Here is a 57,671-nt window from a genome sequence, read left to right on the forward strand (position 1 = left end):
TCAGAAGCAGTAAAATTAAAAAAAGGCGACGTCGACTTTAAAAAAGGTACTCTATTTATTCAACATACAAAGTTTAATAAGCAACGCATTATTCCAATAGCAGATAGTTTGTTACAACGATGTAGGGTGTATTATATTGACGTTGTTATTGCCAATCCCGACAATCTATTTTTCTTTCCATCTCCGTATGGTGGGCAATTAGACACAAGCACAGTTTATAGCTGGTTTAGGAATATTCTATGGCAAGCAGGTATTGCTCATACCGGGAAGGGACCACGCTTACATGATGTTCGGCATCTATATGCCGTTACCTGTCTAAAAAACTGGGTTCGCCAAGGTAGAGACTTAACAAATTGTCTTGCATACTTGTCAGTCTATCTCGGACATGAGGACATTCGCGGCAGTCAACGATATCTTAGAATGACATCTGAATTATATCCTGATATTGTTAAAGCAGTTGAATCTGGTTGTGGCTGGGTCATTCCGGAGGTGAGTCAAAATGAAACAAACTAATTTTGCTAGGATTACAACAAAATATTTTTCTGATTTTCTTATTAGTCAACGTAATGTTAGTACTAATACAATAAAGTCCTATAGAAACACATTTCGGCAATTACTTACATATATGCGCGATGAAAAATATATTCACCTGGAAAGACTTGAATTCAAAGACATTAGAGCTCAAACCGTTGTTGAATTTCTTTTATGGTTAGAAAAAAACAATCAAATCAGTATCAGTACTAGAAATCAGCGACTTGCTGCAATACATAGTTTCTACAGGTATGCACAAGCAGAATATCCCGATGACTTATTTGAAATGCAAAAAATACTTAATATCCCATTTAAAAAGAAACCTCGGCCAGCAATCAGTTACCTTACTAAAGAAGAAATGAAACTGCTTTTTGATCAACCCGATGTTAAAAATCGTAGAGATCGTCGGAATCTTGCTCTAATGGCAATCTTGTATGATACTGGTGCTCGTGTACAAGAATTGATTGACCTTTGTGTTAAAGATATCAGACTTCATTCTCCTGCAACAGTTACATTGACAGGTAAAGGCAAAAAGACAAGATGTGTTCCAATCATAGGCAATACAGTAAACTTGGTATCCAGGTATATGAACGACTTCAATTTAAAGAGTAATGGTAGGCAACAATCTTCTCTTTTCTCTAATAGCAGGGGCCAAAAGTTTACACGGCCTGGCATTTGCTATATATTGAACAAATATTTTAATCAAGCTAAAAAGAATTATCCGGAAATTATGCAATCTGATAGAATTCATCCACATATGATTCGCCATGCAAAGGCTGTTCATATGCTGGAATCTGGCATAAACTTAATCTATATTAGAGATTTTTTAGGTCATGTGAGCATAACAACAACTGAAATATATTTAAAGACAGAAACCGAATTAAAGCGGTCTGTTCTTGAACGAAATTACCCGAATGTAGTGACACAGGATATCCCCGAATGGAAAGAAGATACAGAATTACTTCAATGGTTAAATGATTTTTGCCGCTAATTGTGATATTATCGAAAGATGTCGGGGCTAAGTTCATTGATTTATATAAGTTACGGTCCCTTTTCTTTCGATAAGCAAATACTTTCGATAATTGTTGGAGTACTGCTTACCGGTATATGTAAAGCGATACCAGTAATGTTGTTTTCACCTAAACAGTTCATAAGAAAACCAAGTCAGTGGTTGCATTACATTAATGATTATAGGGCCACTCTTTCAGCAGCTAACAATTTTGCTTTTAATTATTGTGTTAAAAGAATACGAGATACTGATGTTCAAGGAATTGACTTATCGTCTTGGAGAATTTGTTTTAATGGTTCAGAACATATTAGTGCAAAGATAATTGAGGAATTTAACGAGAAATTTACAAATATAGGTTTTGATGAAAAGGCAATGCTACCTTGCTATGGGCTTGCCGAAGCTACTCTGGCAGTTACGATATCAGATAAAGATGCTAAACCAAATGTATTTTCATTTGATAGTAAAGCAATGTATGAAGATTGTTTAGCTAAGGAATGCCAAGATAAAAGTAAGAATTCTATTAAGTTAGTTTCACTTGGTAATGTTGATTCTAATACGGAGATAAAGATAGAAAAAAGTTGTGGAGAAGAAGCGGAAGAAGGAAAGATAGGGGAAATAATTATAAAAGGTAAATCACTATTTTCTAATTATTTAAATAGTAAAGATGAATGTTTGAGAGATGGTTGGTTTGCAACAGGCGATTTAGGTTTTATATATAAAAATAATTTATTTATAACAGGCAGGAAAAAAGATTTAATAATTATCAATGGGAGGCATTATTTACCAAGTGAAATTGAAAAAACAGTTATAAATAAAGAATATGCAGGAATAAAAGCATGTGTTGCATTTAGTGTTTATGAACTAAACAATGAAGATGAAAAACTTGCATTGGTAATTGAGACAGTAATATCCAAAGAAGACCTATTACTAGATATAATAAAAAAGATAAAAAACAATATATTTGAAGAGGTTGGGGTTAGAGTAAAATATATTTTTGCCACAAGAAAAATTGAGCGAACAATAAATGGTAAGGTGAGAAGACAGGATTGCAAGTTAAAATACACAAATATGATTAACAAAAAATTAAAAAGTAAACAAAATTAAATTAAAGCTTTTATTGGAGGGGGATGTACATGATAGTTACTAAATATTTAATAAAACATCGTTTAAAACCGGATAATAATCTAATAATAAATACTTTATCTGGTGCTGTTGATGTTATTGATGATAAAACTTGTAGCTTTATTAATGAAGGAAAAGTACCTAAAGATGATGGAATTGTAGGTATGTTAAAAGAAAGAGGCTATTTATACAAAAATAATGAAGAGGAAAAACAAAGATTTTTTAATCTGAAAAAAAATTATAAATTAAGAACTGATAAGTTTTTACCAAAAGAACAAGGAATAATTATTTGTCCGACATATAGTTGTAACTTAAGATGTCCATATTGTTTTCAAAGTCACGGTAGTATGCATGAAAATAAAAAAACAATGACAAAAGAACAAGTAGACCAAGCCATAGAAAAAATAGAGGAAAATATAATACCTAATTTAGGAAGGAAAGGTTATAGAGTAACTCTTTTTGGAGGAGAGCCTTTACAAAAACATACGTATGAAATTGTTGAATACATTTTAAAAAAGTTAAGTAAAAAGAATATTCGTGTAAACATAATAACTAATGGTGTGAACATTGGAATGTTTTGGGATGTGTTCAAGCTATATAAAAAAATAATTTCATTTCAAATAACATTAGATGGACCTTCTGATATACATGATAAAAGAAGGGTGTTATATAATAGGAAAGGGACATTTGATATTATAAAATCTAATATAGACAGATTAATAAAAGATGGTTTTAATGTAAAAGTTAGAGTCAATACTGATTTAGAAGTTATTGATAAATTACAAGAATTATTGGATCAATTTGTAGAAAAATCTTGGGTTAATTATAGTAATTTTAGAGCTCAATTATCACCTGTAAGTTCACATGGTGAAGATAATCCTACTTGTGCATGTTTACCCGAATTTGAAATACTTACTGCACTAATTGATAAATTTGAAGATATAGAATATCTGAAGGAAAGATATAAAACTATACTAGGTTCTGATATGTATAGAGTAGTAGGTCATTTATATAAAATCATTAATACAAAAATAGGAAAAGGTAGATTCAATCCGTATATTTGTTTTTGTGAAGCTGGGAGAGTAAGTTCAGTTGGAGTTGGTCCAGATGGTTTTATTTATGTATGTGGTGAGACTATAGGGAAAGAAAAATATGCTGTTGGGAAATATTGGCCTGAACTTGAATTATATGAAGATAAGCTAAATGATTGGAAAGACAGAACAATATTTGAGATTGATGAATGCGTAAATTGTAATATTTCCACATTATGTGGTGGAGGATGTCTATATGGAGCATTAAAACATAATGGACGTCCTAATGCACCTTATTGTGGTAGAACACGCGAAATAATAAATAAGTTTTTAAATGATAATACTGAAAAGTTTTTAAGTCTTGTAAGTACAAACAAACAAACAAATAATTAAAAAGTATTGGTTTTAGCGGTATATAAGAAATAAAAAAGGGGGATATAAATGAATTCTTTAAATAATACAAATGATTTATGGATTAATCTAGATGATGAAAGCAATGAAAATAACATGTGTTGTGATCAAGATTGTTGTGATCAAGATTGTTGTGATCAAGAGTCAGTGTGTTGTGATTTTTCGACGGCATGCTGTGATTTAGATGAAGCATGTTGTGATTATAGTAGCTAAATAAACACTTAAAAGGTAATAAAACAAGAAGTTCTAAAAATATTATAGGACATAAATATAAGTACTAATAGTACAAATAAAAATTTCTTATATACTGCTAAGTTTATTAAATAAAATTAATTTCTTAAAGTACTGCAATTTCTATCTTTGTCCCCAAAATAGAAATTATTAAAAATAAGATTATTACTGTTAATTATTTTGAGGGTAGACAAAAAATTTAAAAAAAATATGTTTTTAGTAAGATTAAAAAAGTATAAAAAGTAGAGATTTAATAGCAGTATATATAAATAAGTAAGTAAAGGGGTGTGAGGAGATAATGAATTCTTTAAATAATACAAATGATTTATGGATTAATCTAGATATTGAAAGCGATGAAAATAACATGTGTTGTGATCAAGAATGTTGTGATCAAGATTGTTGTGATCAAGATGCTTGTTGTGACTTTAGTATCTGTTGTGATTATAGTTAAAAGAATAGAGCTATTACTGTTAATAATTTTGAGATTAAACATAAAGGAAAATTCTTATGCAAAATTTCTGATGTGTTTTCAAATTTATTTGTTAAAGAAATACTTAAAACCATTTTAGAGGTATTTTATTATTTATACTTATATAAATTAAAAAATATATACTGCTATTTTTTAAAATATTCACCATATTGCTAAAAGTAAAAGATGAATTTTTGAAAAAAGAAAATTACGATAACCCAATCAAGAGAAAGCATAAATTAAGAGATATTAAAATAATTCTGTAGTTTATAATACATAATGTTGTAAAATGCAAGATTTTAAATAATATAAAAAAATAGAAACGATTAAATTTCAAGAATAAGGATGTAAATTCTTTTGAAGAAAGAGAGGAGAAAATGGTAACTACCAGATACTACATATATTACAAACTGGAAGAAAACAAATATATATTATTAAATACTTTAAGCGGGGCAATTGATATAGTTGAGAAAAATATAATTCAATATTTAAAAAATCCTAGCAAAGTTGATATAAATAAAGATTTTGTTGTAGCTTTAAAGGAAAGAGGATATATCATATCAAAAAATGAGGATTTAGATAAAATAAAAGATTTAATTAAAAATGCAAAATACAAATCTAAGACGGGAACGTTTGTTATTTGTCCAACATATATGTGTAATTTGAGGTGTAAATATTGTTTTGAGGGCATTGGCACGAGAACAAAAAGCAAGGTTTTAGAAGAAAAAGATGTAGATAAAATATTCAAAGCAATTGAAGAGGTTTGTAGTGAAAAAGATATAAAAAAACCTCAAATATTGTTATATGGAGGAGAGCCTTTTTTACCAAGTACAAAAGATATTGTTAGTTATATATTAAAAAAATCAAGGAATAAAGGGTACTTTGTTAGTGCGATATCAAATTCTACACATCTTTATCAATATAAAGATGAATTAAATGAATATAAAAACACTATTAAATCTATTCAAGTTACAATTGATGGTTCTAAAAATATTCATAATAAATATAGAGTCAAAGTTGATGGAAGTGGAACGTTTGATGAAATAACCAAAAGTGTAGATTTACTTTTGGCTATTGGGATTAGGGTTAACTTAAGAATTAATACAGGCAAAAATAATGTTAAATACTTATCAAATGTATTAGAGTTTATTGAACAAAAGAAATGGAATATATCTCCTTTGTTCAAATGTCAGATTGCACCTATTACAGATCATTTTTGTACTTTTAATTTACCGAATTGGATGCCAGAAAGTGAATTGCTTAAAGAAATATATGCAGCTGTTGAAGATGTAGAAAAAACAAAAGAAAAATTTCATATGTCTTTAGGAAAAGATATTGAAATAAGAACATCACTATTGAGGAGCATTTGGAGGGAGAAAAAAAAGAAAGTTATTAATCCGCAACCTTGTGCAGCAGGTAAACGAAAATATTATATATTTGGGGCAGAAGGAAATATTTATCCATGCCCAGAAACAGTTGGAATGGAAGAATATGCGATAGGAAGATATTTGCCGAGTTTGAAATTAGACCAAGAAGCCGAAAAATTATGGGAAAGAGACATAACCAATATAGACAAATGTAGAGAATGTAGTATTGCACCAATTTGTGGGACGGGTTGTACATGGGCTTGCATTGCCACAAATGGTAAAAATTTCAAAGAACCTGTATGTAATTTTGCTCGAGAAACTATTGATAGCTATTTTGAACTAAATAAACATAAAATTCTAAAACTATGTAAAAACTCAAAATAATATGTTTTTAAATGTTGGGGGATAAAATGAAAGCATTAGTTAATCCAATAAAATACATAAAAAAAATGATAAATACACTTTTGTTTAGCATAGATATAATATGGAAGGCAGTAGGTCCTCCGTTTATAGTTCAGCTGTTAATTTGTTTGCTAACTTCAGTTATTCCAATGCTTGGCCTTTGGTATGGAAAAAAGATAATAGATTTATTGAGTTTAACTATATTAAAAAATAATGATGAAAACTCTAGTATATTGATTTTATCTGGTTTAATTGGTGTAATGTTGTTTTTGGAATTAGCTAATATAATTTTGAAAAGAACAAATACATATTTTACAAATAAAAACAGTGATATTGTTGGATATTATATAAATAAAAAAATATTTAACAAAATTAATACACTTGATATTTCTTTTTTTGATTCACATACTTTTTATGATGATGTTTCTAATGTTAGAAGGGATTCAAATGCATTAAAGAAAATCGTTGATTCAATTGTAGTTTTTATACAATCAATTATTCAGTTTACTATTGCTATTATAGTGCTAAGTAATCTTGCATGGTATTTTTCTTTAATATTAGTTGTTTTAAGCGTGCCTTCAATTTTAGCTGAAAAAAAATTTGCAAAAGTCACATATAAATGGCAAAAAAAGAGGGTTCCAGAAGAACGGAAAATGTCATATATACAAAATGTATTAACGCATAAGTTTTTTGCTATTGATATAAGATTATTTAAATTATATAATGTATTTTTAGAGAGGTACTCAAATATATGGACTAAGTGGTTTAAAGAAAAAAGACAAATTGAATTTAAAAAATGGGCATATAAATCTGGTATGCAAATATTCCCTATATTAGGTGGTTTTTACATAATGTTTTATGCTGGGTATAGGATAATAAGGGGTACACTTACTATAGGAGATTTTAGTTTATATAATGGTGTATATAAAAATGTTATAAGTGCTATAAATAATTTGATGTTTGCGGTTGTAAAAATATATGATAATGAAATGAGAATAAATACATACAAGGACTTTTTTAATATTAAACCAAGATACATTTCATCTGGGTCTTTAAAACTAGAAGATATTTCAAAAATAGAGTTTAGAAATGTGTCTTTTGAATATCCTGATACTAACAAAAAAGTTTTAAAAAATGTTAGTTTTAAATTTGATATTAGAGAGAAAGTAGCTATAGTAGGGTGGAATGGTGCAGGAAAAACAACTTTAGTGAAATTACTATTAAGATTTTATGAACCAAATGAAGGGGTAATACTTGTTAATGGTATTGATGTTAGGAAGTACAATATTGAAAATTATAGAAGCAAATTCACTGCTATATTGCAAGATTACCCCAGATATGCTTTTAGTTTGAGGGAGAATATTACTATTTCTGATGTGAAAAATAGTGATAATTTAGAACGTATTAATGAAGCATGTAAAATAAGTGGAATTGAACAGGTGGTTAATTCAATGGAAGAAGGTCTAGATACTTATTTAACAAGACAATTTAGTGAAAAAGGGGAAGAATTGTCAGGGGGCAACTGGCAAAAAATTGCATTAGCAAGAGCGTTTTTTAGAGATACTAATATAGTTGTACTAGATGAACCAACAGCTTCTTTAGATCCAGAAGCAGAAAGTGTAATGTTAAAAAATTACTTTAAGGTTTGTAACAAAAAAGGTACTATAATCATTTCACATAGACTATCAAATATTATCGAAATGGACAAAATAATGGTTTTAGAAAACGGGAAGGTTGTTGAAGTCGGAAGACATGAAGAATTGATGAAAAATAATGGGCGATATGCATATTTATTCAAACTACAAGCGGAAAAATATACACAATAAAGTCAACAAAATTTTCATATATTTTAAATGGGAGTTTTTTAATGTATAAAAATAAATTAGCAGTTATTTTTAAATTTATAATTACTAATATTTTAGAAAAAAAATTTCGTACGCTATTGGTTATACTGTCAATTTCTATTTCAGCAGGATTGTTTATAGCGTCAAACTCTATAGCAGAGGCAGTTACCCAGATAAATTACAACAAGGTTGTTAATTATTCTGGAGATTCTGACATTATTATACATCCGAACAGATTATCACCAAGTGCTTTTTTTAGAATTGAAAATATGCAACAATTTCAAGATAAGTTTGAGTTTTCAGTTGGAATGATTGAATCAAATGCATATTATGAGCATAATGATGAAATTGTATTTTTAAATGTTAAAGCTATTTGTTTTGAGGATTTAAATATATTTAGTCCAGTTATTTTTGAGGATTTATGCGAGAATGAATCTTTCGAAGGTAAAAAATTGATAATAAGCAATAAAACTTCAAAAGATTATAATTTAGAGATTGGAGATTCAATTGACATAGAAATAAACAACAAAATTCAAAAATATACGATATACGGAGTGGCGAAGAAATCCAGTTTTTTTACTGATGAAAGACAGGAAAGATATGCAATCATTCCGTTAGAGACTATAGCAACATATAATAATGCAAAGGGAATGGTTAGTACAGCATATATTAAGCTTAAAGATTCTGTAGAAAAGAATGATATCATTAATAAATTAAGTGAAATCTATTCCAGATATACAGTAAGGGAAATGGTAATAAACAATCAACAAGAAACAAGAATGAATCAAGTGGAAACACAGTTATTAATGATGGTAATTGTTGTTTCGGCAATGAGTATATATATAATTTATTCTACCTTTAAGGTTATAAGCATAGAAAGAATGCCTAGTGTAGGTGTTTTGAGAAGTATTGGTGCTACAAAATCTAATGTTGCGAATATTTTAATAGGAGAAAGTCTTTTATATGGAATAATATCTGCATTTCTCGGAGTAGGTTTAAGTGCAGTTGCATTAAATATTATGTCTAGAACTATAATTGATTCAGGAAATGAAGTGATAAATATGACTGCTTTAACAGGATGGAATGTGTGGATAGGGATGATTTTTGCAATAGTTATTTCATTAATAAGTTCTATCATACCAATAATAAGAATATCTAGAATTTCGGTTAAAAACGTTATTTTGAATTTACAGGAAAATAAAAAGAGAAATAAAAGTAGAAGAAAATTTATAATTTTACTTCTGGTTTTTATTTTTAGTAATATAATTCCTAGATTTATATTTGGTGAATTAGCGATTTTTGGTAGTGTACTTTGCATGATTATGAATGTTATTTCAATTGCATTTTTAATTCCCTATATTATAAAGTATTTTAAAGTTATATTTGAATCTGTAATGAGATTTTGTTTTGGAAAAGAAGGCGGTCTTGCAATAAAAAATATTAGGGAAGATAAGGCTTTTTTAAATAATATTACTCTTATAGCAATTGGCGTTTGTAGTGTTTTGTTGATTATTACAATAAGTGACAATGTGATTGAGAACGAAAAGAGATTATATGAAGACTATGTTAATTTTGATATGCGTATATTTGCTAATGAAAGTGATAGAAATTTTAAAAATATGATAAGCAATATTGATGGCATAGAAGACACATATGGTGCATATGAACTTTATAAAGTTGAGTATTTGGAAAAAGGAGAGTATATTCATAATGTTATAGGTATTGATACATTTAATTATTTAGATTTCTGGAATGAAGATATTATTGGAGATTATGAATATTTATTTAAAGAGCTTAATTCGAGCAGAAATATTTTGCTTTCAAATGTATTAAGGAAAAGATATTCTTTAAATGAAGGAGATTATATATCCTTAAAGATGCCAAGAGGTTTAAAAAAATACAAAGTAATTGGTTTTTTTGAATCAGATTGGAAAAGTGGTGATTATGCTCTTATATCAAATAGGTTTTTTAGATTAGATTCTGGAAGCAGAAATTATTCTTATATATATGTTAAAACAGTAAATGATACTGAAAGTATAAAAAATACAATAAAGAATAATTTTATTAAACGTAAGCCGGTTATTACGACAGCAGAACAAATGAAGCAAAATGCAATAGATGGTAACAGAGAGACTTTTAATATGCTAAAAGCGTTTTCTTTATTAACGTTATTAATTGGCATTATTGGAATATTCAACAATGTTGTTATATGCTTAATGTCTAGAAGAAAATCATTGAGTTTATATTATTCTATTGGAATGAGTAAAATAGAAATTTTAAAAATGACATTGGTTGAAGCTTTTACAGGTGGGATTATAGGCGGTTTAGTCGGAGTAACTTCAGCATATTTGAATATTTTAATTTTACCGCAGGTATTTAAAGCAATGGATTTATCGGTGATAACAATTAGTAATGATATAATCAATTATTTATTTTCTATTATATGTAGCATTGTGATTGTTATGATTGCAGTTATTGTACCTGTTAAAAAAATAATGAATACAAATATTGTTCAAAATATTAAGCTTGAGTAGTAAAAATAATAAATATATAAAACACTGTTATAAATTTTAATCTAAAAAGTAAGTGTAAAATGTTAAAAAACTTTGTAAAGAAAGGGGGTTTTTAGTGAAGAAAATTATTGAAATAGTTGATTTATATAAATTTTATGGTAGTGGACAATTAGAAACAAAAGTATTGAATGGAATTAATGAAAATATTTATTTGGGCGAATTTGTATCTATAATGGGTCCTTCAGGAGCAGGTAAAAGTACATTACTTTATTTAATTGGAGCTTTAGATGATATTACATATGGAAATATAAATATAGATGGAAAAAACATAAGTGAAATGGAAGATAGAGAAAAAAGTGTTTTTAGAAGAGAAAATATTGGCTTCATATTTCAATTTTATAATCTTATGCCAAACTTAAGTGTTGAAGAAAATATAATGCTTCCAATTTTGTTAGATAACAAAAAATCAAAAGATTATCAAGAAAAAATGTATAATCTTTTAAATACAGTAGGTCTTTATAAAAGAAAGAAACATACCCCAAAAGAATTATCAGGAGGGGAACAACAAAGAGTTGCAATTTGCAGGTCATTAATTAATGATCCTGTAATTATTTTGGCTGATGAACCTACTGGAAATTTGGATAGTAAAACAGGAAAAAATGTGTTAAAATTAATGGAGAAAATAAACAAGGAAAAAGGTATCACTATTGTGCAAGTAACTCACTCAGAAGAGGCTGCCAGTTATAGCCAAAGGATACTGGAGATAAAAGATGGAAGGGTTGTGAAATCGTGAAAAAAATAAAGCTGATAATACTAAACATAACTATTATATTTTTAATATCAAGTTGTAGTCAGAATTCTACAGAAGTCACAAATATTAATAATACAAATGAAAATGAAAAAAGGATAATAAATACTTATGGTGTAGTTCAAGCAGAACATAAAGAAAGCATTGAAATAGACTTTCCTGCATTTATTGAAGAAATATATGTAGAAGAAGGGCAAGGGGTTGGGAAAAAAAGTGAATTATTTAAAATAAACAAATCTCATTTTGAAAGGCAAATTGATGAAAAGAAAAAAGAGAAGGAAAATATAAAAAGAACATTAATTTCAATTGAAGAAAAAATTAATATTAAGCAGGAATATATTGACACATATGGTAATAGTGAATTAGAAAAAATGAATCACAATTTAAAAAATGAAAAATTAATATTAGATGAATTGATTAGCGATAAAGAAAGCAAAAAAGATTTGCTAGATATAGGTGCTATACCAAAGACTGATTTAGATAAACTGGAAAAAGAAATTAATGAAAGAAAGAAAATAATTCAAGATATAATACTTGATAAAAAAAGTTTAAAATTAAATTTAGAAAATGAACTTAAAAATTTGAAAAATCAAATTATGGATTTGAAAAATGAATTATTTGAACTAGAAGGACGCTTAACAAAAACTAAAATTGACATTCAAATTATGAAGGAAAAACTGGAAAAAAACTTTTTGAATGAAGACAAGGTTGTTGCAAATTTTTCCAATGGATTAATTTATAATTTATCAATTAATGAAGGAGATTTTCTAAGCGGAGAAAAGCCTGCAGACACAATTGAAATTTTAGATATGGACAGTATGTACATAAAAGCAGATATTTCTGAGATTTTTATTAAAGATATTAAAGAAGGAATGAAAGTGAATATTATTACATTAGCAGATAGAACGAAAACATATAAAGGTAAAGTTGTTGATATTTCAGATATGGCTGTAAATAGAAATAATGATACGGTTATTCCAGTAAAAATTTCAATTGATGATAAAGATGATTTTTTATTAGTTGGTTTTAATGTTGATTTAGAAATAATGTTTTAAGAGATAAGACAAAAGAATCGTCCTCTTATTTCCATAATCATCTAGATGACCTGGGAACATTTGGGTGACACTCCCGTTTATCCCTTGTATATATGCCATAATTATACCTCGTTAATATTTTATATATTAATTATGCTATAAAAACAAGTTTAAATCCAGTAATGTCAAGCATTTCACCTGAATTTTCAATAATTTTCACACAGTCTGCCGGCTCCTTTTCTTACAAAAAGGATTTTGCCTTTTAACATAGAATTAATTGTATGTATAAATAAAAAGGACATGGGGGGAATGTCAACATGGTGCTTAATTTAAATGGTGGATGGAAAATGAAGAGCAGGGATAATAATAATTGGTATAAAGCAAGTGTTCCAGGCTCTGTCTTTAATGATTTATTAAATAATGGTGTTATTGATAATCCATTTTACAGAGATAATGAAATAAAAGCTTTAGAAATAGCAGCCAAGGCATATGAATATAAACGAGAATTTTATATAGACGAAAAATTGTTAAATCAGCATAGACTTGTTTTGTGCTGTAAGGGATTAGATACTCTAGCTCAAATAAAAATAAATGATAAGCTTGTAGGAAAGACTGAAAATATGCACAGAACATATGAGTTTAATATTAAGGATTATGTTCATGAAGGGAAAAACACAATACATATTATTTTTGAATCCTCATTGAAGTATGTACAAAAAAAGAATGAAGAAAATCCACTGTGGGGTGCGGAAGATGCAGTTAAAGGGTTTCCTCATATAAGAAAGGGGCATTGTACCTTCGGATGGGACTGGGGGCCTCAGATACCGGATTTGGGCATATGGAGAGATATATTTATAACAGGCTACAGTTATGGGAAGCTTGATGATGTTTACATTACACAAAAACATGAAAAGGATAAAGTGGGACTTGATATAAAGATTGATGTTGAAAATTTTAGTGGCGAGTTTTTAGATTTAGAAGCTGTTATTACTTCACCAAAGGGAGAGGTGATAACTTCTGAAAAGACAACAAAAGACTTGTCAAACAACATTCATTTAGATATTGAAAATCCACAGCTTTGGTGGCCAAATGGTTATGGGAATCAACCGCTTTATACTGTGGAGATTAAGTTGAAAAATAATGGAAGGTATTTAGACAGTAAAAAGTTAAGAATAGGACTTCGAACTATAAAAATTAACAGGCAAAAGGATGAGTGGGGTGAGGGTTTTGAGTTTGTTGTAAATGGAAAGGATATATTTGCAATGGGTGCAAACTACATTCCTGAAGACAGTATACTACCAAGATGCAACAGAGAAAAAACCGAGTACCTCATAAAAAGCAGTGTGGAGGCTAACTTTAATATAATTAGAGTGTGGGGTGGAGGAATTTATCCTGAAGATTACTTTTTTGATTTGTGTGATGAATACGGCTTAATCGTATGGCAGGACTTTATGTTTGCATGTGCTGTATATGAAGTAACAGATGAGTTTATTGAAAATGTAGTTGAGGAAGCTAAAGATAATATAAAAAGAATAAGACACCATGCCTGTTTAGGACTTTGGTGTGGAAATAATGAAATAGAGAGCGGCTGGTTTTATTGGGATTTTCCAAAAAGGGCAAGGCATAAGACTGGGTACATAAAACTTTTTGAAATATTTCTTCCGGAGGTGGTAAAAGAATATGATTCAAATAGCTTTTACTGGCCTTCATCGCCTAGTTCTGGTGGGGGTTTTGAAAACCCTGATGATGAAAATGCAGGGAATGTGCATTACTGGGATGTATGGCATGGACTAAAGCCTTTTACCCATTACAGAAACTTTAACTTTAGATTTGTGAGTGAGTTTGGTTTTCAATCATTCCCACCAGAGAAAACCATTGAATCTTTTACTCTGCCAGAAGATAGAAATATATTTTCATATGTTATGGAAAAGCACCAGAAAAATGGTACTGCAAATGGAAAAATACTTTACTATTTATCTGAAACCTTTAAATACCCAAAAGATTTTAGCTCTTTAATATATGTTTCCCAGCTGTTGCAGGCTGAAGCAATAAAGTATGGAGTGGAACACTGGAGAAGAAACAGAGGAAGGTGTATGGGAGCTATTTACTGGCAGCTCAATGATTGCTGGCCTGTTGCTTCTTGGTCTTCTATAGACTATTATGGCAGATGGAAAGCTCTCCATTATTTTGCAAAGAAATTCTTTGCACCTGTCTTATTATCTGTAAATGATAGAGATACACAGGTTGAACTCCATGTGACAAATGAAACTATGAAAGATGTAAAGGGAAGCATAGTGTGGAAATTGAGAAATAATGAATCGGACATTTTAAAAGAGGGAACGGTGAACTTTGAAATTGATTCTCTAAAGACAGGAATGTTTGAAACCTTAGACTTTAAAGATGTCCTTAACTCATATAAAAAGAAAATGGGAATGTACCTAGAGTATCAGCTGCATACAGAAAAGGGAAAACAGCATGTGGGCACACTACTTTTTGTTAAGCCAAAGCACTTTTTATTTAAAGATCCAGATATAGGTGCAGAAGTTATAGAAAAAGAAGATAAATATTCAATATCCTTAACCTCAAAATCACTAGCTAAATATGTAGAGCTACAGATAGAAGGAGAAGATATTATTTTCAGGGATAATTATTTTGACCTAGTTCCTAGGAATAAAAAGGTAGTTGAAGTTGAAAAAGATACTTTGACTAAAATAAAAGACATAAAAACTTTAAAAGATAGTTTAAAAATAAGAAGTCTTTTTGATACAGTTGAGCGGTAAACTTATTAAATCAGTAAATTATCTGGTACCTGACAAAAATATCTCACACAAGAAAGATTTTAAGGCTTTAACCTTTAGGCGGGGCAAAACCTTTGCCTGAAGGTTTGAAGTTTAACTTTATCTATATGGAGGCACTTGCAATTTTTTTTAACGGATTCTATAGCTTTTAATGAAATTTCAGACGGCATAGTTTTTCACCTCTAGCTTATTACTAATAACCTTTGATGTAATTTTTTCTGCAACGGCTGTAATAAGTGGAACAACTACTGAATTTCCGAACTGTTTATAAGCCTGTGTATCCGAAACCACTATTTTAAAAGAATCAGGAAAACCCTGTAATCGAGCACATTCTCGTGGGGTAAGCCGTCGAGGATTTTTATTTTCTTGAGGTAAAAGAATTTCAGAACCATCCTTATAATATCTTGCACTTAGTGTGCGAGTTATACCATCTAAGTCTGCCAAGCCGTATCCAAACCCATTTCCTTTGAGTCTGTGTTTTTTTGCATAGGATTGAAGGTAACTCCATAGCTTATCTGAAAGGGTATACTTATCGTTGACAGTGCTTTCAAGGATATCTCTTAATTTTAAATTTTTATTAGGTGGTGTTGGAAACTCAAAACTTATATTTGTTCCATATGTTTTTCTTTTAAATCCAGCGATAAGGATTCTTTCTCTGTGCTGAGGCACATAAAATTTGCCGTCAAGTATATCATCAAAAACTTCATAATCAAGTGCATTAAGTGCTTCCATTATTGTTTTATATGTTTTTCCTTTATCATGTGATTTAAGGTTTTTAACATTTTCAAGTAAAAAAGCTTTTGGCTGCTTTTCGCTAATAATTCTTACAACATCAAAGAATAAAGTTCCTTGAGTTTTATCCAAGAATCCATGCAGCTTTCCTAAACTAACCTTTTTAGATACTCCTGCAATGGAAAAAGGCTGACAGGGAAATCCTGCAACAAGTATGTCGTGGTCAGGTATATTTTTTTCGTTTATCTTTGTAATATCTCCTTCGGGTTTTTCTCCAAAATTACTCATATATGTTTTTTGACTATATTTATCCCATTCAGAAGAAAATACACAGCTTCCACCACACATTTCAAAGGCTATCCTCATTCCTCCTATACCTGCAAAAAGGTCAATAAAAGTAAACTTATCATTACTTGATGACTTATCACTTTTTTCAGAAAGATATTCTACAATTGATTCGTGAACAAGGTCTTGCATAGAACTGTTTGTTTTACTAGAATATTTATTGAGTTTTTCATAAAGAGTTTCATCAACTCTTATATGCATTTGCTTTTTCATATATGTACCTCCAGGGAATTTAATATACCAAGTATATCCCTATTATACATTAGCGAACGCATGTTCGCAAGGCTTTTTTGAAAGAATTTTATAGTAACAATTAGAATTTACATCTCATTACCCAGTTTTTTACTACCAAATCAGTTTTTTTTGTTATATAATATTGATATATAAATAGAGAAATGTATAAAGAATTTTTAGCATTTTGATTTATGAGTTTAGAATGCAATAAGAAATTAGTATCTAATAGACTAGTTACCTGAAGCTTGTATTTCAAAATGTTGAATATAAAAATTTTTTTTGGGGAGTAGAAGTGAATATGATTAAAGTAGTAAAAAAAACACATTTCACTACTAACGACAAGACGTGCCAATTTAAGCTAAACAAACAAATCCTTACCATGGCTTCAGAGATTGAAAAGACTTACAGTAGGATTGCGGTAGTTGGCATAGGTTCAGACAGATCTACAGGAGACAGCTTTGGTCCACTGGTTGGATATATGCTTTCTAAGTGCTCAATTTATGATTTTGACGTTTATGGGACAATTTTAAATCCAGTTCATGCAAAAAACATAAAAGAAACAGTGGACAGTATTGACCACTCAAATACTCTTGTTATTGCAGTGGACGCGTCTGTTGGAAGGCCTGAACATATTGGGCATATTGTTTTGAGTAATCAGCCAATTAAGCCAGGCAGTGGTGTGGGAAAAAACCTTCCCCCTGTTGGAGACATTACTCTGTCTGCTATAGTTACTATTTCAGGATTTTTACCTCTGGTTATGCTTCAAAATACCAGCTTAGGATTAGTGTACAAAATGGCAGAAATAGCTGCAAATTCAATAAGACACATACTTTACAAACAACAGCTTGAGCCAAGCAGATGTGAAAAATCAAAAATATCTATAACAGCGTCTTGACAAATTGTTAAGTTGTGGAGTTTAAAAGACTTAAAAAGTTCGGGGTTTTATACTCCGAACTTTTGTGTACCTAACCTTTTCATGTTAAGTTTCTTTAATTCATCCACTTGACAATATTAACTATAATGTCGGTGAAATTATTAGTATTTAATTAGAGGAAAAAGAGAGTTTACCCAAATATAAAAAAAGGTGCAATGAAATTTAATTACTAATCTATACTTCATAGAAAATAAAGGGGTTTTAAAAAAACAAATTGCAAACAGTTGTTAAACATTGTTATATAGAAAAATTAATAAACTGTAATGAATGTTATTTCATATGTGGTACAAAGTCTAATGTATTATTTGCTAAATGTATATTCATTTTTTAAAAATCATTGCGACCTTTAACTTTCATTTACTATAACTCTATTTTGCAATATTTTTTAAAAAATTGCAATTCGCAGAATAGACAAAAAAAATTTTATATTTGAATTTCTTTTGTCTATTTTGTACATTTATGCATTTACATTCTTATTTTATCATGTACAATTGTATTAGGGTTTAAATTTTTCGTTTAAAGGTGGTTTACTTGGATAGTCAATATAAAACAGTTTTAAAGTTTGCAATAGCAGAATTAGAAGAAAAAAAATCAAGATTTATTGCATCGGTTATGCCTGTGTCCAGTGAAGAAAAAGCATTGAGTTTTATTAATGAGATAAAAACAAAAAACTGGGATGCAACTCACAATGTATATTCTTATTATATAGAAGGAAGCAATATTGTACAACGTTTTAGTGATGATGGAGAGCCTTCGGGGACAGCGGGATTGCCAATATTAGAAGTTATAAAGAGAATGGAAGTTAGAAATTTGGTTGTTGTTGTTACTAGGCACTTTGGAGGAACACTACTAGGTGCGGCAGGGCTTATTAGGGCATATGGAAAAAGTGCTTCTCTTGCAATTGAAGAGGGTGGGATTGTAACAAAAAAATTATGCACAGAAGTTAGTATTGTGATTGAATACGATTTATTTGGGAAAATAAAAAATATGCTTATTTCAAAAGATTATATTATAAAAGATATAATATATGAACAGGATGTGGAAATAATAGTATTTGTTGAAGAAAAACAGCTGGGAAGCCTTGTAAAAACAATTAATGAAATAACAAATACAAGATCAATAGTAGAGCCAGGCAATAAAAGCTACATAACCCTTGATGCACAAGGGAAGCTGATAGTTTAGAGGAGGAATTATATGTTAGAAGAGAAAATGCTGGAAAAAAAAGTTTGGGCAGTTGTTGGTGCAAATGAAAATGCTGAAAAGTATGGAAATATGATTTATAAAAAACTAAAATTATATGGGTATACGGTTTATCCTGTAAATCCAAAGTATGAAGAAATAGAAGGTGATAAATGCTACGAGGACTTGTCATCACTTCCAGAGAAACCGGATGTTATTGATATGGTCGTTTCTCCTAAGAGGGGAAAAGCAGTAATCGAAGAAGCTGCAAAGCTTGGAATTGATTATATATGGCTTCAACCAGGAACTCATAATGATGAGATTATGGACTTAATACAAGAGAAGGGTATTACTGCCGTTAAGGCATGTGTCCTTGTGGCACTTAGGTAAGTTTAGTTAAATGCATAGGGCTTTCCAGATTCTTGTTTTTATATGGATAAGCCCCAGATTAATTAGGAAAAAGTATATTTGGTCTAGAGAATTAATTTTGCCCAGACTGAGAAATGGTATAAATATCTGAAAATTCAATTTTTATAGAATCTATAATTCTCTCATTGCTTTCTTTTCTATAATTTTTTTCAGATTCAATAGTACATTGGGCTATTGGTATTTTAATCAAAAACTCACTTCCTTTATTGAGGGTGCTTTTTACCTGAATACTGCCGTTATGAAGTTCTACAAAAGATTTGACAATTGAAAGACCTATACCGGTTCCTTCAACTCCTTTAGTAAATGAATTTTTTACTTGTAGATATCTTTCAAATATAGTACCTACCTTTTTTTTAGGGATACCTATGCCAGTGTCAGATATTTTTATTAAAAAATCATTCCCAGATTTAAATACATTCACAAAGATTTTTCCTCTAGGTTTTGTATACTTAATTGCATTTGACAAAAGGTTTAGAAGTATTCTGTCAAATTTATCAATATCTACACAGGATATGATTTCTTCTGCTGTAGTATCAAATTCTATATGCAGATTTTTTTGTTCTGCATAGGGAACTACTGATTGGGTTATTTCCTCAACCAAGTAGACAATGTTACAGTTAACAGTGTTTACTTTTATATAACCTGATTCTATCCGACTGAGGTCTAAAATATTGTTTATCAGCCGTAATAACCTGTAACAGTTTTGTTTTATCACAATAAATTGTCTGGAAGAATTTCTTTTTTCAATAGTTACACATGAGTTTTTTTGATCTATAAGTTGGATTGCACCTAATATTACAGTCAGGGGTGTCTTAAGCTCGTGGGAAATATTATAAAAAAATTCGGATTTTTGAATATTTCCTTCGGATATTTCTTCACAAAGTTTGGAGAGGTTTTTTATACATTCATTTTTTTTATTAATTTCCTGCTTGTGTATATCAATTAAATCTTTTTTTTCTTTCTCGTGTTTTTGGATTAAAGTTTTAATTTTTTTATCTACATTGTAAAAAAACACCAATACAAATATTAAAAAACCAATGTTTAGCATTAAAAGAATGCTAATACTATCACAGTCTTTTAACGAAAAAAAAGACCTTAAAGTGTATAAAATTGATTTTTCAAATGGAGTTAAAAAAGCAATAGAAATTATATTTGTAATAATTAAAAAAGTTAATAGTGAAATTATAAATACTTTTGTAAAAACAGGGATATTAATTTTATTATCCACAGTGCATCACTCCCTACCTAATATTTTAATTGATGATTTATTTAACATATAAAGCAGCATGTTTACATAAGCAGAATATATTAGCGTTCAGAACATAAATTGTCATAAACATTTTATACAAAATATTTGAATATGTAAATAGCTTTTTATATTACCCGTGAAATTTTTTAAAATAAAAAGAAAGTTTAATAAATATCTTTATAAATCTCTATATTAATATTATAATTTATATAGACGTTCATTTGTAATGAAACTTAAATTTTAAATAATAAAAATGATAACTTAATTAGTTATGATAATACATTCTATTCTGAAAATGTTTTTAGAATAAATATAGCGTATATATTACAGGAGGGTTTTTATGGCGGGGCATTCAAAATGGTCAAACATTAAACATAGGAAAGAAAAGTCCGATGCAAAGAAAGGGAAGGAGTTTACAAAATTAGGAAGAGAGATTGCTATTGTAGTAAGAGATGGAGGGCCTGATCCAGAGGTTAATTCTAAACTTAAAGATGTTATTGCCAAGGCAAAAAGTGCAAATATGCCTAATGATACAATTACGAGAAGTATAAAAAAAGCTTCAGGAGATATGGACGGTCAAAGTTATGAGGAAATTGTCTATGAGGGTTATGGTCCGGGAGGTGTAGCTGTAATTGTAGAGACGGCTACAGATAACAGAAACAGAACTGCCGCAGATTTAAGACACTATTTCGATAAATTTGGTGGAAATTTGGGCACAAATGGTTGTGTTTCATTTATGTTTGATAAAAAAGGGTTAATCTTTATAGATAAATCAATTGACAAAAGTGAAGATGATTTGATGATGGAGGTTTTAGAAGCAGGAGCAGAAGACTTTATTTCAGAGGAAGATTGCTATGAGATAATAACAGATCCTAACGATTTCTCTAGTGTGAGAGAAGTGCTTGAAAAAGGGCAGTATAAATTTTTATCCGCTGATGTGGAAATGCTTCCTCAAAACACAACAAAACTTTCAGATGAAAACCATATTAAACTTATGAACAAACTTATTGATAATTTGGAAGATTTAGATGATGTTCAAAAAGTTTATCACAACTGGGAAATAGAGTGAAAAACTTTAAAACTAAAAAAATAAAGGGGCATTTTATGCCCCTTTATTTTTTTAAGTTTGTTCTTTTACAGGTTCTGATTCTCTAAACAATAAACTTATGGCATAAAGTCCTGAAAGACCCACTATAGAGTATATGGTTCTTGAAAAGAAAAATCCCAAACCAAATAAAGATGCTGCATGAGCAACTAAATTATAATCAAATAGTCCTATCAGGAGCCAGTTTATTGCACCAATGATAACAATGACAAGAGCTATCCTGTCCAAGGGTGTTCTGTCCATATTGACAACTCCTTTTATTTTGAAAAACTAATGTTACGATATACTATTCTTCCCTGATAATTATTCATTAATGCATAGAAAAAATTGTGTAAAAAGAAGGTCAGCTGACAAATGTCAGATAACCTTCTTTTCCTTTTTTTTAAAGATTTTTTCTTCAAAGAAAATGCATTTAGCTGCTACTGAAGTTGAGTTTTTACTAACATTATCAAGGGTACATTTACCGTCAACTTGGTGAATACAGTTTGATGAGCAGTTTATTGTTGTCATAACTCCACTCCTAGTAAAGAGGTTGATATAAATAATTTTTAATGTTACTGATATTGTTCCACAAAAATATAAATATATAAAGTTAAATAAAACTATAAATAATATATCATTCCAAACATGAAATAGGGCTGTTGAAAAGATGGTTTATTCGGAAATAAACACTATTTAACAACAGCCCATTTATTTAAATAACTGATACTTTCATGTAGAAACTATCAGTTAGTAGCATTTAGTTTTTCTATAAATTATACATGGTGTACTTTGCTGGATGCTATTTTAAGTTGCAATTAAAAAAAATATTTGTATAATTTATATATGAGATATATTAATATATTATGTAAGAAGGAAGGGACATGTATCTTGTCCTTTTAGAAAATACATAAAGTCTTTTTATAAAAACAGCTTATAAGACAGGAGATAGGGGCAATATGAATTTTTTAGATAATGCTAATCTGCCTAAAAAAAAAGTAAACTTGGTTTTAGTTGATGGCAGAATAAATTATGATTTAGAAAAAAGTTTTTTGATGCTTGGTATAAATCACATAAAAACCAAGCCCCTTTATCCGTTATATCAGGCTATTTCATGTCATCCAGATATTATTTTTCACCATTTAGAGAAGAATGTTATTGTCTATGCACCAGGAATTTGTAAAAAAATTTTAAAAAAGTTATATGATTTTGGTTTTGAACTATTAGAGGGAAAGTGTGAGTTAGGCTCAAAATATCCAAAAAATATTTGTTATAATGGAGCTAGAATAGGAAATTACTTTTTTCATAATATAAAGTATACTGATGATGTTATAATGAAATATTTAAAAAAAATAGGAGTGGAAATAGTTCATGTTAATCAGGGATATGCAAAGTGTTCAATATCTGTTGTTGATGAACGTTCTTTAATAACTATGGATAAAGGTATAGCCAAAGCTGCTGAAAAGAAAGGGCTTGATGTATTACTAATTGAAGAAGATGGAATTTTACTTGAAGGTATGGACAAAGGCTTTATTGGAGGAAGCACTTGTCTTATTGATAAAAATAAGTGGGCAATTTGTGGAAATATTGAGATGTTAAAATCAGAAAAAAAATTACGTGATTTTCTTTATAGAAAAAGAGTGGAAATTATATGTCTTGGAAATAAAAACCCGGTGGATGTTGGCTCTGTTATACCTATTTTAACAGATTGAAATCTTAATACTGTATTTTCTATTTTGAAGTTTTAAAAAGTAGTGAAATACTTTATTTTGTAACTTACAATGTTTATTTGCATATAATATAACATAGTATATATAGAGTAAATGTTATAAATTCATATAGTTTCTCTACTTACATTAAGTGGAGCTTATTAATTTTATTTTATAGGAGTTTTCTTAATCTATTCCGATTTACTTATGTTTTGATGCAGTGAACTTATTACGCTAAAGCTTAAAGAGCAACTCCATTTTATAAAAATAGAGTACAGGAGTTAGAGAAAGTTTTAAATCCATGGAAAAAATTGCATGTAACTCTTGCTGCATACAACAAATTACGAAGACATATACTACGTTTGAAGGGATGTGAAGTTGATGCAGTTTCTTTGTATTGAAGCTGGAGAATGTTCAGAAAATATAAAAGACTATATAAAGGATGAATTGAATAAAGTTAATATAGAGTATCTAGTAGACGATATTGTTGATTCGGATGGGAAAGTTACTGTTAAGTGTAAAGTTGATTTATCTAAAATGGATACAGAAGAGCAGTCTGTAATTTTTGACCAAATAAAAGCGGGGATTTCTAGTGCTCTAGCTGATTATATAATTAAAGAATATGAGGAAAAATTGATTTTTAGAATAATTAATAGCAATTATTGCTATTTTAATTCTATAGAAAAGAAAGAAATTCTTCAAATAGCACTGTATGTAATAAAAAATAATGAGAATAATTTTTTAAATAAGTTGTTTCAAATAAGAAGAAGAAATATTATTATACGTAAATTGCTGGATTACTATAAAGGATCAAATAATCTAATTTTAGATGGATTTGTTAATTTTAGATTAAAAGAATATATGAAAGACTTAGAAGAGATAGTAGATAAGGCTGTAGATGAATTTTTAATGGAGAGAGAATATAAAGAATTTATTCGTTTGTTGAGATATTTTGTAGACATTCAAGAACCAAAATTTAACATAATACATGTGCTAGTTAGTTATGATGATAAATATGTTCTTCTTAATGAAAACAAAAGGGAAATTACAAACGAATGCATTCAGGAATTTATGAATGATATTGAAGGCGAGGAAATTAATTATGATGACTTACTTGTAAGTTCTCTTATTACAATGGCACCGAGAAAAATATTGATTCATGGAGCGAATAACTTTAAAAATAAAGAACTGTTAGAGACGATAAAAAATGTTTTTTGGGAAAAAACGTTTGTATGCACAGGATGTGAATTATGTATGTCAAATATGGTAAGAAATCAAGGTGTATTTAATAAATGCGAAGAAAAATATTCCAGAAGCTAAAATTTTTCTGTTGGGAGAGCAATTGAAAATTAAAAAATTTTTAATTTTTTTTAGATATATATTGACAATAAATTATCTAATGATACAATATATTGTGTAGTACGATATATTGTATCATTTTATTTGGTAAAATACATTATATCGGTGATTGCTTTTAGGAAGATATTCTACAGAGTTAAAATGAGATAGTGCAAGGTTCTATTTGTATGTATCGTAAGAATTCAATGCAATTATGACAGAAAACAGACATTTACTTTACTACATGTAATAAATTCTTTTTACCAATGATAAAAAAACTTAAAAGCAAAAGATAATTTTTGAAAAAAAAACTAAAGATAATATTTTAGGGAAATAAAAAGAGAGTATTGACCTACTCTCTTTTTCCCTTTTATAATGTTTTTATATAGAGGTATATTTTAATAGGTTGGAGGTATAGCTTTGAAAGTTGTTGGTTTTGTGGGACCAAGCGGGACAGGAAAAAGTCATAGAGCCGTTTGGGTGGCAAGGGAAAGAGAAATTGATTTTATTATAGATGATGGACTTTTAATAAGGGGAACACAGATAATTGCTGGAACTTCCGCTAAGAGGGAAAAAACCAAAGTGGGTTCTATTAAGCGTGCCTTGTTTAAAGATGATGAACATGCAAACCAAATAAAAATGGCTATAAACCATTATAACCCTGACTCAATGCTTGTTTTAGGTACATCTGATGGAATGGTTGAGAGCATAGCCAAAAGTTTAGGTTATAGTGTAAGTGAAAAGATTTATATACATGAGATTGCAACAGAGTTTGAAATAAAGCAGGCTCTTTCAACGAGAAAAGAACAGGGAAAGCATGTTATTCCGGTGCCTACTTTTGAAATAAAAAAGGATTTTTCTGGGTACTTTCTTGATCCCTTGCAGATATTTAGAAGAAAAGGAAAAGGGAGTTTCCAACTTGTAGGGGAGAAATCTGTTGTAAGACCCACTTTTAGCTATTTGGGAAATTATACAATTTCCGATTATACAGTATATCAAATTGTGGAGCATGTTACTTCAAGCATGGAAGGTGTAAAAAAAATATCCCGATTTAGAGCAGAGAATCGTCCTGATGGCATATATATTGAAATGGATTTGGTGCTTATTTATGGATACAAAATAAAGCCTCTTTTAAGAGAAATACAAAAAAAGGTTATTGATGAGGTGGAAAAGCTCACAGCTTTAAATATTAAGAAATTAAACATTGTAGCTAAAAGCCTAGCTATTGAGTCTAAAAAGCAGCAAGACAAAGATTAAAAGGTGCTATTTTAACTTAGAATAACTTACAAGTTTTTGAATACTTCTTATAAGTGAATCCTTTGAGTTTTTCCAAGGAGCATCATTATAACGATAATCAAATTTTTTGGTAAACCAGTTAACCTCACCCTGTATACGTTCCATATTTTGAATTTGTATGGACATAAGCTTATCTACAAAAATAGCAGCTTCTTTTGGAGCAAGGTGCTTTTTTGTACCTTTAAGTAGAAGTTTTAAGTGTTTTAAGCAAAAGCCCTTTTGTTCATCAAACATCTTTTTAAAATCCTCTTCTTTAAAATATAAATACAATATTACATCGATGTACCTGTCCATAGTCTTGCTTAATCTATTACAAATTGTGCAGGAATTTTCCAAAGCATCTAATTTTTCTATAAGTGAATCTATAAATTTTCCCGAATCTGTTTGCTTTGAAGAGAGCTTACCAGATAAATTTTTCATCATTGATAGTTCAGAAGCTTTTTTTAAGGCACCTTCATTTTTGTCGTATAATTTTTTAAAAGTATCATTTTGTTCACAAAGGTGAGTATCAATTATTAACCCTAGCCCCAATCTGTTTGCCTGTGTATTATAAAGCATTTCAAAATGTTTTTGGCAAAAGCCTTCTTCATTGGTTTGTATTCTTCCTTCAGGTTCCATTAAAAAAGGTCCTAAGATATATTCAATACTTTCATCTTCTAGCGTTTTTTCTAAAACGCACAGAGGGCATTCGCAGTCGGTTTTAAATGCATCTGTAACAGGTATTGTGTAGATTTTTTCTTTCATAAATAAATTCCTTTCTAAAAATAGTATTAATTTAAATTATAACAGAAAATTCGGGTAATATATATATAATACAGTTATTCTTTTAAGCGAATAAACCCCAGTATAAAAGGGGAATTTATCATAAGTGTAAGGAGATATAATATGGAATATAAGGGGTATAAAATAATTGAAGAGGACAATAGTGTTTTAATAGAGGGAGTTAAAGATTTTAGCCCTGTTCACACTTTTGAATGTGGTCAATGTTTTAGATGGATTAGACAAAGGGATGGAAGCTATACAGGAGTTGCAAAAGAGCGAGTTATAAATGTTAGTTTTAGTGATGGAATGCTTAGGCTATACAACTCTAGTTTAGAGGATTTTAAAAATATCTGGTATGATTACTTTGATCTTGGAACAGACTATTTAGCTGTTAAAGAAAAGATTACAGATGATGAAATAATGAAAAGTGCAGTAAAATTTGGATGGGGTATAAGAATCTTAAAGCAGGATTTATGGGAAACATTAATTTCTTTTATTATATCAGCAAACAACAGGATACCAAGAATAATGAAATCTGTTGAAAAGATATCACAGCTTTATGGAAAAGAAATTTATATGGATCAAAACAAGTATTACACTTTTCCAGGGTATAAAGAGATATTAAATTCTACTATTGAAAATTTAAATATATGCAGAGCTGGTTTTAGGTGTAAATACATACATAGTGCATCAAAAATAATTAATGATGAAATAATTAGTCTAAAAGATATAAAAAAAATGGATACAGATGATGCAAAGAGCTATTTGATGAAATTAGCTGGAGTTGGTCCTAAAGTGGCAGATTGTGTTTTGCTTTACAGTGGAACAAAACAGGATGTATTTCCAACTGATGTGTGGGTTAAAAGAGTAATGGAAGAACTATACTTTAAGAAGAAATGTAGCTTAAAGGATATTCAAAAAATGGCAGAGGATAAATTTGGGAATTTCTCTGGATTTGCACAGCAATATCTATTTTATTATGCGAGAGAAAACAAAATAGGAAGATAAATTTTATAATTAATTTGAATATTCAAGAAATTGAAAGTCTGACATTAATATATTTAGCTTAAAAGCTTTAAATAGTATTTTCGGTTGTTTGAAATTACGGCCTGTATAATGTTATAATGTGTTTGAACCCGTTAGATAAGGTTTAGCCTGAAATGTTCGAAGTAGACTATTATTTTGAACCTACATTTGACGTAAGGGAGTCTGGAGTTTAAAAGTGTATGTCAGGCCCTAAGATAATACCGACTTATGCCATGAGGCATGAGCAACGGCAAGGGAAGGCAGAAACTTTTAACAGGACACCCACCTGGTTTAGGCTAGGTGTCGAAAAATAGGGAAACGGCATTTTGGGTATTAATTAATAAAAGAAAGCCTACCATTATTTGGAGGCTTTCTTTTATCTTACTCTAAGACTTCATCTTCTATAAGGTGGGGTTCTTTATAAATCTACATGGTTTTAGCTGGTATAACAGCATCAATAATACCATAAATTAAGGCACCAATTACTGCGCCCCAAAATGAAACTACAAATCCAGAAACAAAATACTGAGTAGCATAAATTATTGCTGCAGCCAGTATAAAGCCTGTAATTCCTCTTCCAAAAGGCGTTGCGTCTACACCAAGTATTTTTGTTGCCAGATAATCTATACCTGCTAGAACAAATCCACCTATAATAAGCGGCCAAAATCCTGTTATTGTCAAACCTTGAGTCATATAAGATGTAATTGCCAATACAACTGTACCTACAACAACTCTTATTATAAAATGTGTAATATTAAAAGTTTCTGCTCGTGCATTATTTAAATTTGCCACAAAATCACTTCCTTTCAAATGAGTAAATAATTTTAAAAGCTTAAAATTTGTGAGCCTTTATCAATATTATTATTGATTAATATTATTATAATTATTCAAATTGTATAAATAGCAATATCCAAATAAAGCCAAAGAAAAATATTTCAAAAACTTTAGTTTGTGGAATATTTTTCTTTACATAAATGACATGTACTCTGTATAAATGGGTGCATATTAGTAAAGTGAATGAAAATATAGAAGAAATATTGTTCTCCACCTTAATATATAATACACCTGTATAAATAACAGTATTTAAATATAATAATAACTATGATAAAATGGAAAAAGTGAACGAGTGATGAGAGGAGAAGATAAAAAATGATAAAAGTTAGATTTGCTCCGAGTCCAACAGGGCATTTACATATTGGAGGAGCTAGAACAGCATTATTTAATTATTTATTTGCAAAGAGAAATAATGGGAAATTTTTAGTTCGAATAGAGGACACTGATTTGGCAAGATCTTCAACTGAATCAGAGCAGGTTATAATAAATGATTTAAAGTGGTTGGGAATTAATTGGGATGAAGGTATAGATTCAGGGGGAGAAAATGGACCGTATAGGTCCACAGAAAGAAGAGAGATATACAAAAAATATATAGACAGGCTTTTAGAAGAAGATAAGGCATACTATTGCTATTGTACCCAAGAAGAGCTGGAAGAGGAAAGAAAGCTTCTTGAGCAAAAAAATTCAGATATGCTTGGGTATTCAGGTAAGTGTAGAAATCTTACTGAAGATGATATAAAAAGATATGAAAAAGAAGGTAGAAAACCTACTATAAGATTAAAAGTTCCAAAGGATGAAATTATAAAAATAGATGACAAGGTAAGGGGACATGTTGAGTTTGACAGTAATGGAGTAGGAGACTTTATAATTGTAAAATCTGATGGTATCCCAGTGTATAATTTTGCAGTTACAATTGATGATTACCTTATGGGTATAACTCATGTAATAAGGGCTGAGGAGCATCTTTCCAACACGCCGCGTCAAATTCTAATATACGATGCTTTAGGGCTTGAAAAACCTCAATTTGCACATGTATCACTGATTTTAGGGCATGACAGAACTAAAATGAGTAAGAGGCATGGAGCTACATGGGTCGAACAATACAGGGATTTAGGATATCTACCAGAGGCAATTGTGAATTTTCTTGCACTTATGGGGTGGTCTCCTGAAACTGAGGAAGAGTTTTTCACAATTGATGAATTGATATCTCAGTTTTCCCTTGACAGAGTATCTAAAAACCCAGCGGTTTTTGATAATGAAAAACTCAATTGGATGAACTCACAGTATATAAAAGAGGCATCCCTTGAAAGAATAACTGATATGGCTGTACCGCACCTTAAAAAGGCGGAGTTGATAGATGAAGATATTGACCAAAAGACATATGAATGGATTAAAAAGATGGTTAAGTCTGTAAAGCACAGTTTGGAGTATGTAGGGCAGATTGGAGAAAAAGTAAGTGTGTTTTTTGATGATGAAATATCTCCAGAAGACGAAAAAACTCTAGAGATACTAAAGGGAGAGCAGGTTCCTCAATTGATGGATGCATTAATTTTAAAAGTTAATGAAGCAGAGGTTATAGATGAGGAATTTGGAAATAATATATTTAAAGTAATTAAAAAGGAAACAGGTATAAAGGGGAAAAATCTATTTATGCCTATTCGTGTAATGCTGACGGGTCAAATGCATGGCCCGGAGTTGTTTGACATAATACCTGTTTTGGGCAGAGAAAAAATAGTTAAGCGTGTAAATTGGATTAGGGATAAATTTTTATAAAGAGATGTTTAAAAATATAAATTATTAAATAAAAGACGAGGCAATGGCCTCGTTTTTTTATTATATACACTCATCGATTTGGGTGCATGTTATTTATGTGAATGAAAATATGGAAGAAACTTTGCCCAGCAAAGCAATATGGTCATCGATTTTTTATCTATTTACTTTGTGCAATGATTTTGATAAAATAATATAAAAGTAAGTTAAAGATGATGATTTAAGTAGAGTATCTCATTATAACCTTGTAAGAGAGAAACTGTCAGAGGCTGGGAGCAGTTTTAAGGCAATGTTTGGGTGAAGTGCACTTAAGGAGTTGGAAAGCTGAAGCTTTTATTAATAAAGTAGTAGGTTTTCACGGAGTGGCACCGTTATTGCTTTTGAAGATGGATTATTCCAATTAGAGTGGAACCGCGGTTAACCACGCCTCTAAACTATAGAGGGGTGGTTTTTTTGATAATAGTATAGTGAAATTATTCATATAATAGATAATCTATTAGAAATAACGTCGTGTTCTCAAGGGCAAAATCTTGACGAATTAACAGATTGTGGGCGTTGAGAATACGATGTAATATAAGTTAGAATGTGAGAGGTTTTATTTATGTTTAAAAGATTTATTGAAGATGCAAGGCTGATTTCTAAAAGAGATCCAGCGTCAAAGGGAATTATTGAAGTTATGATACTTTATGCAGGGTTTCATGCTGTGTGTTTTCACAGAGTTGCCCATTGGTTTTATTGTAAAAAATTATTTTTTATTGCTCGTTTTATTTCCCAAATTAGCAGGTTTTTAACTGGTGTAGAAATACATCCTGGTGCAAAAATAGGAAAGGGACTTTTTATAGACCATGGAATGGGAATTGTTATAGGAGAGACGGCAGAAATAGGTGATAATTGTACTATATATCACAATGCGACTCTTGGCGGAACAGGAAAAGATACTGGCAAGAGACATCCTACAGTAGGCAATAATGTACTTATAAGCACAGGAGCAAAGATACTAGGGCCCTTTAAAGTTGGGGACAATTCAAGAATAGGTGCTAATTCTGTAGTTTTAGATGAAGTGGAACCAAATACTACAGTGGTTGGTGTGCCAGGAAAAGCTGTAAAGAGAGGGGATAGGAAAATTGTACCTTCAGTTGAGCTTGACCAGATACATATAGGTGATCCAGTGGCTCAAGAGTTGTGCAAGCTTCTTAGAAAGCTTGAGAATTTAGAGAAACAATTGTCAGAAAAACATGGAATTGATATGGATGATGGAACACTTAAATTGTCTAAAAAAATATTGAAAAAAGAGTGTGACGAAAATGGGGAAGGAGATAAAAATGAAAATTTATAATACACTGACAAGAAAAAAAGAGGATTTTAAACCTATTGATGAAAAACAAGTTAAAATGTATTCCTGTGGGCCAACAGTATACAATTATTTTCATATTGGAAATGCAAGACCTTTTATTGTGTTTGACACATTAAGGAGGTATCTTGAATTTAAAGGATATAACGTAAACTTTGTCCAAAACTTTACCGACATTGATGATAAACTGATAAAAAGAGCAAATGAAGAGGGAACAACGGTAAAGGAACTTGCTCAAAAATACATTGATGAATATTTTAAAGATGCAAAGGGGCTTGGTATTAATGAGGCTACCGTTCATCCTAAAGCTACAGAAAATATAGATGCAATAATAGAAATTATAAAAAAACTTGAAGACAAAGGTTTTGCATATAGTGTAGATGGAGAGGTATATTTTGACACTCAAAAATTCAAAGAATATGGAAAATTATCTCATCAGTCAATAGAAGACCTTGAACTTGGATCTAGAATAGGGGTTGATTCTAGAAAAAGAGATGCCATGGACTTTGTATTGTGGAAAAACAGCAAGCCTGGGGAGCCTTATTGGGAAAGTCCTTGGGGAAAGGGAAGACCAGGATGGCATATTGAGTGCTCAGCAATGGCGAACAAATATTTAGGTGATACAATAGATGTACACAGTGGGGGTCAGGATTTAATATTTCCCCACCATGAAAATGAAATTGCCCAGAGTGAAGCTGCAAATGGAAAACCTTTTGCAAAGTATTGGGTTCACAATGGATTTATAAATGTGGACAATGAAAAAATGTCTAAGTCTGCAGGAAACTTCTTTACAGTAAGAGATATTGTACAAAAGTTTGACTATGAAGTAATAAGGTTTTTTATGCTTTCTGCTCATTACAGAAGCCCAATAAATTTTAGTGAAAAACTTTTGGAGCAATCTAAAAATGGATTGGAAAGAATTTATAACTGTATTGATAATTTAGAATATTTAAGAGAAAATGCAGAAAGTTTAAAAGTATCTGATCCTGAAAGAGAAACTGAGAAAGCATTTGAGAGTTTAAAGGACAAGTTTATAAAAGCTATGGACGATGACCTTAATACAGCTGATGCAATTGCTGCAATTTTTGATATGGTAAAAGAAATCAATTCAAGTATTAATTCTAATTCGTCTAGGGAAATAATAGAGGCAGCATATTCTCACTTAAATGAATTGGGAAAAGTTTTAGGAATAGGGTTAAAGAAAAAAGAGAAAAGTATTGATGGGGAAATTCAAGAACTAATTGAAAAAAGACAGCAGGCAAGAAAAGAGAAAAACTGGGGAAAGGCTGATGAAATAAGGGATAAATTAAAATCTATGGGAATTACCTTAGAGGACACTCCGCAGGGAGTGAAAGTAGTGTATAATAAATGAGGGAGGTTTACTTAAAGCCATTGATAGTATATAATACAGATAATAAAAAAATTTTATTTTGTTAGAAGGTAAAAAATGATTGAAAAAAAATACAATGGCTTTTTAGATAAGTTTGAATTTAAAGAAAGTGCAATAAACAGTTTATCTCCTTTAGCACTGGCATATATAGGTGATTCTGTGTATGAGGTTTTTGTGCGTACATTTTTAGTAAGCAAAGGAAATGTTCCTGTGCACCTACTCCATAAAAAATCTATTAATTATGTGAAGGCAAAGGCTCAATCAGATATACTACACAGGATAAAGGAGTCTTTAAATGATGAAGAGCTTAATATTGTAAGACGTGGGAGAAATTCAAAATCAGGAACCATTCCTAAAAATGCCAATGTAACTGATTACAAATATGCTACAGGTTTTGAAGCCCTGATAGGATATTTATATTTGAAAAAAAATTATAATCGTTTAATGCATATACTTGAAATAGCCGTTTTAGAAGGTAAATAACCTTCTATATTTTTTAAGAAAGTAAATTTAGCAAAATATAGAACAGGTGATAAAAATATTATGGTGAAGAATAAAAAAAATTTAAATAGAAAAAAATCTAATAATCAGGACAGAGTGGAAAATTATGATAAAGGCAGAGAGAAAGACTTTGGTGCCGATATACTGGAAGGAAGAAATTCTGTTTTAGAGGCGATAAAAGCAGATAGAACCATAAATAAGCTTTTAGTTCAAAAAGGAAACAAAGAAGGTTCTATAAAACATATAATTGCCTTGGCAAGAGAAAAAAAAATTGTAGTACAGGAAACAGACAGGGTGAATTTAGACAAAATTTCTTCTACACATGCCCATCAAGGTGTAATTGCGTATGTTGCCTTTAAGGATTACGTAGATATTGATGATATTTTAAAGGCAGCACAATTAAAAGAGGAGCATCCTTTTATTGTCATACTTGATGGGATAGAGGACTCATATAATTTAGGATCCATTTTAAGGACTGCTAATGCAGTTGGTGTTCATGGAGTGATTATTCCCAAAAGAAGAGCCGTGGGACTTAATGCTGCGGTTTCTAAAGCCTCAGCAGGTGCCATCGAATATGTACCGGTAGCACGAGTTACCAACATTGCACAAACTATGGAATATTTAAAAAAGAAAAATATATGGATTGTGGGAACAGATCTTTCTGGAGAAAAAGCATTTTATCAAAACGATTTAAAAGGGCCTGTTGCATTGGTTTTAGGAAGTGAAGGAGAGGGAATGGGTAAGCTTATTTCTCAAAAATGTGACTTTGTTGTAAACATACCCATGAAGGGACAGATATCTTCTTTAAATGTAGCTGTGGCAGGAGCGGTAATTATGTATGAGATTGTTAAACAGAGAAATCTTTAAAAAAAGCTAGTACGCAAGTTAACATTCAGAGGTTTTATGTTTAGTTTCAACTAAAAGTGTGAATTTGAAGTTTTAAAACAAGTGAAAGAATTAATATTGAGGGGTTAGAGGCCTAAGGGTTTATTTATTGTTTAAGTATAGGTGTATGGAAAGAAATTTTTGATAAGTTATAAATTATCTATACAATAAAAATTAAAAATGCCGATAATCATATAGAAGGGTATATTTTAAAAAACTTGACCAGTGGTATAACATATTTTAGCATAAAATTTTAAAAAAGTGAGAAGGCATTGATGAATAGATACAATAGTTTGGAAATCAAGGCAATAAAAAATAAATATCCATACTTGACACATGAAGTGCTCTAGTGTATAATGCTTATGGGTGTGTTTTGATTTTAGGTGAAAAACTGCTGATTCTATTTGTATTCAGTTTTTCATAATAATTCTATTCTGTATATCTAGCCTTAAAACCTTATAGCTAACAAAACAAAAGGGGGCGTTATTTTGAAGTCAAACGCGCAAATGGAAACAGTGAAAATTTTTAGCACTATGCTTGATGAAGAAATAATTGAAGATAGTAGAGCTGGTAATCATAAGGCCCTCGAGTATTTAATCGATAAGTATAGGGGTTTTGTTCGAGCAAAGGCAAGAACCTACTTTCTTATTGGTGCAGACAGGGAAGATATAATTCAAGAAGGTATGATAGGTCTCTACAAGGCAATAAGAGATTTTAAAGTGGACAAGCTTTCATCTTTTCGTGCCTTTGCAGAGCTTTGCATAACAAGGCAGATTATAACTGCAATAAAGACTGCAACAAGACAAAAGCATATTCCATTGAATTCATACGTTTCACTTAATAAGCCTATATTTGATGAGGAATCTGATCGTACACTTATGGATGTAATAAGTGAAGAAAATATTAGCGACCCTGAAGAAATGGTTATAAATCGAGAAGAGTTTTCAGGTATTGAGGCAAAAATGGGTGAGGTTCTAAGTGGCTTAGAATGTGATGTTTTATCATCATATTTACAAGGAAAGTCTTATCAGGAGATTGCCAAAGATTTGGACAGGCATGTAAAGTCTATAGACAATGCATTACAGAGAGTAAAACGTAAGTTGGAAAAACATCTTGAAGAAACCAATTCATAGGTTGCATTTGGTGTATTTTTTATCAAACAATAAAAATATAATTTAAAAATTGTAAGAGATAAATTTCTAAAAGTAAATTGAGTATATATAAAATCTTTATAGTAAGGTTTTTGTTGTACAATTTTCTTGTCTAAAGCTGAAATAGGTTTATTACAAGAAAAATGGCTGCAAAGGATTTATTTTATAGCCTTTGCAGCCTTAAATTTGCCCTCAATATATTGTTATTCAAATTCTTTAATTTCAATGCTTATTATTTTTATTTCTTCTTCTGGTCTGTCTCTTCCATCCACCTCAACAGAAGTTATTTCATCTACAACATCTAGACCTTCATAAACCTGTCCAAATACCGTATGATTGTCATCAAGGTGTGGAGTTCCTCCAACCTGATAGTATTTTTCCAATAATTCCCGGCTGGCTCCAGCCTGTCCAGCAGCTCTTAATGAATCAGCACCTACTTCTTTATTTTGTACTATAAAAAATTGACTGTTATTTGTGTTAGGGCCACTGTTTGCCATAGAAAGGGCTCCTCTAAAGTGGCGAATTGAATCGTCAAACTCATCTTCAAAAGGCTCCCCCCAAATACTCCTTCCACCAGTACCAGTACCTAAAGGATCTCCGCCTTGAATCATAAAATCATCCATTACTCTATGGAAAATCAAGTCATCGTAGTATCCATCCTGTGCATGGGTTGTAAAATTTTCAACAGCCATTGGAGCAATGTCGGGAAAAAGTCTAATTTTAATATCCCCCATACTTGTAGTCATAACGGCAATGGTTTCACCAGGCTGCGGAATCTTAAGCTGCTCAAATTCCATTTTTGGCTCTGTAATGTCTTCTTTACCACCAGCGTGTTTTTCTAAATCCGAATCACTGAATTTTGAGTCACATGCTGTGCTAAACAAAGTTACCATAATTAAAAAAACAAAAAATATTTTTCTAAACATATTTCTCTCCACCTCATACACTGTATTTTATTTTTAATATATTTATATTAAACAGCATTTTAAGGTGTTTTGCAATAAGTTATTTTAAAAATTAAATAATTGTTAACACTTTTAATTAAATCATCTTAACAGTTACCCATATCTTAAATACATCTGATAAAAGTATTCTGTCAACTCTGAGCCTGTATTGATCTTTTTCTATAATAAAAACGTCTCTATCTACAACTTCTACTAAAAGTTCTAAATCAAGAGAATTAACTTCTTTTCCTAAGACATTTTTATATTGAGTTTTTATATGTTTTTCAAACTCAATTTTATCAAAAGTATCTTCTTCAATGTCATCGTAAATTAGGTATACTAAAATGTCCTTTACTATAAATTTATCTTTATCCAACTCTTCCAACGATTCTTTTAGTTTTTTATATTTTATTTCGCTTTCTTCTATTACATTTTCTAAAGACACAATTTTTTCGTGATAACTGTCAATTCTATAACTAATTAAAGCGCTCATCACTGTACAGCCAATTAAAATTCCTGTTAGCAAGCCTGCTATAGAGCAAATTAAAAATTTAACTATTACTGTTTTCATTTTATCATTGACTCCCCACATTTTTGAATTAGTCTTATAAACCCATACCCCATATTTGCTCCTAAAACTGCTACAACGACATAAATAGCTTGCTTTAATATTGATTTAATCTCACCTCTAAATATGCCTTTTTCAATTACTTCGAAGGAAGAAAAAGTTCCACCTAAAGCAACTGCTACAGCCCATATTTTAACTGAACTTGCTATGTTAAACATAGTCTTTAAAGGTGGGTGGTCATTAATCAGGGCACCTATTCCTGCTAAAAGACTGGCACCAACAATTACCCCAAAGGATATTAAAAAATTGTATATTATATTGCTCGGTAATGAAAACATATTTGTCACCAAGTTTAAGATGGTATCTTCTAATATAATCTATGACTGGGGTTGGGAAATTATTCTTTAAAAAGCTGTTCTAATTTAGAATTAAAATAATTATCTTTATAGCAGGGATAAAATGCCTAGTCCTTAAAATGAGGTCTTTGAATAATATAGGAGAAATTTTGGTTATGATTTTAATTATCTTAAATTTTGTTGTTGGAACAGGTTTAATTATGTATGGTGTAAATTTGATGAGCAGTGGACTTGAAAGTGCAAATTTAAAGGTAATAAAAAAGCTGCTTTTTAAGTTTACAGGAAAAGTTTTTTCAGCTTTTTTAACAGGTACCTTTGTTACAGCATTAGTTCAAAGCAGCACAGCGGTGACAGTTATAACTGTGGGGCTAGTAAATTCTGGATTAATAAAGTTATCTCAGGCTGTTGGAATAATATATGGTGCAAACATAGGAACAACAATTACTGCACAGCTTATGTCTGTAAAAGTTAATAAAACAGCATATATAATTGTTCTTTTAGGTGTGCTGTTAAAATGTATATCCAAAAAAAAATCTTCAAAAAGCTTTGGTTCTGCACTTTTAGGCTTAGGGCTTATGTTTTCGGGTTTTAATATTTTAAATTTAAGTGTGTCCTGTATAGAGCAAAGCACTGTTGTTCATGAAATATTTCAAAAATATGGTCAAAATTGGCTTGTGGGTATTATTATCGGAATGATAAGTACAATGATTGTACACAGCAGCAGTGCAACGGTAGGAATAACAATAGCTCTTTTTAATTCTAACTTAATAAGCTTTGCAACAGCTTTAGGACTGACATTTGGTGATAACATTGGAACATGCATTACTGCTCAAATAGCAAGTCTTAAAATGGGGATAAACGGTAAAAGAACTGCGTGGGCACATACACTTTATAATATAATCGGAGTACTTGTGGCACTTATATTTTTTATACCATTTACGAGAATGATACAGGAAATCACATGTTATATAGGTCAGGACAAAAGCAGATTGGTGGCAAATGCACATACTGTTTTTAATATAGTAAGTGCTGTAGTATTTCTTCCCATTACAAGATATTATGTTAAGTTCATTGAGTGGATTATACCAAGCAAAACTCGCTAATGCTTAAAAGATTGCGCTCCTCTTCCACGTTGTATTAACATGCTCTATAATTTGCTCCACAATGTTTCTTTCATACTTTCATGTTTTTTCGGTCACTTAAATAACATGTCCCCTATATTTAATAGGAAATTATTAATAAATTATTAATAAAATGTTCATAAAATATTAATAGCTTTATTATATGCTTTATTGTAAAATAGTAGATAAATTATACAATGTAATTATTAAGTTTTAGGGGAGTAAAACTTTAATATGTATAAAATTATAGAACAGGGGTCATATTTGTTATGTTAAAAAGTATTGAAACTATAAAAAAGAATCCACACTACGGTGAGACATTATATTGGGTTCTTTTTATTTTTGCTGTTTTGATGAAATGTATCTATTTTCAATTTGCCACTCAGTTAAATAGCAGACCGTATTTATCATTTACAAATTTAATGATGATGCTATCATCTTTTGCAATTATTTTGATTATATCTGCTCTTGTAGCGTTAGTATTTAATAGAAAAAGAATACTTGCTTTATTTATTGTTAATTTTCTGCTAACTGTATTGTTAATAGCAGATACTAATTTTTTTAGGTACTATTATGATTTAATAAGCATACCTGTGTTTAATAATCTTGATAGCAGAATAATGAATACAGTCAATCAGAGTGTACCAAGTCTTCTTAATTTAAAAGACATAGTTTTTATTGCGGATTTACCTATAATGTTTGCAGGGCTTATTATTTTAAATAAAAGAGTAGAAAAGATAAAGTTTCGTAAAAGGGCATTAAGATCGCTAACTTTATTGACAATAGGTCTTGTAACTTTTTTAACTGTTTACCCAAAAGCAGAAGTTACTACATTTGCGTACAGTAATAACTATTCTACTCAAAATCTTGGAGTGTTTTACTCTCACTTTTACAGCACAAAATCATTTATAAGGGAAAATATATTTAGATGTGGTGACCTCGAAGAGGATAAGAAAAATATGATAAAAGATATGTTTAAAGATAAAAACAAGAGTAGAACAGGGGATAGATATTTTGGCGTTGCAGAAGACAAAAACCTTATTATAGTTCAAATGGAGTCTATACAAAGCTTTGTAATAGGAGAGTCTATAAATGGGGAGGAAATAACCCCTAATTTAAACAGACTCATTGATGACAGTCTTTATTTTGACAATATATATTATCAAACGGCAGGAGGAAATACGTCAGATGCGGAGTTTTTATTTAATACTTCCCTTTACCCGGTGGAAGAAGGAGCTGTATACTATAGATTTTATGAAAATACTTACCATTCTCTGCCGTTAACGTTAAAGGATAAGGGCTATGATACATATTCTCTTCATGGATTTGACAAAGACTTTTGGAATAGAAATGAAATGTACGAAGCTATTGGATTTGACAATTTTTTCAGTGCCAAAGACTATGAAATGGATGAATTTGCAGGATGGCAGGGGGATGCGTTAAGCGATTTATCATTTTTCAGGCAGTCTATTGATAAAATTGATACATCCAATCCTTTTTATGGTTTTTTTGTAACGCTTTCTTGTCATCACCCTTATGATTACTTTGAAGATTTTGAATATGATGTTGGAGAGCTAGAGGGAACTTATTTAGGAAATTACATTAAGGCGGCAAATTATGCCGATGAGTGCATAGGTTATTTTATAGAAGAACTTAAAAAACGTGATTTATACAATGACAGTCTGTTGGTTTTATATGGAGACCACAAAGCTATTCCTAAAGTACATGCAGATAAATTATTTGAATTTTTAGAAATAGAAGACAGGGAAGATAATTGGGCAAAGATTCAAAAAGTACCTCTTGTGATGAGATACCCTGATCAGGAAACCTCAGAGATATTAAGTGGTATCGGTGGACAGATTGATATCCTGCCAACTATATCAAATATGATGGGATTTGATTTTCCATATGCATTAGGAAAGGACTTGTTAAATACAGATGAACAGTATGCAATATTTAGAAATGGTTCTATAATTACAAATGATTATGTGTATATTAATTGTTCACGAAATGTGTATGATTATAAAGATGGAAATTTATTAGATATAGAGCCTTATGAAGAAGAGATTTCTTCATACTTAAAAGAACTTGAAGTTTCGGATATTATTATTACGAAAGATGTGTTTAAGGGAACTGATTTAGTAATAGACAAAAAATAGTAGCCAATTCTCATCTAAATCATTGGGATTTTGCTAGGTTACTTATTAAGAGATTACTTAGCTAAATATAAGAGCAACGCCACCTTATAGAAGGAAGAGTTGCTCTTATATTTCACTTACTTTCCACAGCATTTTTTATATTTTTTTCCGCTTCCACATGGACATGGCTCATTTCTACCTACTTTATCGCTAACAGCCATTTTTGATCTGTTATAGTCCTTAGTCATTTTGTCACGTTTTTCTTTTGAAAAGATATTGTCCCATGCTTGAAGGGTGTAAAGCCAGTTAGCTTTTGCATCAAGCATATTATAAAAAAGGGCAGTAAGGTCAACGTCTAATTTTATATGAGAATCTTCTTCTAATGAATCAAGATCCAACTCCTTTAAAAGGCTTTCATTAATTCCATCTAGGAAACCTAAAAAATATGTATTTTTCATGTCAAGCTTTTTGGCAAGTTCGCCTACAGTACCCTCTATAACTTCATCGTGATGACTAAGTATATACTCATAAGTGTTTTTTTCCTGTAGAAGATAATCATTCCAAAACTTATTATGTTCTACTTCATTTCTCTCTCTATCCGCAATTTCTTTCCATTGACTATATATACTCATGTTTGATTTATCTCTCCTTCTTATTTTTCTTATTCTAAGGCTTCATCTAAAGCCTAGATGTTTAGTTTTAGCTAAACCAGTTTACTTCTAAATAATTATAACATAAATTATTTTTTTATTACAGCTTTTATTCTAAAAACGTCTCTAGCCCTTCCAAACCCCAGCCTTTTTGACCATTGGGTGTCAAATTTTTTTAAATCTTCATTTGTTACAATGTCAGTTTCTACAATATCAATTCCACAGGACTGGTATATTGGAATAAGATTACTTTTTATATATTCAACAGACAAGTTTGGCAGTTCTCTGCGGCTCATTTCTCCTGCTTCATGAAGGTTGTTGTATGTAAACCATATTTCAACATCGGCCTTTGGTGGTTTGGCAATTTTAACAACATTGTTTAAAATAACACTGTTTCCCTTTACCACTCCTTCTAAAAGGCTTCCCCATGGAAGGTTTATATATATATTATCAGCTTTATTATCCAGCTGACAGGGTAAATCTTCAGCTGCTGCAATTACATACAAAGCATTTGTAATTCCCCCTTTAGCTGGCTTCTTTATAGACTTAGATGAAAACTCCGTCATATTTTCAGCAACAGGGTCAATGCCGATATAAAAATTGTTTGGATTACTTTTAGCATTTTTATAGGTAAATCTGCCATTGCCTGTCCCAATATCAACAATGACCGAGTCATAATTATTAATTATTTTATCAAAATTAAAATCTTCGAGTATTGTTTTTCCCTTCAGTATTCTCAATATAAACAATCCTTTACAAGCTATTTTTTAATATTAAGATTATAGCATTTTTGTGTATTCAAATACAAGGAAGAAAAACTAGGGTGGTGCCTGAAGCCTCCATGTTTAGCTTTAGCTAAACTAGTTCACTTTTTCATTTGTAAAAACTATGTGGATATATTTTGAAAAGCACACCAATTAGATTGTAGCAACTTATGGTATATGATATAATTTTTTTGTAGACATGTATATTTTGAAATGAGCGAATTTGCTATTATAAATAAAATTTTGGGTTAAGATGGGGAATTTGTTTTATAAAAAAATAAAATTTTTATATAGGGAGGCGTTTTTTTGTTTAAAAAGATTAATGCAATAATTTGTATTTTAGTAATGTTTTGCACCACCTCTTTGTTTTTGCAAAACAATGTATCAGCATTTGAAGGAGAAGTGAAAGTAGGAGAGGGAAGTTATTCCACTGTATTACCTTCAGGTGCGGAAAATGCCCAATCGACAATATATAGGACAGGCAATGTAAAAGGGCCTATGTCAACAAATGATTGGTGGAGTTCAACAGCGTTTTTACAGTACTCAGAGCGTCAGCATCCTCATCCCCTTGGCATGATAAATAAAGAGGAAGGAATTCAGGTGTATTATCCCGGTTCTTCAATATTTGCCAATGAAAATGCCATAGCTGGTTGGATGAACTTACCAGAGGATACCTCTGATGATTTCACAATAGGTCATTCTTCTGTAAATGCATTTCCAGACACAAAAGTTGACAGTTACAGTGACTGGTTTGTTACTAATTTATTTTCAAGCGGCTCTAATTCAATGAGAGTAACATATGGTTCAGGTTCGCCATATCTTTATTTTGACTATGCAGGTGGAAATCCAAAATTGACATTTGGAAGAGCTCCTTATATATGGTCAGGAGATGCCAATTCAAAAGTTCTAGGTATTACCATAAATGAAAGGCATTATGGCTTATTTGGTCCAGAAGGATCTACTTGGTCAGGTATAGGGACTACAACACTTACAAATAATTTAGGTAATAGTGATTATTTTTCAGTGGCATTATTGCCAGATAACAGCCAAGAGACTCTTTCAAAATTCACACAATATGCCTATTCCCATGTAACAGATACAAAAGCAGATTTTGTGTACAATGAGGATAGAGGTGAAGTTGTCACAACTTTTACATATACAACAGAGGTAAAAGAGGGAAGTGAAACAGGAACACTTTTTGCACTGTATCCTCACCAATGGAGACATACAGACAGTGATTTATTAAACTATTCATATGAAACTGTAAAAGGTGAAATGAGACTTGGAAAAGGAAACGGCTTTCAAACAAAAATGAAGTATACAGGAGTGTTGCCAACGCTTCCTGATCTGGGTACATATGAAAAAGAGCGTTTAAATAACTATATAAACAGTGAAGCTGGGAATACTCCTAATTTAGCTGTTGACACTTACAATGTAGGGAAGGAATTAGGTAAGGCAGCAGTTTTAGCTCCAATTGCAGAACAGTTGGGGAATACGGAAGCTTTAAATGCATTTCACAATAGAATAAAGCAAGGTCTTGAAACCTGGTTTACAGCAAGTGATTATCATGGAAATCTTAAAGATTCCACAGTTTTTTATTACAATGACATATGGGGAACAATGATTGGCTATCAGGACAGTCATGGAAGTGGCCCTTTAATAAATGACCATCACTTTCACTTTGGCTACTATGTCAAAGCGGCAGCAGAAATTGCCAGACTTGATTCTAATTGGGCGTCCCAGTCCAACTGGGGAGGCATGGTAGAATTGTTGATAAGTGATTTTGCAGGAGGCAGAGACGATGATTTATTTCCCTATCTTCGAAATTTTGATTCATATTCGGGACATTCCTGGGCTTCAGGTAATGCAAACTTTGGAGATGGAAACAATCAGGAGTCTTCATCAGAGGCAATGAACGCATGGACAGCTATGATATTGTGGGGAGAAGCAACAGGAAATACAGAAATAAGAGATAGAGGAATATATTTATATACAACTGAAATGCATGCAATTAACGAGTATTGGTTTGACGTACACCAGAGTAATTTTCACAGCGATTATCCCCATGATCAAATTGCCATGGTGTGGGGTGGAAAGTTGGTTAATGGCACATGGTGGTCAGAAAATCCAGAGGAAATTCACGGCATAAATTGGCTTCCACTACATGGAGGATCCTTGTATCTTGGACATTATCCTGAATATGTGGATAGAAACTATACAGATTTGCTAAATCGCCGTCAATCTACAGATTGGCTTTTGTGGGATGATTTAATCTGGATGTACCGTGCAATGTCAAATCCATCTGATGCAATAAATCAGATGAATGCAGGAATTGATGATGATTCAAATTGGCTGGAAGCTGGAAATACCAAAGCACATACCTATCACTGGATACACAATTTTAATGCTGTTGGGAATGTTGATAGAGATGTAACTTCAAATCATCCTGTTTATGCTGTGTTTAACAAGGACGGGGAAAGGACATATGTTGCCTACAACTATAATGATTCTCCAGTAACAGTATTATTTTCAGATGGAAAAGCCATTAAAGTGGAGGCAAATTCTATGGCAGCATTAACAGCTGAAGAAGCTATGAATTGGGAACAACGACCAATACCAGAATGTACATCACCACCACCAAGACCAGAGCGACCAGTACCAGTACCAGTGGTAACACCAACTCCACCTGTAGCGGAGGGTTTGGTTATAGATGATTTTGACAGTTCTTCTCAGTGGGATTCGGGTAAAAATGACCTTGGAGAGGATATTGTAATAAATGGAGGGATTTACAATTTAGAAGCTAACACCAACCTATATTTCTTTTATGATGGTGGAAATAGTCCTGAATCATTTGATACATATATAAACAGGGATATTTCTTCTTACAGCCACCTAGTGTTAAATATAAAGGGAGGCTCAGGAGGCGAAGAGACATCCCTAGATATTATTTTAAATGATGGTACAGACCGAGGTGTTCCATTATCAGACTATGGAAGTTTAACTACAGACTACAAAGATATTAAAATACCTCTTTCAGACTTTGGAGCAGATTTGACAAATATTAATTATTTGAGGTTTGAAGGAACAGGAACTGCAAAAGTTATAAGAATAAATGAAATAAAAACAGGTGCTTTAGAGAGTGATTTTATATATGGTGATATTAATGGAGATGGGGAAGTAGATTCAAATGACTATATTTTATTGAGTAGATATTTATTAGAGATTACAGATAGTTTTCCTACTGCTTTTGGTGAGCAGGCAGCAGACTTAAACGGGGACGGCACTATAGATTCTACAGATGCCACTATTTTAAAAAGGTATCTACTTGAAATAATGAATGAGTTTCCTGTAGAAAATTAAAAAGAATGCCCTCCATATGGGGGGCATATCTTTTAAAATTATTTTGCCAATTTAGCTGCAATGCCAGCTACATACTTTCCTTGAAACTTAGCTCCAGCCAGCTCCCTTTCAGATGGCATCCTGCTTCCATCTCCACCTGCAATAGTTGTGGCACCATAGGGAGATCCACCTGTGATTTCCTCTAAAGTAGTTTGATCACTAAAGCTATAAGGAAGTCCTGCAATAATCATACCGTGATGAAGCAAAGTGGTATGGAAAGTTAAAATAGTTGACTCTTGACCTCCATGTTGTGTTGCTGTGCTCGTAAAGACACTGCCCACTTTTCCGACCAATGCACCTTCTGCCCACAAACCACCTGTTCCATCTAAAAACTGTCTCATTTGACCAGCCATATTTCCAAATCGAGTTGGAGTTCCAAATATAATTCCATCAGCACTGGTTAATTCATCAACAGTGCAAACTGGTATATGTTCAAAGGTTTTTGCTGCATCAAAAGCACCAATTTGTTTTAATAAATCTTCTGAAAGAGTTTCAGGGACTCTTCTTAAAACAACTTCTGCACCTTCAACTTCTTTAGCTCCTTCTGCAACAGCTTCTGCCATCTTATATATATGACCATAAGCAGAATAAAATAGAATCAATATTTTCATAAAATCAGCTCCTTAGTTTTTCTTTTGTTAAATATATATCCATATATTTAACTCTAAAACATAAAATTTAAACTGGACTTATTAAAATATAAATGTTATAATTGTTTTGTTTCAAATAATGCCCTCATAGCTCAGTAGGTAGAGTGCATCCATGGTAAGGATGAGGTCACCGGTTCAAGCCCGGTTGAGGGCTCCAAAGTAAAAGGTCTTGAAGTGTTCAAGGTCTTGGAGATATTCCTTTAGTATGATGTCAATTCTTGATGCTCTATGAAATTCTGCATTTATTTCTTCTATGTGGCTGCTAGGGAGGAGGTCTAAATTGTTTCTTGCCTTTATTATGCAGTCCTCTATTTTTGAAGCATTTCTTCTGTCTACGAAGTCGTAAAAGGTCTTTTGGTAAAGGTCATCTGAAAAGCCTAGAAATAGGCTTGAGTCATTTTAACCATCTAAGTCAATTAGAAGTACTTTAAATCCTAACTTGGCTAAATCATGAGAGAACTGAACAGATATTGTACTCTTGCCAACATTTAACATAGCAATCTTTTTTATGGGGATTCCTCCTCGTTTTTTTTGCAAACAAAAAACTACTTTCAAAAATTAAAAATAGTTTTGGTTATAAATACAAAATTATAAAATTCTAAAATGAAGTATTAATTAAATCCAACTGATTGGAATATTTTCAGATTTCATTTTCTTTTTTTAAAATGTCTTCATATAATTTTTGCGATATTCTGTATCCTTTTTCTAATAATACGTCAATAAAAGGGTTTATTTTATCTATCTTTTCTTCCTGTTTTGCAATCCTTAAAATACCTAATGTTCCTATTGGAGTCAATAAAAAAGACTTTGCTCCGTTTCTTGCTGTTTTTTCATCAATCAGAACAAAATCGACATTTAACTCACTTCCACCAACTATTGTTTCAATTTCTCCTTTATGCATTCTACCAATCATTTTTCTTATCAATATTTCATCTTTTACACTGTAAACTTTAATTTTTCCTTCATCCACTGCAGATGTTACTTCTCTTTTTCCATAATCAACTTCGTTTTCTGAATTTATAATTTCACAAAATACCCCATTAGGAATATATACAACATCAAATAAATTCCATAACAAATATAGCTTGCCAATCATTGATAGTGCAATAAGGGGACTAGTGTTGCTAATTATTTTACTCATTATGCCCTTTCTCCTCTGAATATTTCATTATTGCAAAGTCATCTTCTTCAACATGTTGGTCTGTATACTCCATCCAGGGAATTTTTCTACTTACTAAAATATCTATAAAATTAGCCAAGGGTTTACCTGCAAGCTCTGCTGCTTTTTCAAGTGTAACTGATTTATCAACAAACAGTCCTATTGATAAAGAAAGCCTAAATTTTTCATTTAGAGATTTTCCATATCCGGTTTTATCAATAATCTGTATAAATTCATCAGGTATATTTAAACCATTTGCATTATCTGTTAACATGACTTTTTACCTCCTGATATTAAAGTTTTTCTATAAGTAGATTATTAATTAATTATACCATACTTATATTATAACTTGAATAAGTATATTTGTAAAAAATTATAATTCATATAATTGGTTATACAGTGTGTACTTTTTCTTTGCAGTACAAAAATTGAAGATTACCACATTTCTATAAGTTCATTACATGGTTTGTGAATGGGTTGTTTTTAATTTTTGTGTTGCTCAAAGGCCTTTAAATAACTAGCTTTGCCAACCTTGATACTATCCATGGTAAGGATGAGGTCACCGGTTCAAGCCCGGTTGAGGGCTCCAAAGTAAAAGGTTTTGAAGTTTTTCAAGGGCTTTTTTTGTTGCTTTTGATTATGGGTGAATTTAAAATCGTGTTTAAAAATATTCCAGAAACTTAAGTTTCGCAGTCTAGAGCCTGTAAATAGCTATTTTTCCTCTTATGATATATTTGCTCCATCTTTTTTTCAAACTTTCACTTGATTCAAGTATTTCGATTCTCTTTTCAAGTTCATTAAAAATGTGAGTTGTTTCTCTATGAACTGAAGTCTTTTTTAATGCTTCAGAAAACACAGTACCATTATAAGATTGGGTTTTATTTAAAATATATACATCATAAAAATCTCTTGGCCTTGTATTTAATTCTCCCCTTCTTAAAATGGTTTCAATCTTTTCAGCTAATACAGTTTCAATATTGTATGCCCAAACATCGATAGTTTTTTCTTCAAAAATCATCTTTAATTGATACAAGATTTCTTTTGGTGTAATTGCATCGCCAGTTGTTATATCGATTTGCATAGGTGTGACTATAGTATCATAATTAGCTTGTATACTAATTCTAAAACCACCATATGTATCATCTTCTCGTATTTTATTTATGTCTAAAAAAGAGAAAGACACATCATCATTTATAGCTATATTGCATATTGTTTTAATTACCTTAGTCAAGGAATCACTATTAATTGGATAGTTCTTAATCGTTGCATCCATATCCATTGTTGACCGATTGTCAATTCCAATTAGTGCAGCAATTAACATACCACCTTTTAGAATGAAATTATCCTTATAGTCTGATTTTGATAATCGTTCAAGAAACCTTTCAAACATATAGTTTTGCAGGACAACTTGAGCAGACATATCTTTTTTCTTTGCAAGATTTCTGATTTTTGATTTAAGACTCATAGCCTTATGGTTCATAATAACACCTCTAAGTAGTTTTTAATAATTTATTCAACACAGCAATCTTTTTCATGGGGATTCCTCCTCGATTTTTTTGGCAAACAAAAAACTACTTTCAAAATTTAAAAGTAGTTTTAGTTGAAAATCTAAATATTCATTTTTGACGTTTATGTAATATTGTAAAAGTTACTTATCAAAATTAAAGCATGGATAAAGTTCAATTAAATTTTCTTTGCATACTGCATTAACTTTTTTTGTATTGTTTTTTGATAAATTATAATAAATATTTTTTAGTTGATTTATTTCCCCTTCATCATTAAATGCATATTCAAGAAGATTCTTAATTGCCCGAATGTCTTTTTCTTTTTTGATATCTCTATTTTTATTGATAATCAGTTTGTGTATTATATATGCAGGTGGTGTTGGTATCCATAAACTAAAGTTATTTACTTCAAGTTTTATGGAATTATCACAAAGAATATCAAGATGTCTTAATCCTTCGGCTTTTACATTAAGAGAATCGACTTTATAAGGTTCAATTTTTCCTTTACCCATTTCTCTTACAATAAACTCTAATTCTATTACCGCAGACTTATAAAATTTTGAAACACCCGTTAGGGGATCTTCATTATATATATAACCGTGATCGCTAAGGATAGAGGGAAGACTTATATTAGTTTTGAATTGTCGTAAATTTTTAATCAAAATATCCATATCCATAGTTTTTAAATTTGAAATAAAGCCTTTGTTTTTATAGTAAGACAATTCAAAAATGTATTCAGCCCAACTACCTATAATAATAAAATTATCAAGCAAATTATATTGAGAGAATAATTTAATAACTTCCCAGAAAACGTCTTTTTGTTTACTCACATTCTAACCACCTTTTTAGTAATTTTCATATCTTCTCTAATTTCTTTAAGATCCTTTTTGTATTGGTTTCGTAGAAGAACTTTTTTATTTATATCATCTAAATCTTCAGGTTTAATATATTTAGTCAATACCTTGTTCCCATTTCTATAGACTAAATAAGAATAATTTTTATTATTTATTTTTTTATTCACAATGCTTCCTTTTGGTAAAGAATCGATTTTTTGCATATAACTTTGTTCCATTTGTTTAAGCCGTTCGAGTTCTTCTTTTAACATGTCTTTTATAATTGCCATAATAAATACACTCCTTAACCTACAAATTTAAATAATTTATAGTCTTGTAGGTTAATTATATTATAACCTACATTTATATTTTTATCAATATGATGTAGGTTAAACCTGAAAATTTTTGAACATGATTTTAAATAAAAATTAACAATTATTATGGTATTCAATACATTAGTGCTACAAAAATTAAAGATTACCACATTTCTATAAGTTCATTCCAAGGTTTGTGGATGGGTTGTTTTAAATTTTTGTTGTTACTTTCTCATCCATTATTAATATTGGAGAAGTTATAAAATCGATAGTGTATTTTTGTCAACCTAAATTAAGATATAAAAGTTTTTGTTCTGTATAATAATAAAGTATATAGTGAACCCGTTTAGCTAAAGCTAAATATCAAGGCTTCAGGTAAAGGAGGTCTGAAGATTTATAAGAGGAACTTCACCTTATAGGTAGAATCTTAGAATAAGATGAAAGAATTTTGGAGGTAATTCTTATGTCAGTAAGAGAAAAAATGTTAAACGGTGAATATTATATTAGTTGGGATAAAGAGTTGACTGAGGAAAGAGAAAAAGCTAAGGATATACTGTTTGAATTTAATAACCTCAAGCCCTCGTTAAGAGCAGAAAGAGAAGGGATTATTCGAAAATTGTTTGGGAAAACAGGTGATAATTGTTGGATTGAATCACCATTTAATTGTGATTATGGGTCTAATATATTTGTTGGTGATAATTTTTACACAAATACAAATTGCTGTATTTTAGATTGTGCAAAAGTTACAATAGGTGATAATGTGTTGATAGGTCCTAATGTAGGAATTTATACACCAGAACATGCCTTTAATAGTGAAGAACGTGGGAAAGGTTATGAACGTGCTCTTCCTGTAGAAATTGGTGATAATGTATGGATATGCGGAGGAGTTACCATTACTGGTGGAGTGAAAATAGGTTCAAATACAATTATTGGTGCAGGAAGTATTGTAATAAAGGATATACCAGAAGATGTAATTGCAGCAGGAAACCCTGCTCGAGTAATTAGAAAAATAACAGAGCAAGATAAAATGTTTGTAAAGTCAAAATAAGAATTAAGTATTTTTTAGAAAAACATATCGTTTCTCTTATTTAATAATAGGTTACAAATTACACCTAATTTTGCCCTATCATACAATGCCTAAAATAATTGTGAGCACGATTTTTATTTTTTACAATATTATCGATAAGTTTTGTTTTTTATTTTAGGACAAAATCATAAGTGCTATATTAAGACATTATTATAAATGAATCATATTGTGAATTGCCTGATAATGGTGCATGTTATTTATGTGAATGAAAATATGGAAGAAACATTGTGGAGCAAGTTGTAGAGCGTGTTAATATGACGAGGAAAGGGAGAGCATTGTTTGAGCGACAGCGAGATTTGCTCGACCCCGAGGAGTATTTACAGGCTCTAAACTGCGTAACTTTAGTTTCTGGAATATTGTTCTTCACATTAAATATATACACTTGCCTGATAAAATGAAATGTATTTTGTCAGGCAAGTATGTTATAATCTAAGTTCGTATAGGCTTGATTAAAATGGCGTATTATATCATAATAAGAACAAACGTTCTTTTGGAGGTTGTGGCATGAAAACATTGTCATTGTTTGCTGGAGCGGGCGGTCTGGATATGGGATTTAAAAATGCTGGGTTTGAGATTGTTTGGGCAAATGATATCAATAAAGATGCTTGTGAAACTCATAAAGGGTGGTCTGACTCAGTAATTGTAAATGAAGATATAAAAAATATTTCAATTAATTCTTTGCCTGATGTAGAAGCAATACTTGGTGGATTTCCATGTCAGGGATTCTCATTAGCAGGTCCAAGAAAAGTTTATGATAGTAGAAATCTGTTATATAGATTTTATGTAGAAGCTGTTAATGAAAAAAAACCAGCAATATTTGTTGCTGAAAATGTCAAAGGTATATTGACCTTAGGTGGTGGAGAAGTAATAAAGAAGATTAAAAGAGACTTTGAAAAAGCTGGTGATGGATATAATGTCAGTGTACAAAAGGTTAACTCATCAGATTATGGAGTGGCTCAAGATCGTGTAAGAGTATTTATTATAGGAATTAGTAAGCATTTCAAAAGAAAAGATACGTTCGTAATTAATGAAGCATTAAAAGAAAAAGTTGTGCTTCGAGACATTTTGTTTGATTCAAATGATTTTGAAGAGGAGGATTTGTGTACTGCTCCGTATTCATCACGTTTTATGAGTAGAAATAGAAAACGTGATTGGGACGAGTTTTCCTATACAATTCCAGCTATGGCAAAACAAGTCACATTGCATCCAAGTTCTCCTGATATGATAAAACTTGGGAAGAACAAATGGATATTCGGGGAAGGTATAACAAGAAGGTATACATGGAGAGAAGCAGCATTAGTTCAATCATTCCCAGCAGACCTTGAATTTTATGGAGATATGGTGTCTAAATATCGTCAGATTGGTAATGCAGTGCCGGTTAAATTGGCAGAAAAGATTGGGTTGATGATTAATGATTATATAGCTATTTAGCGAATGGAGGGGTTGAAATGGCTAATCAAACACAGAATGGTAAGGCTTTTGAATATGCATGTTTAGATACAATTTCAAAGCGATATAAAGACCATGTTTTAGTCCTTAGAGAAAAAGATGCAGCGTATGATACTGCAAAGAAGTCTTTTGATGAGCTTGGAGATGTTCATAAATCAGTATTAATTGATGGTTCAGAAAAAGGTGTTGAAATTTTAGAAAGGTTGGAAGCTAACCTTATTGGATGCATAGAAATCAATTCCTTTTTCTTCTGTATATAAAATATTGTCTGCTGAAAAAAATCCAGCATCTGCACCTAATTGAAATCCTCTAAGATTGCCATATAAATTTTCTGTGTTTTCAATTGTGGGTATAGGTGACAGTTGGCCTGAGGAATTATTGCTTGTATGCGTACCTAAAATTATTTTTGAACAAATAGATTTTAAGATTCTAATAGTTTTTCCGATCCTTCTTTTTTAAAATTACATTTTCATTTGGCTGAAAATCCAGTTTATAACCCTGTCAAAAAGAACTAGAATTTGAATGTTCCTATGCCAACTAATATTGCAGTTCCTACAATGAATCCTAATAATTTTTTCACACAAAAGCGTTGGAGATAACATATGTTCTGTGGTATAATGGTATACATAAATAGTAACTTGATATAGGTTTGAATTATTTTTCTTAAATGTATTGACTAAATTTAGACAAACCTTCATAATAACCATTAAGAAGTTAAATATTTTTTTAACTTTAAGGGACGGAAGGGGTAATGAGCTGTGTTGTACACTATTAGTAAAGAAAAAGTTAGAATACATATGAAAAAAAATGGTCTAATTACTCAAAAGAAATTAGCTGAACAATTAGGCATAAGTAAAAATCAACTCTCAATGATGCTTTCGCCAAATTTTAGTCCTATAAAATCTAATGCTTTAAAACTCTGTGAAGCTTTAGATGTAAACTTTGAGGAAATTATTGAATATGAAAAAAGAGAAATGCCTTATATAAATTCACCAACATTTAAAGGTCAATTAAGAAATATAATAAGTAACCAATTAAATAATGAAAAAATTTATTCAGAAGCCTATAAAGGTAAGGATTTTGTAGAAGTAAGAGGAGTAACAGCTAATAAAGATTACTCTGATATAGAACTTTTTGCAGGAGCAGGAGGTTTAGCTCTTGGGCTTGAACAAGCAGGTTTTTACTCTAAGGGTTTAGTAGAAATTGATAAACATTCTTGTCAAACATTAAGAAAAAATAGACCTACATGGAATGTAATTAATAAAGATATAATTCAAGTAGTTGAGGAAGGTATCAGAAACTATGTAAATATTCCTATAGGAGAGCTTGATTTATTGTCAGGGGGGTATCCCTGTCAGGCTTTCAGTTATGCAGGAAAGAAAATGGGTCTAGCTGATACTAGGGGTACAATGTTTTATTATTATGCTAAGGCTCTAAAACAACTTTTACCTAAGATGTTCTTAGCTGAAAATGTCAGAGGCATGGTAAATCATGAGGATGGTAAAACATTAGCTTTAATGTTAAAAGTATTCTCTGATATTGGGTATACAGTAAAATGGCATGTATTAAGAGCTTTAGATTATGATGTAGCTCAGAAAAGAGAGAGAATAGTTCTTGTAGGGGTTAGAAATGATTTGGTTAAAAAACACAAATTAAGCTACTCTTTTCCTAAACCATTTGGCTATGAGCTTACATTAAGAGACGTCCTAAAGGATGTGCCTAAGTCAGAAGGAGCGAAGTATCCTGAGGCTAAAAAGAAGGTATTAGACCTAGTACCCCCAGGAGGTTACTGGAGGGATTTGCCAGATGATATAGCTAAAGACTTTATGGGTAAAAGCTATTATTCAGGTGGAGGAAGAACAGGAATGGCTAGAAGAATTTCATGGGATGAACCTTGCTTAACATTGACCTGCTCACCTGCCCAAAAACAAACTGAAAGATGTCACCCAGATGAAACTAGGCCTTTTACTGTTAGAGAATATGCAAGAATACAAAGTTTTCCTGACAGTTGGAAGTTTGATTGCTCTGCTTCTAATGCTTATAAACAGATAGGAAATGCTGTTCCTGTAAATATGGCTAAAGCTATTGGATTATCTATTGTAAATACTTTAAATCAAATCAAATAATAAAAACAGGTATTAAAAAAGGGGTACAATTAAGTATCCCCTTTACGGTTATCATTCCTCTGTATCAATATTTAATGCTTCCTCTATTTGCTCTGTTAGGTCATTTATAACACTTTCAACCAATTCTGTTCCATCATATTCCAAAGCAACATCGCCAATTGCACCAGTTATTCTCTGATAAAAGTCTGTTTGTCCTGTAAGTCTATGCCAAAAATTAGCTCCTACAATTACAGGATAATCGTTCTCAATCCTTTTATAGTGTCCACTTAGTTCATCATGTGTTCCATATAAAACACCAACAACCATATCATTTATACCAATAGTGAGATTGTTTGTTCTTGCAAGGTTTCTTACTCCAGTAAAATGATTTTTTACTGTAATAACATCATCAGCATTGATTGTGTTTGTACTAGCCTTTACCTGACAATATTTTCTTCTATCATCTATTTGATCAATAAACTCAATATCTATGCCAGATGTTGTTGAAGCAAAGCCTTGCAACACTTCACTACAAAACTTTTGAAGCTTATTGCCAAATATAGTGTTTATTGATGTGCCAATTACTCTTGGGTAAACCAAAGCTTTTGCAATACTTCTTGGCTCATTATTTCCTGTAATAAAATTAGCTTTATATTTATCAAGGAAAGGATTTAGCCTAAAATTGCCAAGATTTCTACATTTCTCAGTCCTTGCAATATGAGTTGGTACAATTTCATTTCTAAAAAAATCTTTTGCCCTCTCAATAATGGCAATAAGTTCAGCTTCAGTCATATGTATTCCCCTTTCTTATCTAATTTGCCCATAAGGTTATAGGAATATTTTAGCAAAGAAAACCTTCAATGTCTACAAAAAGTAATATCCTTAATCTATTCAAGGTACTTGGAATTATATTGTAGATGAAAAGCAGGGTAATATAACCAGAATTTTAGATTGCTATCTTTCATAACTGGTATACCTAAAGGTCTTTTCTTCTTATTGTTTTTCTTTGGTATGTATACTCTCCTTAAAGGCTGTGCCTTGTATCCTCTTCTTTTTAATAGTTTTATTGCTTGTTCTTTTTCCTTATCAGATTTCCATAATATATTATCTACTCTAGGAGTGTTTTTGCCTTTATTTTCTGTTACTCTTTTAACAGACATACATTATTCACTTAAATGTCGTATTTTTTATATGCTATTTTATTATATTTTTAAACATTCCCTCATTGTTAAAATTTTTTATATAAGTTATTATATGTACTTCTTTATCATGGATAATAGGTTACTTATTAAAGAAGGCTCCCATACTAAATAAAATATTGTAGGAATACATACAACGTATAAAAAAAGAGACTGTAATCAGAAATGTGCAAATTAACAATCTGCTTACAGTCTCTTTTTATTAAATGATTATATCATAATAAATGGAATGCATTTCATCCTGTTGTTAGGGCAACACTGATTCATGGAGAATTTGTGAAAATTCACTTTTTCATTGATGGGAATGGAAGGAATTCTAGACTGCTTCTTAATTTTGAGTTGATGAAAAATGGATACCCTCTAATCATAATATTAGGAATTATTCATACAGAAGAAACTCCTGAAAGTGCAAATGTATACGCTTGTATTATGTCTAAATGGGTAGACAAAAATGGTGATATTGTATCTAGTGCATATAGAGTTGGATTTAGAAAAGAAAATGAGTTATATACATATATGAAGATTTTGAGGGTTATAAAGTTGCTACTACTCCTTATGTACCCAAAGAAGTAAGTGATATACTTAGTAATGATGGTGAAAAGATTTTTAATGATTTAAATTTGGAAATGGATAAAGATGTGGAAAGTTATTTAAATCAGTCCTAGCCTTTGGAGGTAATTGTTATGTCAGTAAGAGAAAAGATGTTAAAAGGTGAATATTATATTAGTTGGGATAAAGAGTTGACTGAGGAAAGAGAAAAAGCTAAGGATATACTGTTTGAATTTAATAACCTCAAGCCCTCGTTAAGAGCAGAAAGAGAAGGGATTATTCGAAAATTGTTTGGGAAAACAGGCGATAATTGTTGGATTGAATCACCATTTAATTGTGATTATGGGTCTAATATATTTGTTGGTGATAATTTTTACACAAATACAAATTGCTGTATTTTAGGTTGTGCAAAAGTTACAATAGGTGATAATGTGTTGATAGGTCCTAATGTAGGAATTTATACACCAGAACATGCCTTTAATAGTGAAGAACGCGGGAAAGGTTATGAACGTGCTCTTCCTGTAGAAGTTGGTGATAATGTATGGATATGCGGAGGAGTGACCATTACTGGTGGAGTGAAAATAGGTTCAAATACAATTATTGGTGCAGGAAGTAATGAATCATAGAAAAGAATCGTCGCTAACTTTACTGACTTTATTTTTCAAATGAACTCTTGTATAATGTATAATATAAATAAGTTTAGCATGGTAAGGAGGTTTAAATTTATGGATAGATTAAAAATTAACACAATTAATTATATGGTTGTATGTATCAACGAATTTGCAGGTAAATTTAATCTATCGATTAAGGAAGCATATAAATATTTAGAGAATTATGGTGCTCTAAGATTCTTACTTGAAAACTATGAAATTGAACATACTCTTGGAATAGAAGATGCTATTGAAGATTTAACTACTATATGTAATAAAAATGGAGGATATTTAAATTGATACTATATCATGGGTCAAATTTATTTATCAAAGAAATAAACCTTTAAATAACTAACTTTGCCAATCCTGATACTATCCAGAGTAAGGATGAGGTTACCGGTTCAATCCCGGTTAGGGGCTTCAGAGTAAAACCCCTTCAAATGATTGGTTTTAAAGTGGATG

55 protein-coding genes, 1 tRNA gene and 1 other RNA gene are annotated in these 57,671 nt (G+C 30.8%); 37 read left to right on the forward strand and 20 right to left on the reverse strand.

The window, feature by feature from the left end; genetic code table 11:
* From RBH29_RS08185 to RBH29_RS08235, 11 genes are all read left to right on the forward strand, one after another.
* Positions 1 to 513 (forward strand): tyrosine-type recombinase/integrase (locus RBH29_RS08185; protein WP_306696297.1); only part of this gene is annotated, 513 nt, incomplete at its 5' end.
* Positions 500 to 1,522: a tyrosine-type recombinase/integrase gene (locus RBH29_RS08190; RefSeq protein WP_306696299.1), complete on the forward strand. Its 1,023-nt coding sequence runs from the start codon at positions 500 to 502 to the stop codon at positions 1,520 to 1,522. The genes RBH29_RS08185 and RBH29_RS08190, both read left to right, overlap by 14 nt.
* A 36-nt stretch (positions 1,523 to 1,558) precedes the next feature.
* Positions 1,559 to 2,644, forward strand: a complete 1,086-nt coding sequence (locus RBH29_RS08195; RefSeq protein ID WP_306696300.1) for an AMP-binding protein — start codon at positions 1,559 to 1,561, stop codon at positions 2,642 to 2,644.
* Positions 2,645 to 2,673: 29 nt separating this feature from the next.
* Positions 2,674 to 4,086, forward strand: a complete 1,413-nt coding sequence (locus tag RBH29_RS08200; RefSeq protein WP_306696301.1) for a radical SAM/SPASM domain-containing protein — start codon at positions 2,674 to 2,676, stop codon at positions 4,084 to 4,086.
* 48 nt (positions 4,087 to 4,134) lie between these two features.
* Positions 4,135 to 4,317, forward strand: a complete 183-nt coding sequence (locus RBH29_RS08205; RefSeq protein ID WP_306696302.1) for a hypothetical protein — start codon at positions 4,135 to 4,137, stop codon at positions 4,315 to 4,317.
* A gap of 864 nt (positions 4,318 to 5,181) precedes the next feature.
* Entirely contained in the window at positions 5,182 to 6,555 is a 1,374-nt protein-coding gene (locus RBH29_RS08210; RefSeq protein ID WP_306696303.1) for a radical SAM/SPASM domain-containing protein, read from the forward strand.
* 26 nt (positions 6,556 to 6,581) lie between these two features.
* Positions 6,582 to 8,399 (forward strand): ABC transporter ATP-binding protein, encoded by a 1,818-nt coding sequence (locus RBH29_RS08215; RefSeq protein ID WP_306696304.1) that lies wholly within the window; start codon positions 6,582 to 6,584, stop codon positions 8,397 to 8,399.
* Positions 8,400 to 8,440: 41 nt separating this feature from the next.
* Positions 8,441 to 10,951 (forward strand): ABC transporter permease, encoded by a 2,511-nt coding sequence (locus tag RBH29_RS08220; protein ID WP_306696305.1) that lies wholly within the window; start codon positions 8,441 to 8,443, stop codon positions 10,949 to 10,951.
* A 94-nt stretch (positions 10,952 to 11,045) separates the two neighbouring features.
* Complete coding sequence (locus RBH29_RS08225) at positions 11,046 to 11,723, forward strand: ABC transporter ATP-binding protein (RefSeq protein ID WP_306696306.1); 678 nt, start codon at positions 11,046 to 11,048, stop codon at positions 11,721 to 11,723.
* Positions 11,720 to 12,793: an HlyD family secretion protein gene (locus RBH29_RS08230; RefSeq protein WP_306696307.1), complete on the forward strand. Its 1,074-nt coding sequence runs from the start codon at positions 11,720 to 11,722 to the stop codon at positions 12,791 to 12,793. The genes RBH29_RS08225 and RBH29_RS08230 overlap by 4 nt, the downstream gene beginning before the upstream one ends.
* 296 nt (positions 12,794 to 13,089) lie before the next feature.
* Entirely contained in the window at positions 13,090 to 15,552 is a 2,463-nt protein-coding gene (locus RBH29_RS08235) for a beta-mannosidase (protein ID WP_306696308.1), read from the forward strand.
* A 177-nt stretch (positions 15,553 to 15,729) separates the two neighbouring features.
* Here the strand turns inward: RBH29_RS08235 and dcm (RBH29_RS08240) are convergent, their stop codons facing one another.
* On the reverse strand, positions 15,730 to 16,860 hold the full coding sequence (gene dcm / locus RBH29_RS08240) for a DNA (cytosine-5-)-methyltransferase (protein WP_306696309.1): 1,131 nt from the start codon (positions 16,858 to 16,860) through the stop codon (positions 15,730 to 15,732).
* A 319-nt stretch (positions 16,861 to 17,179) separates the two neighbouring features.
* On the opposite strand from dcm (RBH29_RS08240), the gene yyaC reads away from it, so the two are divergent.
* From yyaC to RBH29_RS08255, 3 genes are all read left to right on the forward strand, one after another.
* Positions 17,180 to 17,776, forward strand: a complete 597-nt coding sequence (yyaC, locus tag RBH29_RS08245) for a spore protease YyaC (protein ID WP_306696310.1) — start codon at positions 17,180 to 17,182, stop codon at positions 17,774 to 17,776.
* Between the two features lie 561 nt (positions 17,777 to 18,337).
* Positions 18,338 to 18,997, forward strand: coding sequence for a YigZ family protein (locus tag RBH29_RS08250; RefSeq protein ID WP_459076769.1), 660 nt, complete (start codon positions 18,338 to 18,340; stop codon positions 18,995 to 18,997).
* Positions 18,998 to 19,009: 12 nt separating this feature from the next.
* Entirely contained in the window at positions 19,010 to 19,384 is a 375-nt protein-coding gene (locus tag RBH29_RS08255; RefSeq protein WP_306696313.1) for a CoA-binding protein, read from the forward strand.
* A gap of 91 nt (positions 19,385 to 19,475) precedes the next feature.
* Here the strand turns inward: RBH29_RS08255 and RBH29_RS08260 are convergent, their stop codons facing one another.
* Positions 19,476 to 20,651, reverse strand: a complete 1,176-nt coding sequence (locus RBH29_RS08260) for a sensor histidine kinase (RefSeq protein ID WP_306696314.1) — start codon at positions 20,649 to 20,651, stop codon at positions 19,476 to 19,478.
* Positions 20,652 to 21,012: 361 nt separating this feature from the next.
* Here RBH29_RS08260 and RBH29_RS08265 point away from each other — a divergent pair, with 361 nt between their 5' ends.
* Entirely contained in the window at positions 21,013 to 21,741 is a 729-nt protein-coding gene (locus tag RBH29_RS08265; RefSeq protein ID WP_306696315.1) for a YebC/PmpR family DNA-binding transcriptional regulator, read from the forward strand.
* Between the two features lie 51 nt (positions 21,742 to 21,792).
* Here RBH29_RS08265 and RBH29_RS08270 read toward each other — a convergent pair whose 3' ends face one another.
* Positions 21,793 to 22,020, reverse strand: a complete 228-nt coding sequence (locus RBH29_RS08270; RefSeq protein WP_306696316.1) for a DUF378 domain-containing protein — start codon at positions 22,018 to 22,020, stop codon at positions 21,793 to 21,795.
* Positions 22,021 to 22,134: 114 nt separating this feature from the next.
* Entirely contained in the window at positions 22,135 to 22,287 is a 153-nt protein-coding gene (locus RBH29_RS08275; RefSeq protein WP_306696317.1) for a hydroxymyristoyl-ACP dehydratase, read from the reverse strand.
* A gap of 428 nt (positions 22,288 to 22,715) precedes the next feature.
* Here RBH29_RS08275 and RBH29_RS08280 point away from each other — a divergent pair, with 428 nt between their 5' ends.
* The 3 genes from RBH29_RS08280 (at position 22,716) to RBH29_RS08290 (ending at position 26,060) form a co-directional block, all read left to right on the forward strand.
* Positions 22,716 to 23,468 carry a DUF6873 family GME fold protein gene (locus RBH29_RS08280; protein ID WP_306696318.1) on the forward strand — a complete coding sequence of 251 codons (753 nt, stop codon included), beginning with the start codon at positions 22,716 to 22,718 and terminating at the stop codon, positions 23,466 to 23,468.
* Positions 23,469 to 23,846: 378 nt separating this feature from the next.
* Entirely contained in the window at positions 23,847 to 24,785 is a 939-nt protein-coding gene (ytxC, locus tag RBH29_RS08285) for a putative sporulation protein YtxC (protein WP_306696320.1), read from the forward strand.
* Between the two features lie 438 nt (positions 24,786 to 25,223).
* Positions 25,224 to 26,060, forward strand: a complete 837-nt coding sequence (locus RBH29_RS08290) for an Asp23/Gls24 family envelope stress response protein (RefSeq protein WP_306696321.1) — start codon at positions 25,224 to 25,226, stop codon at positions 26,058 to 26,060.
* 6 nt (positions 26,061 to 26,066) lie between these two features.
* On the opposite strand, the gene RBH29_RS08295 is transcribed toward RBH29_RS08290, so the two are convergent.
* Entirely contained in the window at positions 26,067 to 26,843 is a 777-nt protein-coding gene (locus tag RBH29_RS08295) for a DUF6062 family protein (protein WP_306696322.1), read from the reverse strand.
* A 141-nt stretch (positions 26,844 to 26,984) separates the two neighbouring features.
* Here RBH29_RS08295 and RBH29_RS08300 point away from each other — a divergent pair, with 141 nt between their 5' ends.
* Together RBH29_RS08300 and ssrS are read left to right on the forward strand one after the other, a co-directional pair.
* Entirely contained in the window at positions 26,985 to 27,869 is an 885-nt protein-coding gene (locus RBH29_RS08300) for a DNA-3-methyladenine glycosylase family protein (protein WP_306696324.1), read from the forward strand.
* Positions 27,870 to 28,010: 141 nt separating this feature from the next.
* A non-coding RNA gene (ssrS, locus tag RBH29_RS08305) (6S RNA) lies at positions 28,011 to 28,224 on the forward strand.
* Between the two features lie 89 nt (positions 28,225 to 28,313).
* On the opposite strand, the gene RBH29_RS08310 is transcribed toward ssrS, so the two are convergent.
* Entirely contained in the window at positions 28,314 to 28,679 is a 366-nt protein-coding gene (locus RBH29_RS08310) for a phage holin family protein (RefSeq protein WP_306696325.1), read from the reverse strand.
* A 357-nt stretch (positions 28,680 to 29,036) separates the two neighbouring features.
* Here RBH29_RS08310 and gltX point away from each other — a divergent pair, with 357 nt between their 5' ends.
* The 6 genes from gltX to sigH all read left to right on the forward strand — a co-directional run bounded on the left by gltX (position 29,037) and on the right by sigH (position 35,751).
* Entirely contained in the window at positions 29,037 to 30,494 is a 1,458-nt protein-coding gene (gene gltX, locus RBH29_RS08315) for a glutamate--tRNA ligase (protein WP_306696326.1), read from the forward strand.
* A 598-nt stretch (positions 30,495 to 31,092) separates the two neighbouring features.
* Positions 31,093 to 31,827, forward strand: a complete 735-nt coding sequence (epsC, locus tag RBH29_RS08320; RefSeq protein WP_306696327.1) for a serine O-acetyltransferase EpsC — start codon at positions 31,093 to 31,095, stop codon at positions 31,825 to 31,827.
* On the forward strand, positions 31,814 to 33,214 hold the full coding sequence (gene cysS, locus RBH29_RS08325; protein WP_306696328.1) for a cysteine--tRNA ligase: 1,401 nt from the start codon (positions 31,814 to 31,816) through the stop codon (positions 33,212 to 33,214). Before epsC ends, cysS begins: the two co-directional genes overlap by 14 nt.
* A gap of 75 nt (positions 33,215 to 33,289) precedes the next feature.
* A complete protein-coding gene (locus RBH29_RS08330; RefSeq protein WP_306696329.1) occupies positions 33,290 to 33,715 on the forward strand; it encodes a Mini-ribonuclease 3 in 426 nt (141 codons plus the stop codon).
* A gap of 60 nt (positions 33,716 to 33,775) precedes the next feature.
* The gene (gene rlmB, locus RBH29_RS08335; protein WP_306696330.1) at positions 33,776 to 34,600 is read left to right on the forward strand and encodes a 23S rRNA (guanosine(2251)-2'-O)-methyltransferase RlmB; all 825 of its coding nucleotides are present in this window, start codon (positions 33,776 to 33,778) and stop codon (positions 34,598 to 34,600) included.
* A 506-nt stretch (positions 34,601 to 35,106) separates the two neighbouring features.
* A complete protein-coding gene (gene sigH / locus RBH29_RS08340) occupies positions 35,107 to 35,751 on the forward strand; it encodes an RNA polymerase sporulation sigma factor SigH (RefSeq protein WP_306696331.1) in 645 nt (214 codons plus the stop codon).
* A 221-nt stretch (positions 35,752 to 35,972) separates the two neighbouring features.
* Here the strand turns inward: sigH and RBH29_RS08345 are convergent, their stop codons facing one another.
* The 3 genes from RBH29_RS08345 to RBH29_RS08355 form a co-directional block, all read right to left on the reverse strand.
* Positions 35,973 to 36,695 carry a peptidylprolyl isomerase gene (locus RBH29_RS08345; protein WP_306696332.1) on the reverse strand — a complete coding sequence of 241 codons (723 nt, stop codon included), beginning with the start codon at positions 36,693 to 36,695 and terminating at the stop codon, positions 35,973 to 35,975.
* A gap of 115 nt (positions 36,696 to 36,810) precedes the next feature.
* Positions 36,811 to 37,284 carry a PHD finger domain-containing protein gene (locus tag RBH29_RS08350; RefSeq protein ID WP_306696333.1) on the reverse strand — a complete coding sequence of 158 codons (474 nt, stop codon included), beginning with the start codon at positions 37,282 to 37,284 and terminating at the stop codon, positions 36,811 to 36,813.
* Positions 37,281 to 37,619, reverse strand: coding sequence for a YtrH family sporulation protein (locus tag RBH29_RS08355; RefSeq protein ID WP_306696334.1), 339 nt, complete (start codon positions 37,617 to 37,619; stop codon positions 37,281 to 37,283). The genes RBH29_RS08350 and RBH29_RS08355 overlap by 4 nt, the downstream gene beginning before the upstream one ends.
* Positions 37,620 to 37,792: 173 nt before the next feature.
* Between RBH29_RS08355 and RBH29_RS08360 the strand changes: the two genes are divergently transcribed.
* Together RBH29_RS08360 and RBH29_RS08365 are read left to right on the forward strand one after the other, a co-directional pair.
* Positions 37,793 to 38,740 carry a Na/Pi cotransporter family protein gene (locus tag RBH29_RS08360; RefSeq protein WP_306696335.1) on the forward strand — a complete coding sequence of 316 codons (948 nt, stop codon included), beginning with the start codon at positions 37,793 to 37,795 and terminating at the stop codon, positions 38,738 to 38,740.
* Positions 38,741 to 39,027: 287 nt separating this feature from the next.
* Positions 39,028 to 40,917 (forward strand): LTA synthase family protein, encoded by a 1,890-nt coding sequence (locus RBH29_RS08365; RefSeq protein WP_306696336.1) that lies wholly within the window; start codon positions 39,028 to 39,030, stop codon positions 40,915 to 40,917.
* 116 nt (positions 40,918 to 41,033) lie between these two features.
* Here RBH29_RS08365 and RBH29_RS08370 read toward each other — a convergent pair whose 3' ends face one another.
* Both RBH29_RS08370 and RBH29_RS08375 read right to left on the reverse strand, forming a co-directional pair.
* Positions 41,034 to 41,528, reverse strand: coding sequence for an SEC-C metal-binding domain-containing protein (locus RBH29_RS08370; RefSeq protein WP_306696337.1), 495 nt, complete (start codon positions 41,526 to 41,528; stop codon positions 41,034 to 41,036).
* Between the two features lie 107 nt (positions 41,529 to 41,635).
* The gene (locus RBH29_RS08375) at positions 41,636 to 42,286 is read right to left on the reverse strand and encodes a class I SAM-dependent methyltransferase (RefSeq protein ID WP_306696338.1); all 651 of its coding nucleotides are present in this window, start codon (positions 42,284 to 42,286) and stop codon (positions 41,636 to 41,638) included.
* Between the two features lie 330 nt (positions 42,287 to 42,616).
* Here RBH29_RS08375 and RBH29_RS08380 point away from each other — a divergent pair, with 330 nt between their 5' ends.
* Positions 42,617 to 45,670 (forward strand): glycosyl hydrolase, encoded by a 3,054-nt coding sequence (locus RBH29_RS08380; protein WP_306696339.1) that lies wholly within the window; start codon positions 42,617 to 42,619, stop codon positions 45,668 to 45,670.
* Positions 45,671 to 45,708: 38 nt separating this feature from the next.
* On the opposite strand, the gene wrbA is transcribed toward RBH29_RS08380, so the two are convergent.
* Positions 45,709 to 46,320 (reverse strand): NAD(P)H:quinone oxidoreductase, encoded by a 612-nt coding sequence (gene wrbA, locus RBH29_RS08385; protein ID WP_306696340.1) that lies wholly within the window; start codon positions 46,318 to 46,320, stop codon positions 45,709 to 45,711.
* Positions 46,321 to 46,440: 120 nt separating this feature from the next.
* Here wrbA and RBH29_RS08390 point away from each other — a divergent pair.
* Positions 46,441 to 46,516: transfer RNA gene (locus RBH29_RS08390), tRNA-Thr, on the forward strand.
* Positions 46,517 to 46,758: 242 nt separating this feature from the next.
* Here the strand turns inward: RBH29_RS08390 and RBH29_RS08395 are convergent.
* The 6 genes from RBH29_RS08395 to RBH29_RS08420 form a co-directional block, all read right to left on the reverse strand.
* Positions 46,759 to 46,896 carry a nucleotide-binding protein gene (locus RBH29_RS08395; RefSeq protein WP_306696341.1) on the reverse strand — a complete coding sequence of 46 codons (138 nt, stop codon included), beginning with the start codon at positions 46,894 to 46,896 and terminating at the stop codon, positions 46,759 to 46,761.
* A gap of 103 nt (positions 46,897 to 46,999) precedes the next feature.
* Positions 47,000 to 47,500 carry a DUF3368 domain-containing protein gene (locus RBH29_RS08400; RefSeq protein ID WP_306696342.1) on the reverse strand — a complete coding sequence of 167 codons (501 nt, stop codon included), beginning with the start codon at positions 47,498 to 47,500 and terminating at the stop codon, positions 47,000 to 47,002.
* On the reverse strand, positions 47,493 to 47,792 hold the full coding sequence (locus RBH29_RS08405) for a UPF0175 family protein (protein WP_306696344.1): 300 nt from the start codon (positions 47,790 to 47,792) through the stop codon (positions 47,493 to 47,495). The genes RBH29_RS08400 and RBH29_RS08405 overlap by 8 nt, the downstream gene beginning before the upstream one ends.
* Positions 47,793 to 48,212: 420 nt before the next feature.
* A complete protein-coding gene (locus RBH29_RS08410) occupies positions 48,213 to 48,998 on the reverse strand; it encodes a nucleotidyl transferase AbiEii/AbiGii toxin family protein (protein ID WP_306696345.1) in 786 nt (261 codons plus the stop codon).
* A gap of 168 nt (positions 48,999 to 49,166) precedes the next feature.
* Positions 49,167 to 49,853, reverse strand: a complete 687-nt coding sequence (locus RBH29_RS08415) for a GSU2403 family nucleotidyltransferase fold protein (protein WP_306696346.1) — start codon at positions 49,851 to 49,853, stop codon at positions 49,167 to 49,169.
* A complete protein-coding gene (locus RBH29_RS08420; protein ID WP_306696347.1) occupies positions 49,850 to 50,146 on the reverse strand; it encodes a hypothetical protein in 297 nt (98 codons plus the stop codon). The genes RBH29_RS08415 and RBH29_RS08420 overlap by 4 nt, the downstream gene beginning before the upstream one ends.
* A 487-nt stretch (positions 50,147 to 50,633) precedes the next feature.
* On the opposite strand from RBH29_RS08420, the gene RBH29_RS08425 reads away from it, so the two are divergent.
* From RBH29_RS08425 to dcm (RBH29_RS08440), 4 genes are all read left to right on the forward strand, one after another.
* Positions 50,634 to 51,218, forward strand: coding sequence for a sugar O-acetyltransferase (locus tag RBH29_RS08425; RefSeq protein WP_306696348.1), 585 nt, complete (start codon positions 50,634 to 50,636; stop codon positions 51,216 to 51,218).
* A 543-nt stretch (positions 51,219 to 51,761) separates the two neighbouring features.
* Entirely contained in the window at positions 51,762 to 52,688 is a 927-nt protein-coding gene (locus tag RBH29_RS08430) for a DNA cytosine methyltransferase (RefSeq protein ID WP_306696349.1), read from the forward strand.
* 17 nt (positions 52,689 to 52,705) lie between these two features.
* A complete protein-coding gene (locus tag RBH29_RS08435) occupies positions 52,706 to 52,966 on the forward strand; it encodes a hypothetical protein (RefSeq protein WP_306696351.1) in 261 nt (86 codons plus the stop codon).
* Between the two features lie 537 nt (positions 52,967 to 53,503).
* A complete protein-coding gene (dcm, locus tag RBH29_RS08440; RefSeq protein ID WP_306696352.1) occupies positions 53,504 to 54,832 on the forward strand; it encodes a DNA (cytosine-5-)-methyltransferase in 1,329 nt (442 codons plus the stop codon).
* A 51-nt stretch (positions 54,833 to 54,883) separates the two neighbouring features.
* On the opposite strand, the gene RBH29_RS08445 is transcribed toward dcm (RBH29_RS08440), so the two are convergent.
* Together RBH29_RS08445 and RBH29_RS08450 are read right to left on the reverse strand one after the other, a co-directional pair.
* Positions 54,884 to 55,603 (reverse strand): PmeII family type II restriction endonuclease, encoded by a 720-nt coding sequence (locus RBH29_RS08445; RefSeq protein ID WP_306696353.1) that lies wholly within the window; start codon positions 55,601 to 55,603, stop codon positions 54,884 to 54,886.
* A gap of 95 nt (positions 55,604 to 55,698) precedes the next feature.
* Entirely contained in the window at positions 55,699 to 55,971 is a 273-nt protein-coding gene (locus RBH29_RS08450) for a reverse transcriptase N-terminal domain-containing protein (RefSeq protein WP_306696355.1), read from the reverse strand.
* Positions 55,972 to 56,286: 315 nt separating this feature from the next.
* Between RBH29_RS08450 and RBH29_RS17850 the strand changes: the two genes are divergently transcribed.
* The 3 genes from RBH29_RS17850 to RBH29_RS08465 all read left to right on the forward strand — a co-directional run bounded on the left by RBH29_RS17850 (position 56,287) and on the right by RBH29_RS08465 (position 57,509).
* Positions 56,287 to 56,583, forward strand: a complete 297-nt coding sequence (locus RBH29_RS17850) for a hypothetical protein (RefSeq protein WP_373463308.1) — start codon at positions 56,287 to 56,289, stop codon at positions 56,581 to 56,583.
* A 110-nt stretch (positions 56,584 to 56,693) separates the two neighbouring features.
* A complete protein-coding gene (locus tag RBH29_RS08460; RefSeq protein WP_306696356.1) occupies positions 56,694 to 57,185 on the forward strand; it encodes a sugar O-acetyltransferase in 492 nt (163 codons plus the stop codon).
* Between the two features lie 99 nt (positions 57,186 to 57,284).
* Complete coding sequence (locus tag RBH29_RS08465; protein WP_306696357.1) at positions 57,285 to 57,509, forward strand: DUF3791 domain-containing protein; 225 nt, start codon at positions 57,285 to 57,287, stop codon at positions 57,507 to 57,509.
* The last annotated feature ends 162 nt before the right edge of the window (positions 57,510 to 57,671 follow it).

Origin of the sequence: Herbivorax alkaliphila (assembly GCF_030848475.1) — a bacterium.
In the GTDB taxonomy this organism is placed as follows: Bacteria; Bacillota; Clostridia; order Acetivibrionales; family Acetivibrionaceae; genus Herbivorax.

Excerpts from the sequence above, each read along its gene's own strand:
- RBH29_RS08190 (WP_306696299.1), top strand. The coding sequence starts at position 500 with ATGAAACAAACTAATTTTGCTAGGATTACAACAAAATATTTTTCTGAT.
- RBH29_RS08200 (WP_306696301.1), top strand. The coding sequence starts at position 2,674 with ATGATAGTTACTAAATATTTAATAAAACATCGTTTAAAACCGGATAAT.
- RBH29_RS08205 (WP_306696302.1), top strand. The coding sequence starts at position 4,135 with ATGAATTCTTTAAATAATACAAATGATTTATGGATTAATCTAGATGAT.
- RBH29_RS08210 (WP_306696303.1), top strand. The coding sequence starts at position 5,182 with ATGGTAACTACCAGATACTACATATATTACAAACTGGAAGAAAACAAA.
- RBH29_RS08215 (WP_306696304.1), top strand. The coding sequence starts at position 6,582 with ATGAAAGCATTAGTTAATCCAATAAAATACATAAAAAAAATGATAAAT.
- RBH29_RS08220 (WP_306696305.1), top strand. The coding sequence starts at position 8,441 with ATGTATAAAAATAAATTAGCAGTTATTTTTAAATTTATAATTACTAAT.
- RBH29_RS08235 (WP_306696308.1), top strand. The coding sequence starts at position 13,090 with ATGGTGCTTAATTTAAATGGTGGATGGAAAATGAAGAGCAGGGATAAT.
- dcm (WP_306696309.1), bottom strand. The coding sequence starts at position 16,860 with ATGAAAAAGCAAATGCATATAAGAGTTGATGAAACTCTTTATGAAAAA.
- yyaC (WP_306696310.1), top strand. The coding sequence starts at position 17,180 with ATGATTAAAGTAGTAAAAAAAACACATTTCACTACTAACGACAAGACG.
- RBH29_RS08255 (WP_306696313.1), top strand. The coding sequence starts at position 19,010 with ATGTTAGAAGAGAAAATGCTGGAAAAAAAAGTTTGGGCAGTTGTTGGT.
- RBH29_RS08265 (WP_306696315.1), top strand. The coding sequence starts at position 21,013 with ATGGCGGGGCATTCAAAATGGTCAAACATTAAACATAGGAAAGAAAAG.
- RBH29_RS08270 (WP_306696316.1), bottom strand. The coding sequence starts at position 22,020 with ATGGACAGAACACCCTTGGACAGGATAGCTCTTGTCATTGTTATCATT.
- RBH29_RS08275 (WP_306696317.1), bottom strand. The coding sequence starts at position 22,287 with ATGACAACAATAAACTGCTCATCAAACTGTATTCACCAAGTTGACGGT.
- RBH29_RS08280 (WP_306696318.1), top strand. The coding sequence starts at position 22,716 with ATGAATTTTTTAGATAATGCTAATCTGCCTAAAAAAAAAGTAAACTTG.
- ytxC (WP_306696320.1), top strand. The coding sequence starts at position 23,847 with ATGCAGTTTCTTTGTATTGAAGCTGGAGAATGTTCAGAAAATATAAAA.
- RBH29_RS08295 (WP_306696322.1), bottom strand. The coding sequence starts at position 26,843 with ATGAAAGAAAAAATCTACACAATACCTGTTACAGATGCATTTAAAACC.
- RBH29_RS08300 (WP_306696324.1), top strand. The coding sequence starts at position 26,985 with ATGGAATATAAGGGGTATAAAATAATTGAAGAGGACAATAGTGTTTTA.
- gltX (WP_306696326.1), top strand. The coding sequence starts at position 29,037 with ATGATAAAAGTTAGATTTGCTCCGAGTCCAACAGGGCATTTACATATT.
- epsC (WP_306696327.1), top strand. The coding sequence starts at position 31,093 with ATGTTTAAAAGATTTATTGAAGATGCAAGGCTGATTTCTAAAAGAGAT.
- cysS (WP_306696328.1), top strand. The coding sequence starts at position 31,814 with ATGAAAATTTATAATACACTGACAAGAAAAAAAGAGGATTTTAAACCT.
- RBH29_RS08330 (WP_306696329.1), top strand. The coding sequence starts at position 33,290 with ATGATTGAAAAAAAATACAATGGCTTTTTAGATAAGTTTGAATTTAAA.
- rlmB (WP_306696330.1), top strand. The coding sequence starts at position 33,776 with ATGGTGAAGAATAAAAAAAATTTAAATAGAAAAAAATCTAATAATCAG.
- RBH29_RS08345 (WP_306696332.1), bottom strand. The coding sequence starts at position 36,695 with ATGTTTAGAAAAATATTTTTTGTTTTTTTAATTATGGTAACTTTGTTT.
- RBH29_RS08350 (WP_306696333.1), bottom strand. The coding sequence starts at position 37,284 with ATGAAAACAGTAATAGTTAAATTTTTAATTTGCTCTATAGCAGGCTTG.
- RBH29_RS08355 (WP_306696334.1), bottom strand. The coding sequence starts at position 37,619 with ATGTTTTCATTACCGAGCAATATAATATACAATTTTTTAATATCCTTT.
- RBH29_RS08360 (WP_306696335.1), top strand. The coding sequence starts at position 37,793 with ATGATTTTAATTATCTTAAATTTTGTTGTTGGAACAGGTTTAATTATG.
- RBH29_RS08365 (WP_306696336.1), top strand. The coding sequence starts at position 39,028 with ATGTTAAAAAGTATTGAAACTATAAAAAAGAATCCACACTACGGTGAG.
- RBH29_RS08370 (WP_306696337.1), bottom strand. The coding sequence starts at position 41,528 with ATGAGTATATATAGTCAATGGAAAGAAATTGCGGATAGAGAGAGAAAT.
- wrbA (WP_306696340.1), bottom strand. The coding sequence starts at position 46,320 with ATGAAAATATTGATTCTATTTTATTCTGCTTATGGTCATATATATAAG.
- RBH29_RS08400 (WP_306696342.1), bottom strand. The coding sequence starts at position 47,500 with ATGAGTAAAATAATTAGCAACACTAGTCCCCTTATTGCACTATCAATG.
- RBH29_RS08405 (WP_306696344.1), bottom strand. The coding sequence starts at position 47,792 with ATGTTAACAGATAATGCAAATGGTTTAAATATACCTGATGAATTTATA.
- RBH29_RS08410 (WP_306696345.1), bottom strand. The coding sequence starts at position 48,998 with ATGAACCATAAGGCTATGAGTCTTAAATCAAAAATCAGAAATCTTGCA.
- RBH29_RS08420 (WP_306696347.1), bottom strand. The coding sequence starts at position 50,146 with ATGGCAATTATAAAAGACATGTTAAAAGAAGAACTCGAACGGCTTAAA.
- RBH29_RS08425 (WP_306696348.1), top strand. The coding sequence starts at position 50,634 with ATGTCAGTAAGAGAAAAAATGTTAAACGGTGAATATTATATTAGTTGG.
- RBH29_RS08430 (WP_306696349.1), top strand. The coding sequence starts at position 51,762 with ATGAAAACATTGTCATTGTTTGCTGGAGCGGGCGGTCTGGATATGGGA.
- RBH29_RS08435 (WP_306696351.1), top strand. The coding sequence starts at position 52,706 with ATGGCTAATCAAACACAGAATGGTAAGGCTTTTGAATATGCATGTTTA.
- dcm (WP_306696352.1), top strand. The coding sequence starts at position 53,504 with ATGAAAAAAAATGGTCTAATTACTCAAAAGAAATTAGCTGAACAATTA.
- RBH29_RS08445 (WP_306696353.1), bottom strand. The coding sequence starts at position 55,603 with ATGACTGAAGCTGAACTTATTGCCATTATTGAGAGGGCAAAAGATTTT.
- RBH29_RS08450 (WP_306696355.1), bottom strand. The coding sequence starts at position 55,971 with ATGTCTGTTAAAAGAGTAACAGAAAATAAAGGCAAAAACACTCCTAGA.
- RBH29_RS08460 (WP_306696356.1), top strand. The coding sequence starts at position 56,694 with ATGTCAGTAAGAGAAAAGATGTTAAAAGGTGAATATTATATTAGTTGG.
- RBH29_RS08465 (WP_306696357.1), top strand. The coding sequence starts at position 57,285 with ATGGATAGATTAAAAATTAACACAATTAATTATATGGTTGTATGTATC.